The following is a 57671-nucleotide window of genomic DNA, read 5'->3' on the forward strand; positions in this document are numbered from 1 at the left end:
CGAACTCTCTGATACCAGCACCGACGCCGTCAACGGTTCTCAGCTGAAAACCACCAACGATAACGTGGCGACCAACACCACCAATATCGCCACTAACACCACCAATATCACTAACCTGACTGATACGGTGAATAATCTCGGTGAAGACGCCCTGAAATGGGACGACGCCGCAGGCGCATTCACCGCTGCACACGGTACTAACGCCACCAACAAAATCAGCAACGTACAAGCTGGCATAGTCTCCTCTGACAGCACTGACGCCATAAATGGCTCACAACTATATGGTTTGGCTGATTCATTCACGTCCTATCTGGGTGGTGGTGCTGATATTAGCGATACAGGTGTATTAACCGGGCCAACCTATAGTATTGGCGGCACTGACTACACTAACGTCGGGGATGCTCTGGCCGCAATTAACACTTCATTTAGTGATTCTCTCGGTGATGCCCTGCTCTGGGATGCGACAGCCAATGACGGTGCTGGTGCATTCAGCGCCGGTCGCGGGGTAGATAACACCGCCAGTAAGATTACTAACGTCGCAAATGGTGCAATCTCTGCCACCAGCAGCGACGCGATTAACGGCTCACAACTCTATACCACCAATAAGTACATCGCTGATGCGCTGGGCGGTGATGCAGAAGTTAACGCTGACGGCACTATCACTGCGCCGACTTACACCATTGCAAATACCGATTACAACAACGTCGGTGAAGCTCTGGATGCGCTTGATGAGAACGCGCTGCTGTGGGATGCGACCGCCAATAACGGCGAAGGGGCTTACAACGCCAGTCATGACGGCAAGGCCAGCATTATCACAAACGTTGCTGATGGTAACATTGGTGAAGGTAGCACCGATGCTATCAACGGTTCTCAGCTGTTTAACACCAATATGCTGATCCAGCAGAACAGCGAAGTCATCAATCAGCTTGCCGGTAACACCAGTGAAACCTACATCGAAGAAAATGGTGCAGGTATTAACTATGTGCGTACCAATGACACCGGTTTAACCTTCACCGATGCCAGCGCAGCAGGTATTGGCTCTACCGCTGTGGGGTATAACACTGTTGCCAAAGGCGATAGCAGCGTGGCCATCGGTCAGGGCAGCTACAGCGGCGTTGAGACGAGTATTGCGCTGGGTAGCGAATCCGTCTCCAGCCGTGTGATTGTTAAAGGTTCTCGTAACACCAGCGTATCGGAAGAAGGTGTTGTGATTGGTTATGACACCACGGACGGCGAACTGCTTGGTGCATTGTCGATCGGTGATGATGGTAAATATCGTCAAATCATCAACGTCGCGGATGGTTCCGAAGCCCATGACGCTGTTACGGTTCGCCAGTTGCAGAACGCCATTGGTGCAGTCGCAACCACACCAACCAAATACTATCACGCCAACTCAACGGCTGAAGACTCACTGGCAGTCGGTGAAGACTCGCTGGCAATGGGCGCGAAAACCATCGTTAATGGTAATGCGGGTATTGGTATCGGCCTGAACACGCTGGTTCTGGCTGATGCGATCAATGGTATTGCTATCGGTAGCAACGCAAGTGCAAACCATGCAAACAGCATTGCAATGGGGAATGGCTCTCAGACTACCCGTGGTGCGCAGACCAACTACACCGCCTACAACATGGACGCACCGCAGAACTCTGTGGGTGAGTTCTCTGTCGGCAGTGAAGACGGTCAACGTCAGATCACCAACGTCGCAGCAGGTTCGGCTGATACCGATGCGGTCAACGTGGGTCAATTGAAAGTAACGGACGCGCAGGTTTCCCAGAATACCCAGAGCATTACTAACCTGAACAATCAGGTGACGAATCTGGATACTCGCGTTACCAATATCGAAAACGGCATTGGCGATATCGTAACCACCGGTAGCACCAAATACTTCAAGACCAACACCGATGGCGTAGATGCCAACGCGCAGGGTAAAGACAGTGTTGCAATTGGTTCTGGTTCCATTGCTGCCGCTGACAACAGCGTCGCGCTGGGTACCGGTTCCGTGGCCAACGAAGAAAACACCATCTCTGTGGGTTCTTCTACCAACCAGCGCCGTATCACCAACGTTGCTGCCGGTGTTAATGCCACCGATGCGGTTAACGTTTCACAACTGAAGTCTTCTGAAGCAGGCGGCGTGCGCTACGACACCAAAGCTGACGGTTCCGTTGATTACAGTAACATCACCCTCGGTGGTGGCAATGGCGGTACGACTCGCATCAGCAACGTTTCTGCTGGCGTGAATAACAACGACGCAGTGAACTATGCGCAGTTGAAGCAAAGTGTGCAGGAAACGAAGCAATACACCGATCAGCGCATGGTTGAGATGGATAACAAACTGTCCAAAACTGAAAGCAAGCTGAGTGGTGGTATCGCTTCTGCAATGGCAATGACCGGTCTGCCGCAGGCTTACACGCCGGGAGCCAGCATGGCCTCTATTGGTGGTGGTACTTACAACGGTGAATCGGCTGTTGCTTTAGGTGTGTCGATGGTGAGCGCCAATGGTCGTTGGGTCTACAAATTACAAGGTAGTACCAATAGCCAGGGTGAATACTCCGCCGCACTCGGTGCCGGTATTCAGTGGTAATGATCCATTAAGTTAGTGTGACTAAGGGCAATTCTCTGATGAGGATTGCCCTTTTCTTTACCAGACATCTCCCCCCACAAGAATTGGCCCTACCAATTCTTCGCTTATCTGACCTCTGGTTCACAATTCCCCAATTAAAACTCACATCAATGTTGCTAATGCATAACATTTAGTTAACTATCCATTGTCATTATCCCTACACAACACAATTGGCAGTGCCACTTTTACACAACGTGTGACAAGGAGATGAGCAACAGACTCATTACACGGCGTGTGTGGACTGCAGGAGACCTGCAATGAATCTCTGGCAACAAAACTACGATCCCGCCGGGAATATCTGGCTTTCCAGCCTGATAGCATCGCTTCCCATCCTGTTTTTCTTCTTTGCGCTGATTAAGCTCAAACTCAAAGGTTATGTCGCCGCCTCATGGACGGTGGCAATCGCCCTTGCCGTGGCTTTGCTGTTCTATAAAATGCCGGTCGCTAACGCGCTGGCCTCGGTGATTTATGGCTTCTTCTACGGTTTGTGGCCCATCGCGTGGATCATTATTGCAGCGGTGTTCGTCTATAAGATCTCGGTGAAAACCGGGCAGTTTGACATCATCCGCTCGTCTATTCTTTCGATAACCCCTGACCAGCGCCTGCAAATGCTGATCGTCGGTTTCTGTTTCGGCGCTTTCCTTGAAGGAGCCGCAGGCTTTGGCGCACCGGTAGCAATTACCGCCGCATTGCTGGTCGGTCTGGGCTTTAAACCTCTCTACGCCGCCGGACTGTGCCTGATTGTTAACACCGCACCAGTGGCATTTGGCGCGATGGGTATTCCGATTCTGGTCGCCGGGCAGGTAACAGGCATCGACAGCTTTGAGATTGGTCAGATGGTGGGGCGTCAGCTGCCGTTTATGACCATTATCGTGCTGTTCTGGATCATGGCGATTATGGACGGTTGGCGCGGTATCAAAGAGACGTGGCCTGCGGTCGTGGTTGCAGGTGGTTCGTTTGCCATTGCTCAATACCTCAGCTCTAACTTCATTGGGCCGGAACTGCCAGACATTATCTCTTCGCTGGTATCACTGCTCTGCCTGACGCTGTTCCTCAAACGCTGGCAACCAGTGCGCGTATTCCGCTTCGGTGACTTAGGGGCGTCACAGGTTGATATGACGCTGGCTCACACAGGTTACACGGCAGGTCAGGTGCTGCGCGCCTGGACACCGTTCCTGTTCCTGACCGCCACCGTAACGCTGTGGAGTATCCCGCCGTTTAAAGCCCTGTTCGCTTCAGGCGGTGCGCTGTATGAGTGGGTGATCAACATTCCGGTGCCGTACCTCGATAAACTGGTTGCCCGTATGCCGCCAGTGGTCAGCGAAGCGACAGCGTATGCCGCCGTGTTTAAGTTTGACTGGTTCTCTGCCACCGGTACCGCCATTCTTTTTGCTGCCCTGCTCTCGATTGTCTGGCTGAAGATGAAACCATCTGACGCTATCAGCACCTTCGGCAGCACGCTGAAAGAACTGGCTCTGCCTATCTACTCCATCGGTATGGTGCTGGCGTTCGCCTTTATCTCGAACTATTCCGGACTATCATCAACGCTGGCGCTGGCACTGGCGCACACCGGCCATGCATTCACCTTCTTCTCGCCGTTCCTCGGCTGGCTTGGTGTCTTCCTGACCGGATCGGATACCTCATCTAACGCCCTGTTCGCCGCGCTGCAAGCCACTGCAGCACAACAAATTGGCGTTTCTGACCTGTTGTTGGTTGCCGCCAACACCACCGGTGGTGTCACCGGTAAGATGATCTCTCCGCAATCTATCGCTATCGCCTGTGCGGCGGTAGGCCTGGTAGGCAAAGAGTCAGATCTGTTCCGCTTTACCGTCAAACACAGCCTGATCTTCACCTGTATGGTGGGCGTGATCACCACGCTTCAGGCTTATGTCTTAACGTGGATGATTCCTTAATGATTGTTTTACCCAGACGCCTGTCAGACGAGGTTGCCGATCGTGTGCGGGCGCTGATTGATGAAAAAAACCTGGAGGCGGGCATGAAGTTGCCCGCTGAACGTCAACTGGCGATGCAACTCGGCGTGTCGAGAAATTCACTGCGCGAGGCGCTGGCGAAACTGGTAAGCGAAGGTGTGCTGCTCAGTCGACGTGGCGGCGGGACGTTTATTCGCTGGCGTCATGACACATGGTCGGAGCAAAACATCGTCCAGCCGCTGAAAACGCTGATGGCCGATGATCCGGATTACAGTTTCGATATTCTGGAAGCCCGCTACGCCATTGAAGCCAGCACCGCGTGGCATGCGGCAATGCGCGCCACACCTGGCGAAAAAGAAAAGATTCAGCTTTGCTTTGAAGCAACGCTAAGTGAAGACCCGGATCTCGCCTCACAAGCGGACGTTCGTTTTCATCTGGCGATTGCCGAAGCCTCGCATAACATCGTGCTGCTGCAAACCATGCGCGGTTTCTTCGATGTCCTGCAATCCTCCGTGAAGCATAGCCGCCAGCGGATGTATCTGGTACCCCCGGTTTTTTCACAGCTGACCGAACAACATCAGGCAGTCATTGACGCCATTTTTGCCGGTGATGCTGACGGGGCGCGTAAAGCAATGATGGCGCACCTTAGCTTTGTTCACACCACCATGAAACGATTCGATGAAGATCAAGCTCGCCATGCACGCATTACCCGCCTGCCTGGTGACCATAATGAGCATTCGAGGGAGAAAAACGCATGATTATTTCCGCAGCCAGCGATTATCGCGCCGCAGCACAACGCATTCTGCCGCCGTTCCTGTTCCACTATATGGATGGGGGTGCATATTCTGAATACACGCTGCGCCGCAACGTGGAAGATTTGTCAGAAGTGGCGCTGCGCCAGCGTATTCTGAAAAACATGTCTGACTTAAGCCTGGAAACGACGCTGTTTAATGAGAAATTGTCGATGCCGGTGGCGCTGGCTCCGGTGGGTTTGTGTGGCATGTATGCGCGACGCGGCGAAGTTCAGGCTGCCAAAGCAGCGGATGCGCATGGCATTCCGTTTACTCTCTCGACGGTTTCCGTTTGCCCGATTGAAGAAGTGGCTCCGGCTATCAAACGTCCGATGTGGTTCCAGCTTTATGTGCTGCGCGATCGCGGCTTTATGCGTAACGCACTGGAGCGAGCAAAAGCAGCGGGTTGTTCGACACTGGTTTTCACCGTGGATATGCCGACACCGGGCGCACGTTACCGTGATGCGCATTCTGGGATGAGCGGCCCAAATGCGGCAATGCGCCGCTACTTGCAGGCGGTGACGCATCCGCAATGGGCGTGGGATGTGGGCCTGAACGGTCGTCCGCATGATTTAGGTAATATCTCGGCTTACCTCGGCAAACCGACCGGACTGGAAGATTACATCGGCTGGCTGGGGAATAACTTCGATCCGTCCATCTCATGGAAAGACCTTGAGTGGATCCGCGATTTCTGGGATGGCCCGATGGTGATCAAAGGGATCCTCGATCCGGAAGATGCGCGCGATGCAGTACGTTTTGGTGCTGATGGGATTGTGGTTTCTAACCACGGTGGCCGCCAGCTGGACGGTGTACTCTCTTCCGCTCGTGCGTTGCCCGCTATTGCAGATGCGGTGAAAGGTGATATCGCCATTCTGGCGGATAGCGGAATACGTAACGGGCTTGATGTCGTGCGTATGATTGCGCTCGGTGCCGACACCGTACTGCTGGGTCGTGCTTTCCTGTATGCGCTGGCAACAGCGGGCCAAGCGGGTGTAGCTAACCTGCTAAATCTGATCGAAAAAGAGATGAAAGTGGCGATGACGCTGACTGGCGCGAAATCGATTAGCGAAATTACGCAAGATTCGCTGGTGCAAGAGCTGAGTAAAGCGCCGGCGGCGGCGCTGGCTCCAATGGCGAAAGGGAATGCAGCTTAAGGGTTAGATGAATATCTGCTATCCTGCCCCCGCACTAAGGGGGCAGTATGCTAAACATCGTACTTTACGAACCAGAAATTCCGCCAAATACTGGCAACATCATCCGTCTTTGCGCTAATACCGGCTTTCGTCTGCATATCATCGAACCGATGGGATTTGCCTGGGACGATAAGCGCCTGCGCCGCGCGGGGCTGGACTATCACGAGTTTACCGCCGTTACGCGTCATCATGACTATCGCGCGTTCCTTGAAGCAGAAAATCCCCAGCGCCTGTTTGCCCTCACCACGAAAGGTACGCCTGCTCACAGCGCCGTAAGCTATCAGGATGGCGATTATCTGATGTTCGGCCCGGAAACACGCGGCCTGCCAGCGAGCATTCTTGATGCCCTGCCCGCTGAACAAAAAATTCGTATTCCAATGGTGCCGGACAGCCGCAGCATGAACCTGTCCAATGCGGTGTCGGTCGTGGTGTATGAAGCCTGGCGGCAGTTGGGGTATCCGGGAGCGCTGTTGAGAGATTAGTTACTGTAGGCCGGATAGATGATTACATCGCATCCGGCACGATCACAGGACATCAGATCCCATCACCATACTCAAACGTATGGTTAATACCGTTAAAATGCTGATCCATATCCATTGACGGTTTATCGCTATCCGGCTTGCCGACAATGCGTGCCGGAACGCCAGCGGCGGTGGTATGCGGCGGCACCGGTTGCAGCACCACGGAACCTGCGCCAATCTTCGCGCCGCGCCCAACTTCAATATTGCCGAGAATTTTCGCGCCCGCGCCAATCATCACACCTTCACGAATTTTCGGATGACGGTCGCCACCAGATTTACCCGTACCGCCAAGCGTCACAGATTGCAGAATCGATACGTCGTTTTCAATCACCGCCGTTTCACCCACAACGATGCCCGTGGCGTGGTCAAGCATGATACCGCGGCCAATTTTTGCTGCCGGGTGAATATCAACCTGGAACGTTACAGAAACCTGGTTTTGCAGAAATATTGCCAGTGCGCGGCGGCCCTGATTCCACAGCCAGTGACCGATACGATAGGCCTGCAAAGCATGAAAACCCTTCAGGTATAGCAACGGGGTTGAGTATTTATCCACCGCCGGGTCACGGGTACGCACCGCCTGAATATCACAGGCCGCAGAGGCGATCATTTCCGGGTCGGCGGCGTAGGCTTCTTCCACCACTTCACGGATAGCAATAGCAGGCATAATGGGCGATGACAGCTTGTTCGCCAGCATGTAGCTCAGTGCACTGCCAAGGTTTTCGTGCTTGAGTAGCGTCGCGTGGTAAAAACTGGCCAGCATTGGCTCACAGTCCGCCAGCGTTCTGGCTTCAGCTTTAATATTGTTCCAGACAATTTCCAGTTCTTCACACGACATTGCTTACTCCACACGATAAGATAATGACCGGCCCGTTCTGCGCGGGCCGGGTCATAGTGGTAACAAAGGTTCCCTGGGTTTAGTGGCTGCTGCGCTCGTCCTTGCGTGCACGACCTAATAACGTCAATGCTGCCTCGCGCGCGTTTTTTCCGCAATATAATACTTGATAAATTTCCTCGGTTATTGGCATTTCAACGCCGAAGCGATGCGCCAGTTCGCGGACTTCTTTCGTATTGCGGTAGCCTTCCACCACCTGACCAATTTTCTCCTGCGCGCTTTGTACATCCATGCCCTGACCGAGCATCATGCCAAAACGGCGGTTACGCGACTGGTTGTCGGTACAGGTAAGCACCAGATCGCCCAGCCCCGCCATGCCCATAAAGGTGGCAGGATCGGCACCCAGCGCCGCGCCAAGACGCGACATTTCAGCCAGTCCACGGGTGATCAGTGCCGTACGCGCATTCGCACCAAAACCGATACCGTCGGACATCCCCGCGCCAATGGCAATGACGTTTTTCACCGCGCCGCCAAGCTGCACACCGATGAAATCCGGGTTGCTGTAAACGCGGAAACTTTTGCCACAGTGCAGCAATTGCTGGAGATCATCGGCAAAGGTCTGGTCGGTCGAGGCCAGCGAAATGGCCGTCGGTAAACCTGCCGCCAGTTCTTTCGCAAACGTTGGGCCAGAGATAACCGCCAGCGGAATTTGATCGCCTAACGCCTCACGCGCCACGTCCTGCAACAGACGCCCGGTTTCCGCTTCCAGCCCTTTGGTCGCCCACACCAGACGCGCATCAGGACGCATCAGCGGTTTAATCTGACGCAGCACTTCACCAAAGACATGGCTGGGTACGACGACGAGAATATTACGGCTGGCTGCCAGCGCAGTGGCGAGATCGCTTTCAAGATGGAGCGTATCGGGAAAAGGCACATCGGGGAGAAACGCGGCGTTACAGCGGTCGCGTTCAAGCGTTGCGATATGTTCAGGGTCATGGCCCCAGAGGACAACCTCGTGGCCATTTCTTGCCAAGGTGATGGCAAGAGCGGTGCCGTACGAGCCGGCACCGATCACAGTCATTGAAGCATTACGTTGGTTCATCAGGCATCCTGATGTTCTTCAGTACCTTCGCCAGCCTGCTGCTGCAAATAGTTCATGAACAGCGCATCGAAGTTAACCGGCGCAAGGTTCAGTTGCGGGAATGTACCGCGGGATACCATGCTGGTGATGCACTCACGAGCATACGGGAACAGAATGTTCGGGCAGTATGCACCCAGGCAATGTGCCATCTGGGTGCCCTCGATACCCGCGATGGAGAAAATACCGCCCTGCTGAACTTCACACAGGAACGCGGTTTCTTCACCCAGGGAGGCCGTTACGGTAACACGCAGTACCACTTCGTAAACGTCATCTGCCAGTTGAGAAGATGCCGTATCCAGATCAAGTTTAACTTCTGGCTGCCAATCTTTCTGGAAAACGTGCGGCGCGTTCGGCGCTTCGAAAGAAATATCCTTGGTATAAATACGTTGGATCTGGAAAGTCATTTCGGTGTTGTTTTGTTCTGACATGTGTAGAAAACCCTTAAGTGTTGTCCTTAAATACTGCGCAATGTAATGCCAACGTTCACACGTTATTTCAGCAGGGGATCCAGTCCACCACGTGCATCCAATGCATACAAGTCATCACAGCCGCCAATGTGCTGTGCGTCAATAAAAATCTGGGGAACCGTGGTGCGACCGCTGCGTTTGATCATCTCTTCACGCTTAGCGGCGTTGCCATCGATCGGCAACTCCTGAAAACTCACGCCCTTGCTGCTCAGCAGTGCTTTCGCACGATGGCAATACGGGCAGGTTTCTTTGGTATAGATTTCAACATTGGCCATAACTTAGCTCCTGTTTTTTTACCCTGAAATTTCTTGTTGCAGGGCGGCTGCAAAATGGAGTGTCCCCAGACGCTTATAACAATAAGTCGCTGGGGGCCTAATTGCAGCTAACGGCCTGCATCATGAAAGACGACAGGTAAATTATTTGCCGCGCACCAGAGGTAAGTTTTCGCCAGCCCAGCCAGCAACGCCCTCTTTCAGCACGAATACTTGCGCAAAACCAGCTTTCGTCAGCGCGTTTGCAGGCTCCTGGCACTGCATGCCAGAACCATCTACCACGATAACCGGTTTGTCTTTGTGCTTCTCAAGCTCACCAACATTGTTGGCTTTGATTTCGCTCGGCAACAGGTTGATAGAACCTGCGATATGGCCTTTACGGAAGTCATCACGCTGACGTAAATCCACAACCACAGCGTCTTCTTTGTTGATCAGACGCGTAGCTTCACCACGAGTAATCACCTTCACTTTCGAGGTCAGGCTCTTAAACGTAGTCACAAGAACCGCCACCAGTAACGCGATCCAGGCGATACTCAGTATGGGATGACGGCCAACAAATTGCATAATTTCTTGCATGGGGGGTAACAACTCCCGACGTAGTGATTAAAAAAACCAGGAAAGGAGTATACCTGCGCAGTGCGGCAAATACAGCCAGCGCGTTAACTGGAATGCAATTTTGCGGGGCGCTACGAAAAAAAAGCGTAAATCTGGCATCGGCTTGCCGCGAGCGGTCGTATATTTTGATCTTCAGAGGCTATTTTATCGATTCAGCTGTAGTAAAATTACGCAAATTTTGACTCTTGAGTATGAGGTTGTCGCAATGTCGGTTTCTAAAAAACCTATGGTACTGGTGATTCTGGATGGCTATGGCTATCGCGAAGAACAGCAGGATAACGCCATTTTTAGTGCTAAAACCCCGGTAATGGATGCACTGTGGGCCAATCGTCCGCATACCCTGATCGACGCTTCCGGTTTGGAAGTCGGTCTGCCTGACCGTCAGATGGGTAACTCCGAAGTAGGCCACGTTAACCTGGGTGCCGGCCGCATCGTATATCAGGACCTGACTCGTCTGGACGTTGAAATCAAAGATCGCGCTTTCTTTGCTAATCCAGTGCTGACTGGCGCGGTAGATAAAGCGAAAAACGCAGGTAAAGCAGTACACATTATGGGTCTGCTCTCCGCAGGCGGCGTACACAGCCACGAAGATCACATCATGGCGATGGTAGAACTGGCAGCTGAACGCGGCGCAGAAAAAATTTACCTGCACGCATTCCTTGACGGTCGCGACACTCCGCCGCGCAGTGCTGAATCCTCGCTGAAAAAATTCGAAGAGAAATTTGCCGCGCTGGGTAAAGGCCGCGTAGCGTCTATCATTGGTCGTTACTACGCCATGGATCGCGATAACCGTTGGGATCGCGTTGAAAAAGCTTATGACCTGCTGACTCTGGCGCAGGGCGAGTTCCAGGCCGATACCGCCGTTGCCGGTTTGCAGGCTGCTTATGCTCGTGACGAAAACGACGAATTCGTGAAAGCGACCGTTATTCGTGCAGAAGGTCAGTCAGACGCGGCAATGGAAGACGGCGATGCGCTGATTTTCATGAACTTCCGTGCTGACCGTGCGCGTGAAATCACTCGTGCTTTCGTGAACGCTGATTTCGATGGCTTCGCGCGTAAGAAAGTGGTTAACGTGGATTTCGTGATGCTGACCGAATACGCCGCTGACATCAAAACTGCGGTTGCTTACCCACCAGCTTCCCTGGTTAACACCTTCGGCGAGTGGATGGCGAAAAACGACAAAACTCAGCTGCGTATTTCCGAAACCGAAAAATATGCCCACGTCACTTTCTTCTTTAACGGTGGTGTAGAAGAGTCGTTCAAAGGCGAAGACCGCATTCTGATCAACTCACCGAAAGTGGCAACTTACGATCTGCAACCGGAAATGAGCTCCGCAGAGCTGACCGAAAAACTGGTTGCGGCAATCAAGAGCGGCAAATACGACACCATTATCTGTAACTATCCGAACGGCGACATGGTAGGTCACACCGGGGTGATGGAAGCGGCGGTTAAAGCGGTTGAAGCGCTGGATCACTGCGTGGAAGAAGTCGCGAAAGCGGTTGAGTCCGTGGGTGGACAACTGCTGATCACCGCTGACCACGGTAACGCTGAACAGATGCGCGATCCGGCAACGGGTCAGGCGCACACAGCACACACCAACCTGCCAGTTCCGCTGATTTACGTTGGTGATAAGAACGTGAAAGCGGTTGAAGGCGGCAAACTTTCTGACATCGCGCCGACCATGTTGTCGCTGATGGGTATGGAAATCCCGCAAGAGATGACTGGTAAGCCGCTGTTCATCGTGGAATAATCCCTCCCCATGAGGGGAAAGGCGATTAATACCATGACACGGGCCGTGAAACCGCGCAGGTTTGCAATCAGGCCCATCATCTACGCCAGCGTTCTGAGCGCTGGCGTATTGTTGTGCGCCTTTTCCGCCCACGCGGATGAGCGTGACCAACTCAAATCCATTCAGGCTGACATCGCCGCGAAAGAGCGCGCGGTACGCCAAAAGCAACAACAACGCGCAAGCCTGCTCGCACAATTGAAAAAGCAGGAAGAGGCGATCTCTGAAGCCACTCGCAAACTGCGCGAAACGCAAAATACGCTCAATCAACTCAATAAACAGATTGATGAGATGAACGCGTCGATTGCCAAACTGGAGCAGCAAAAAGCCGCCCAGGAGCGCAGCCTCGCCGCGCAACTGGATGCCGCGTTTCGTCAGGGTGAACATACCGGTATTCAGCTGATTCTCAGCGGTGAAGAAAGCCAGCGTGGGCAGCGGTTACAGGCTTATTTCGGCTATCTCAACCAGGCGCGACAAGAAACCATTGCTCAGTTGAAACAAACGCGTGAAGAAGTCGCTATGCAGCGTGCCGAACTGGAAGAGAAACAGAGCGAGCAACAAACGCTTTTATATGAGCAGCGCGCCCAACAGGCGAAGCTGACCCAGGCGTTGAGCGAGCGTAAAAAGACGCTGGCAGGGCTGGAGTCTTCCATCCAGCAAGGTCAGCAACAGTTGAGCGAGCTGCGCGCCAACGAATCCCGCCTGCGTAACAGCATTGCCCGTGCGGAAGCTGCGGCGAAAGCGCGTGCTGAACGAGAAGCGCGTGAGGCCCAGGCGGTTCGCGACCGCCAGAAAGAAGCGACGCGCAAAGGCACCACCTACAAGCCGACCGAAAGCGAAAAATCGCTGATGTCCCGTACCGGTGGTCTGGGCGCACCGCGCGGTCAGGCATTCTGGCCAGTTCGCGGGCCAACGCTGCATCGCTATGGCGAACAGCTACAGGGTGAATTACGCTGGAAAGGGATGGTGATTGGTGCCTCTGAAGGTACTGAAGTTAAAGCGATTGCCGACGGCCGGGTGATTCTGGCTGACTGGCTGCAAGGCTACGGTCTGGTGGTGGTGGTTGAGCACGGTAAAGGCGACATGAGTCTTTACGGCTATAATCAGAGCGCACTGGTGAGCGTTGGTTCGCAGGTTCGCGCGGGCCAGCCAATTGCACTGGTGGGCAGCAGTGGCGGTCAGGGTCGGCCTTCACTCTATTTCGAAATTCGCCGCCAGGGTCAGGCGGTCAATCCACAGCCGTGGTTGGGAAGATAAGTTTTGTTTCCATTTCGTCGTAACGTTCTTGCATTTGCCGCTCTGTTGGCGCTCTCCTCCCCCGTAATTGCTGGCAAACTTGCCATCGTCATTGATGATTTTGGGTATCGCCCGCACAACGAAAACCAGGTGCTGGCGATGCCTTCCGCTATCTCCGTCGCTGTATTACCCGATTCACCGCACGCCAGAGAGATGGCGACCAAAGCGCATAACAGCGGTCACGAAGTGTTGATTCATCTACCGATGGCACCACTGAGTAAACAGCCGCTGGAGAAAAATACGCTACGCCCGGAGATGAGCAGCGACGAAATTGAGCGCATTATTCGTAGTGCGGTCAATAACGTGCCCTATGCCGTGGGGATCAACAACCACATGGGCAGCAAGATGACCTCTAACCTGTTTGGTATGCAGAAAGTGATGCAGGCGCTGGAGCGTTACAATCTTTACTTCCTCGACAGCGTAACCATCGGTAATACCCAGGCGATGCGCGCCGCACAAGGCACTGGCGTGAAGGTTATTAAACGGAAGGTGTTCCTCGACGATTCGCAAAATGAAGCGGATATTCGTGTACAGTTTAATCGTGCAATTGACCTGGCGCGTCGCAACGGTTCGACCATCGCCATTGGTCATCCACATCCCTCAACGGTACGCGTATTGCAACAAATGGTTTATAACCTGCCGCCAGACATTACGCTGGTGAAAGCCAGCAGCTTGCTGAATGAACCACAGGTCGATACATCTACACCGCCGAAAAATACTGTACCCGGTGCACCGCGTAATCCGTTCCGTGGCGTGAACCTGTGTAAACCGAAAAAACCGCTGGAGCCAGTTTATGCGAATCGCTTCTTTGAAGTATTAAGCGAAAGCATCAGCCAGAGCACGCTGATCGTTTACTTCCAGCATCAGTGGCAAGGCTGGGGCAAACAGCCCGAAGCAGCGAAGTTTAACGCTAGCGCAAATTAAAGACGCTACGCGTAATACGATGGTGCGATCGTGTTTTGTCACGCCATTGCCATAAGCGGAAAGACCACAGTAATGCCTGATAACCCACCTTCACGCTGCGCACATTGGTAATCAGGCGCTTATACATACCGGAAGTAAATATCTCGGCAATCATCCGTTGGCGGGTAAGAATATCCGGCTCTTTGCGCACCGCATGGCAAACACGCAATGCTTCGTAAGTTATTTGCTGATGAAATTCCGGATAAATCGTAATTTTGTCAGCATAATTTCGATTTAATTTCTCCAGCAGGCGGGTAATCTTAATATAGTGACGTTGATAATTAAGGTTTTTGTTCCCTTGTCTGTTCAACCGACTCACTGACGTATTATGCAGATAATATTTATATAATGATTGCTCGGTATATCGCGCACGCAGCGCGTTAAACATAAATTCTGTTGTCCAGACAATATCCTGATGATGTAATCCGGCAATAAATTTAATGTTATTTTTAACAATAACATCGCGGCGATAAACCCCCATCCAGACCACATGTGTCCAACGGCGGGAAGAAAGCCCCATCCGCAGCCAGTCCGGGCCGGTTAATACGCCGGTTGAGCGTATGCGATCGGTGGGGATGGATTGCCAGATTTCTCCCGTTTCACGAAAACACCAGTCAGCGTTGCACTGCGCCACGTCGAGGTCGTCCTCTAACGCCATGGTCATCAGCGTTTCGTACATGGTGGGATAGACCTCATCGTCAGCATCGACAAAAGCGACATATTTTCCCGTTGCCACCTCGATCCCACGATTACGCGCCACCGATGCGCCAGCATTCGCCTGATGCAACAAGCGAACATGCGAATAGTTTTCTGCGTAATGCTTTGCTATATCAACAGAATTATCCGTTGATCCATCGTTAACAATAATAATTTCCAGAGCAGTCCAGGTTTGCGCGATTAAAGATTCCATGCAAGCGTTGAAGTCATTACCTGCATTATATAACGGGATAATAACACTTAGTTTATTAGTGCTGTTCATCATAAATTACCAACGATCTCTGAAGTTACCCTGACGTTTTACAGGCTTTGTATTAAGAAACTATTAAGCCTGTGAGATATTATTTTTACCGGTGAGAGAGTCACTTCAGGGTAGAGAGATAATGAGAGCAGCTATATAAGAGATCAGCGCAATTACGATATCTTGATTACACTGACAGGATTTTACATATTTAACGGATTATCCTCAGGCAAAAGGGCTGGAATACCAGCCCTTGTTCGTGTTAATCCCAGCTCAGAATAACTTTCCCGGACTGGCCCGAACGCATAGCGTCAAAGCCCTTCTGGAAATCATCGATAGAGAAACGATGGGTAATGATCGGCGAGAGATCGAGGCCAGACTGAATCAGCGCCGCCATCTTGTACCAGGTTTCAAACATCTCACGACCGTAAATACCTTTAATGAACAAGCCTTTAAAGATTACTTTGGTCCAGTCGATAGACATATCGGACGGTGGAATACCCAGCATCGCAATACGACCGCCGTGGTTCATGGTGTCGAGCATGGTACGAAACGCTGGCGGCGCACCGGACATTTCCAGACCGACATCAAAGCCTTCGGTCATGCCCAGTTCTGTCATCACATCATTAAGGTTTTCTTTCGCGACGTTAACCGCACGGGTGATACCCATTTTACGCGCCAGCTCAAGGCGGTATTCGTTAACATCAGTAATCACCACGTTACGTGCACCAACGTGTTTCGCCACCGCCGCCGCCATAATACCAATCGGGCCTGCACCAGAGACCAGCACATCCTCGCCAACCAGATCGAACGACAGCGCGGTATGCACGGCGTTACCGAAGGGATCAAAAATGGAAGCCAGGTCGTCGGAGATATTGTCTGGGATTTTGAAGGCGTTGAACGCCGGAATCACCAGATACTCGGCGAAGCAGCCCGGACGGTTAACACCGACGCCGATCGTGTTGCGGCACAGATGGGTACGACCGCCACGACAGTTGCGACAGTGACCGCAGGTGATATGGCCTTCGCCAGAAACGCGATCGCCAATCTTGAAGCCTTTCACTTCCTGACCAATACCTACCACTTCACCGACATATTCATGGCCCACGACCATCGGCACCGGGATGGTTTTTTGCGACCACTCATCCCAGTTATAGATGTGAACGTCAGTCCCGCAGATGGCTGTTTTACGGATTTTAATCAGCAGATCGTTATGCCCGAGTTCCGGTACAGGAACGTCGGTCATCCAGATGCCCTCTTCCGCTTTCAGTTTGGATAACGCTTTCATCTCACATCCTCAGGCGATAACGCCCAGTTGTTTACCAATACGCGTGAATGCTTCTACTGCACGCGTAATTTGCTCAGGGGTATGCGCCGCAGACATCTGGGTACGAATACGCGCCTGACCTTTCGGAACGACCGGATAGAAGAAACCGGTGACGTAAATGCCCTCTTTTTGCAGCTCACGGGCAAATTTCTGCGCCACTACCGCATCGCCAAGCATGACCGGAATAATGGCGTGATCGGCTCCCGCCAGGGTAAAGCCCGCCGCCGACATTTGCTGACGGAACTGACGCGCGTTCGCCCACAGGCGGTCACGCAGTTCGCTGCCCGCTTCGACCATCTCCAGTACTTTGATGGATGCGGCGACAATCGCTGGTGCCAGCGAGTTGGAGAACAGGTACGGACGAGAACGCTGGCGCAGCCACTCAACCACTTCTTTGCGCGCCGCGGTATAACCACCAGAAGCCCCGCCCAATGCTTTACCCAACGTACCGGTAATGATGTCTACACGCCCCATCACATCGCAGTATTCATGGGAACCACGACCATTTTCACCGACAAAACCGACCGCGTGGGAGTCGTCTACCATCACCAGGGCATCGTATTTATCTGCCAGATCGCAAACGCCCTTCAGGTTGGCAATCACGCCGTCCATCGAGAACACACCATCGGTGGCAATCAGCACATGACGCGCACCGGCTTCACGCGCTTCTTTCAGACGTGCTTCCAGCTCCTGCATATCGTTGTTGGCATAACGATAGCGTTTAGCTTTACACAGACGCACACCATCAATAATAGACGCGTGGTTCAGTGCGTCGGAGATAATGGCGTCCTCCGCGCTCAGCAGCGTTTCAAACAGGCCGCCGTTAGCATCAAAGCAGGAAGAGTAGAGAATCGCATCTTCCATCCCCAGAAACGCCGCCAGTTTTTGTTCAAGCTCTTTATGGCTGTCCTGAGTGCCGCAAATAAAACGCACCGAAGCCATGCCGAAACCGTGAGAATCCATTCCCGCCTTTGCCGCCGCAATCAGATCCGGATGATTCGCCAGCCCGAGATAGTTGTTGGCACAAAAGTTAATGACGTGGCTTCCATCAGCCACAGTGATATCTGCTTGCTGCGCAGACGTAATAATGCGCTCTTCTTTAAACAACCCTTCCGCCCGTGCGGTTTCCAGATCGTTGGTTAACTGCTGATAAAATTCTCCACGCATTGCGATTCTCCAGACAGGGCAAATTCCAGCACATATTACCCAAACTTATAGGTCGCGACGAGATGACGCGTTAACACTTCTGCAAAATTCAGGATAAATAACGTCCATCAATCTCACTTTTGGCGAATGGCTGAAGCCAACGCCGTGTAGTGATATGATAGAAGTATTCGTGTCTGAGATTGTCTCTGACTCCATAATTCGAAGGTTACAGTTATGATCATCGTTACCGGCGGCGCGGGCTTTATCGGCAGCAACATCGTTAAAGCCCTGAATGATAAAGGCATCACCGATATTCTGGTGGTGGACAACCTGAAAGACGGCACCAAGTTTGTGAACCTGGTGGATCTGGATATCGCGGACTATATGGATAAGGAAGACTTCCTGATCCAGATTATGGCTGGCGAAGAGTTCGGCGATGTCGAAGCGATTTTCCACGAAGGCGCGTGCTCTTCCACCACCGAGTGGGACGGCAAGTATATGATGGATAACAACTATCAATACTCCAAAGAGCTGCTGCACTACTGTCTGGAGCGCGAAATCCCGTTCCTGTACGCTTCTTCCGCAGCCACTTACGGCGGTCGCACTTCCGATTTTATTGAATCCCGCGAGTACGAAAAACCGTTGAATGTCTACGGTTACTCAAAGTTCCTGTTTGATGAATATGTTCGCCAAATCCTGCCGGAAGCCAACTCGCAGATTGTTGGCTTCCGCTATTTCAACGTTTATGGACCGCGTGAAGGCCATAAAGGCAGCATGGCGAGCGTCGCTTTCCATCTCAACACTCAGCTTAACAACGGTGAATCGCCGAAGCTGTTCGAAGGTAGCGAGAACTTCAAACGCGACTTCGTTTACGTAGGCGACGTGGCAGATGTAAACCTGTGGTTCCTGGAAAATGGCGTTTCCGGTATCTTCAACCTCGGTACTGGTCGTGCGGAATCCTTCCAGGCGGTAGCCGATGCAACGCTTGCTTATCACAAGAAAGGCCAGATCGAATACATTCCGTTCCCGGATAAACTGAAAGGCCGCTATCAGGCGTTCACTCAGGCAGATCTGACAAATCTGCGCGCGGCGGGTTACGACAAACCGTTCAAAACCGTTGCTGAAGGTGTAACGGAATACATGGCCTGGCTGAATCGCGACGCATAAGAGCTCTGCATGAAAATACTGGTGATCGGCCCGTCTTGGGTTGGCGACATGATGATGTCGCAAAGTCTCTATCGCACGCTCCAGGCGCGCTATCCCCAGGCGATAATCGACGTGATGGCACCGGCATGGTGCCGTCCATTATTATCGCGGATGCCGGAAGTTAACGAAGCGATCCCTATGCCTCTCGGTCACGGAGCGCTGGAAATCGGCGAACGCCGCAAACTGGGTCATAGTCTGCGTGAAAAGCGCTACGACCGCGCCTACGTCTTACCTAACTCCTTCAAATCCGCATTAGTGCCTTTCTTCGCAGGTATTCCTCATCGCACCGGCTGGCGCGGCGAGATGCGCTACGGTTTACTCAACGATGTACGCGTGCTCGATAAAGAAGCCTGGCCGCTAATGGTGGAACGCTATGTCGCGCTGGCCTATGACAAAGGCATTATGCGTACAGCACAAGATCTGCCGCAGCCATTGTTATGGCCGCAGTTGCAGGTGAGCGAAGGTGAAAAATCATATACCTGTAATCAGTTTTCGCTCTCATCAGAACGTCCGATGATTGGCTTTTGCCCCGGAGCGGAGTTTGGTCCGGCAAAACGCTGGCCACACTACCACTATGCGGAGCTGGCAAAGCAGCTGATTGATGAAGGTTATCAGGTGGTTCTGTTTGGCTCGGCGAAAGATCATGAAGCGGGCAATGAGATTCTTGCCGCTTTGAATACCGAGCAGCAGGCATGGTGTCGTAACCTGGCGGGGGAAACACAGCTTGATCAAGCGGTTATCCTGATTGCAGCCTGTAAAGCCATTGTCACTAACGATTCTGGCCTGATGCACGTTGCGGCGGCGCTCAATCGTCCGCTGGTTGCCCTGTATGGTCCGAGTAGCCCAGACTTCACACCGCCGCTATCCCATAAAGCGCGCGTGATCCGCCTGATTACCGGCTATCACAAAGTGCGTAAAGGTGACGCTGCGGAGGGTTATCACCAGAGCTTGATCGACATTACTCCCCAGCGCGTACTGGAAGAACTCAACGCGCTATTGTTACAAGAGGAAGCCTGACGGATGCGGGTTTTGATCGTTAAAACATCGTCGATGGGCGATGTTCTCCATACGTTGCCCGCACTCACTGATGCCCAGCAGGCAATCCCAGGAATTAAGTTTGACTGGGTGGTGGAAGAAGGGTTCGCACAGATTCCTTCCTGGCACGCTGCCGTTGAGCGAGTTATTCCTGTGGCAATACGTCGCTGGCGTAAAGCCTGGTTCTCGGCCCCCATAAAAGCTGAACGCAAAGCGTTTCGTGAAGCGCTACAAGCAGAGAACTATGACGCAGTTATCGATGCTCAGGGGCTGGTAAAAAGCGCGGCGCTGGTGACGCGTCTGGCGCATGGCGTAAAGCATGGCATGGACTGGCAAACCGCTCGCGAACCTTTAGCCAGCCTGTTTTACAATCGTAAGCATCATATTGCAAAACAGCAGCACGCCGTAGAACGCACCCGCGAACTGTTTGCCAAAAGTCTGGGCTATAGCAAACCGCAAACCCAGGGCGATTATGCTATCGCACAGCATTTCCTGACGAACCGGCCTACAGATGCTGGCGAATATGCCGTATTTCTTCATGCGACGACCCGTGATGATAAACACTGGCCGGAAGAACACTGGCGAGAATTGATTGGTTTACTGGCTGATTCAGGAATACGGATTAAACTTCCGTGGGGCGCGCCGCATGAGGAAGAACGGGCGAAACGACTGGCGGAAGGATTTGCTTATGTTGAAGTATTGCCGAAGATGAGTCTGGAAGGCGTTGCCCGCGTGCTGGCCGGAGCTAAATTTGTAGTGTCGGTGGATACGGGGTTAAGCCATTTAACGGCGGCACTGGATAGACCCAATATCACGGTTTATGGACCTACCGATCCGGGATTAATTGGCGGGTATGGGAAGAATCAGATGGTTTGTAGGGCTCCGGGGAATGAGTTGTCTCAATTGACAGCAAATGCTGTTAAGCAATTCATTGAAGAAAACGCTGAAAAAGCTGCCATGATTTAAATTACAACTCTTTAATAGATAATTTTGAAATAAAATCAGCTTCCTTGCTGATTTTATTTCACATATTCATTACTTATCTAATAAACATTGGTCCGATTGTGCTTTAAAATAAGCACAAAGCAATATTATGGTGACAAACACAGCAGTCGGAACCGGTTTAGAAAAGAGTATTACATCACTTAGGCCTACTACCAGTAGTGAAAAAAGCAAGATTAAAATATAAGGTTCTTTAGCAGTTCTTAAGGCATATATGAATATTGCTGAAAAGGCTAAAATTGTTAATACTACTCCAGGAATACCACGCGTTGATAACGTATCTATGAGATCGTTATGCAAATGAGAATCTACAAAGGGTAAAGCGCCACTTAATCTAGGCTCTTTCTCTTCTAGTTCATGTATTTTTTCCGCGCGTTTTTCCAGTGATTGTCCTATTGGAGAATATGTTTTTAAACCAACTTCATACATTGCCAGACGGGCACCGACTGAAGTTCTGGTGTTATCATGCGAATAATTAACTAAATCGTTATTTAAGTCATTCATTCTCATAAGCAATGTATCTTTAAAAGAAAACACACCTGCTAATAATGCAATCGCAATAAAACAATATAACTTATAATTAATTCGCTTATTAATATAACTATCCATTACGATTAATAGTAACGCAAAGAATGGAAACACTAATATGGCTGCACGCGTTTCAGTTACTATGACAGCACATAAGCTAAGCATGAAGTTAATTGTATATAATGTTGTTTTATGTCTAAAGTCGCATTTTAAAATGAGAATTGATGCCAGTAAAGAAGGGAAAAGGATGATGTAGCCTGCTGTTGTAGCGTGGGAAGCTGATAATGCAACACGGTCTACGTTTAAATAGAAATGTTGCCACATGGCATGCGCAAAAAAAAGTAACTGCGTTGCCAGGGATGCGAACAGAATTAGTTTCCCAAATTTTATTTTTGTTCTCATCTCATCTTTAGCAAAAAGAACTAAGAAAATAAAAGCACTACACAAGGCAATTTTTCCAGTTTCCATTGGGCCACGATATGCATTGGTATAAACCGAGCCTGAAACTTTATAATGTGAATACCAGATGATATTAACGATACCCAAAAGACATAATGAGATAAAAATTAACAAAGTAGGATTATTAGTTATTGTTTTTTTTGCTGTCGCTAGAAAATATAATGCAGATATAATTCCAGCTGCATGAAGAAACTTTGTTGCAACATCATCCCACAAAGACAAAGTCATTAAAGACAACATACATAATATGAGAATTAAAGACTTGACACCAGAGTTAATTTCTTTCCAACAAAACGACATATAATTTCAACCTATGCTACGAGGATGGGTTATTTAATGCAAGACCTAACGTTTATTCTTTTTTCTATTTACCAGTCTTACCATCCTCCAGAGAATATAGTTTTTTGATGCTAATATTTTTGCTCGCCTCTTATCTCTCTTGCCAAGAAGATTACAATCTTTCAATTCTTTTTCATTGCTTTCAACTAATTGATTTAATAATTCAAAATCGCCATTAAGTAGAACATTCCATAAATAACGAGTTTTATGATAAGTTCTATTTTTACTCAATAATGTATGAATTTCTTCTTTCCGGTTACCTTTGTATAACTGCATCACAGAAGAGTAGATTCTTTCGTGCGCAAATGACTCATGTCGATAATGAGTGATGGTTCTACATGAGTTCATTAGGGAATTTTCTCTATAGTTATGCTTATACATATAATATGGAACCGCATACATATCGCATGTAATTAGCAGTCGATAGATAAAATCCAGATCTTCTCCTAGTCGTAAATCTTCATCAAAAAAAAGATTATTATCTTCCAGGAGTTGTTTTCTTATAAACAAGCACCCTATATGGAATCTGACCTTTTTATAAAAAAAATCGAAAAGTAAAGACCCTTCATTAAAATCTGTATTTATAGGTGAGTAAGTAACACCATTTTTTATATGATGTCCATAAAGCCCACAATAAATCGCATCCCCTCCCGTCTCATGTTGTCTGGAATACATCTTCAGCAGATAGTTAGGATCTATCTCATCATCATCATCCATAAAACATATAAACTGTCCTTGCGCCTTGCGGATACCTGTATTCCTGGCAGACGAAACACCGCCATTTTCTTTATTGATAATAATTAATCGAGAGTGGGTTAACCCATACTCTCTCAAAACATTTGATGTGTTATCTTTAGAACCATCATTAACAATAACAATTTCAAAATTTGGGTAAGTTTGTTTTTCTAATTTCGTTAGAGTTTCAGTAATGTAATCAGATGAATTATACGTCGGTATTATTATGGATACTAAAGGGTAATCATTGCTCATCGTGTTCTCTTGCCTGAACTAATAAAATATGATAGGACTCATCCTTAATTATTATTGTAACTTAGACATCCATAATTTTTATTATTGCCTAAATAGTTTTCTTTTATACTTATTTAATTTGAATTTAATGAAGTAAATAAAAGCGTTAAACGTATCACCATTTTTCTTTGCATGTTGGTATTTCACTTGATACTGCTTTTCATTCGTGGCTGGAATAAACGCCACATCATTCCAGCAAGAAGCCTGATAAGCCTCATTAAAATACTTCTGGCAGGGATAATTCGTCCAGTCGTTCCAGGGCTTCGTTACGCCAACATAATGAATCAGCTTAGTATCATCGGTAATGGTCTTTTTATAATCTTCATCGCTTTTATTTTTTAACTCATAGTCAATGCCATAAAAGCAATCATAATCGCCGCTAATAAAAATACAATGACCAAAGAACAGAATATTTAAAATATCCTGATCAAGGCATTTATACTTCGTGTGCTGCGGGTCACTTGCCAGCATAGCAATGGCTTTATTCATAAAATCATTTTTCGCCCACGCTTCAAGCTGCAGATATACTACACCGGCGTTGAAATAATTCCCTGGAAGCCCCTCTATAGCCAGACGCTTCGCTGGTTTTTCCTGCATAAAAGGCACATCTTTAATAACAGCTGCGAATTTATCGCCATCAAAATTAATATCAAGCAATCCAGCTAATGAGCCTTTACAGATGACATCAGCATCGATATATAACAGATTTTCAATAGTTTCACTCAGATACTGGAACGCAACTAAACGGAAGAATGTTGCATAAGACCACTGTTTCAGGCTGGGGAAGATATCAATAAAGGCACTGGATACTTTATAAATTCTTACTTCAACGTTAGCATTTTTGCTGGTAAAAGCATTAACACGTTGTAGATAATCTTCATCAATGTAGTCAGTAAAGAGATGAAACTTAACCGCAAGATCCGGGTTATGCATAACAACTGATTGCATAGATACTGCTGCACCAAATAAAAAGTTGCGGTCAATACCGTAAGCGATATTTAACACACGATCGGTGTTAGCAATTTCCCCAGAGACAGCGACTTCAGTAATACTCTCAGCTAATAAATCCATGTTGGTTCCGTTTTGACTGTGTGGTTTACGCTTTGCCTTTTAATTTTTTAATAAATTTGCGTAGTTTGGTTCTGTAGATTACTGAATAGTAGCCATAATCTTTTATTTCGTTGGCAATACCCAGGTGACGTTCCATGGCCAGACGATCACGAGCTTTACGCTCTGCCGTACAGCTTTTACCGGATAGGTCAATTATCCTGACACCATCTTTACTAACGATAAAGTTACCCCGGTGTGGGTCGCCCGATAGCATATTTAAGGCATGCAATTTTTCCATTGAAGCCTTAATTTCTGCTTTAACATCTTCTGGAATAATCGGCATATCATTGAGCTCTACGCCCTCGACATACTCGATAAGCATGATAAAAACACTGGCATAATTGAAAATTTTACGCTCAGCCAGAAAATAAAAATCATTAGGAAAAGTAAGACCTGCACTTCTGACACGATCGGTTTCAACGATCAAATTCTGATAGTAGTCACCTTTTACAAAAGATTTTAAAAAACGTTCATTCCTTTTCGTTTTCGGAGCAAAGACTTTAAAAACATAGCGACCATATTTCGTATCAATCAACGATACTTTGGTATCATCAATATTACGTAATACTTTTACTGTTTTAAAATTATAGGCCAGTATTTCATCAAAGATTTCTTTATATTTATTATCATTATTTTTGTAATAAAATGAGAAGCCGCGGTAACGTATACTTGTAATCATAAGAGTAATTTATTTCTTAAGCTTGTACTTAATTAATGAAGTTATGCCTTTTATATACTCACCATGGGCAAACAGATGCTTATATTGTTTCTGCATTTCTGCAACAGTCCGCGCCTCTTTAAGAGGATATTTCTTCCAGGGAGATTGTTCACGCGCGATATTAAAGTATGATGCAGACGGATATCCAGCCCAGCTATGCCATGGTTTAGTTATCCCTGTATAGTGAATCAATACTGTTTTATCGGTAATGGTTTGCTGATACTTTCGATGACTACGATCATGAAGTTCGTTTTTCAGGGTATAAATAGTATCAAAATCCTTCGCGAGGTAGATATTATTCATATTAAATGCGATATTCAACGCATCCTGATCTAAATATTTAAGAGAGCCATATTTAGTTTCCCCTCGTAAAAGCGTGAGTAAATACGGTGTCAAATTTGCTTCATGCCATTTTTTAAGATTGACATAGATAACGCCTGCATTGAAATAACGTCCATTCATTTCGGGAATGTTAAGACGTTTTGCACATGCCGCCTGAGTACTATCATTGTCAGGAATAACCGCAGCAAACTCATCTTTAAATATAATTTTTGTGAGAGGTTTCAGACTTCCTTTACAAACGACATCGGCATCCAGATACAGCAGTGTGGAAATACTTTCACTCAGATATTCAAAGGACAATACCCTGAAGTATGTCGCGTACGACCAAAACTGTGACGTCGGCAGATCAGCAAAGTATTTTGGGTCAATTAAATATACAATAATTGAGGTATTAAATTGTTTTGCTGTTTCATTAAATGACTTTAAATAATCATCATCCACATAATCAGTGAAAACATGAAAGACAAAATTAATATCTGAATTATTAATCAAAACGGAAGAAATTGAAACGCCAGCACCATACAAAAAATTCTTATCGATACCGTAGGAAACATTTAGCTCTGGGACGTTTTCTTTTTTATTATCTGCTAAATACGAAAACCGTTCTTTTATAAATTCATTCATTTAACTTTTCTCAATGTCATTTTATTATCTTTAAATAAAAATAATAAATATAATTCATTATCCCGTTAATTGGTTTATTTTGTTTAAAATTATGCTTGGCGCAATAACGAGCATAATTTGAGTTAATTGGCCGCATTAACTGTTCATTTTTCCAGGGCGATGCTTCTTTGGCTTTGATAAATGGCTGCGCGCTTGGATAACCGGCCCAGTAATGCCAGGGTTTTGTCGGGCCGACATAATGAATTAATACGGTTTCATCATTAATTGGACAAATAAATGATTTTTTTAATTCATAATTTAAACTAAATTGCGTATTGTATTTAGCATCAATGAATTTAACTTTCCCTAACAGGATAAGATTTAGTATATCTTGATCCATATAGGTTAAACGGGAAACGACGGCTTTATCAGCAAGCATCGACATCGCTTTAGCAGAAACGGACTCCTGCGCCCACGCAGGTGTATTAATTAACAGGACACCTGAATTAAAGTAACCCTTTTCAAGTTCATTACACTGCAGACTTTGAGCCCGTAACGACCACCAGTTAGCATCGCGTTCAGTAACAACAGCAGCAACGCTATTGGCAAGATCCATTGTTATCAGCGGTTTTAAGGTTCCCTGACAGGCGATATCAGCATCCAGGTACAGGATCTTATCTTGTTGATCAATAAAGTAATCTGCAATTACAAAACGGAAATACATGGCAATAGACCAATTTTTGGTCGTCGGTAATACCTTAAGCCGTTCACAATTTACCAGATGGATCTGGATACAGGTATGATAGCTTTTCGCCAATTGGGATAAACGCTGGATATCGGCGTCAGGGATATCATCAATAAAAACGTGGAAGACAAAACTCACGTCGTTGTTATGTAACAAAACTGACGTGATTGAAACACCACAACCAAAAAGAAAGTTCTGATCAATGCCATAAGCAACATGGAATGATGATGCCACTGACGCCTCTGGCCTTTCATCGAAGATGATTGTCTTATTGATCATCTCTTGTGGATTAAAATAGTGGGCACTCATATTTCTCTCCGGAAATTACAACGATTTTCGAATCGTTCTTTCCCTGATTTTTGTGGCTTTTTCTTCTGCTTGCGACAGCAGCCCTTGTTCCTGCTTGAGAATGTCTTTAAGCGGGGCGACAAAATACACTTTCATAAACCGCCAGATATCCCGTTGAGTCAGGCCAATATTCATCGAAGAAAAATAAAGTCCAATAAGATCTTTATCGCGCCAACGACGTGGAACGCGCGTGCGAAGCTGCGCCCGGTGCAGGTCAATTACTGAAATTTTTAACTCCTCTTCCTTACCGGAAAAAGGCAAGTGCAGCAGGAAATGACAGATATAACAGTCACGGTGGTTAATGCCCGCAGCATGCATATCGCGCACCATCGTCGCGACACGCTTAATAAGCATACGCTTTACGCGAACATCTGGTGGGTTGGTCGCCCAGTCAGCACAGTAATCTTCCAGACTGATGGTTGGTGTCAGATCTTCGGTAATAATAAACGAGGTTCTGGTCAGCGGATTAATGCCTTTTTCGCCGAATGCCACCCCATACATAGTATCAACGCCGACATCCCGCAGTCGATGAATCGCATTCCATTCGCGGTCTGCGCCTAATATTGGCATCCGCAATGAGAGTAAATTTTTGATTATCTCTTTCAGGGTCGTGCCGCGATGCCATTTGAGAAAATAGCTTTTGCCCGCCATTTCAAAGCGCAGAGTGCGGCGAGTTTCCAGTTCACGAAATACCTCACCCTGCAAGGTTTTAACTTCCTCAAAAGGATCTTTACCGCGCCATAACGTGGCAAACGGCTCTTTAAGTTCAACCATCCAGACCACCCGTTATGATGTCCGCCGCTTTCTCTGGCAGACTGTATAAATCTTGTGTATCAGCATAATGTCGCGCATTTTCCGCCCAGGCCTGGCGCAATGAAGATTGCGTTAACGCTTTGCGTAAAATCTCATTCAATGTTTCCTGGCGGAATGGCTCAGCAATAGCCTCGCCGCAATTGGCGTCGACAATATAATGCGCATAGCCACAAACGGCTGTTGTTAGTACCGGTAATCCTGCAGTTATCGCTTCCAGCAACACAATTCCCGCCGCTTCCTGGTAGGCAGGATGAAGTAATAAATCCGCCGCCGCCATTAATTCCGAGACATCGTTGCGCCCCGAGAAGAAGTGAACATTACTGCGCACGCCGCGTTTTTCTGCCAGCGCCTCAAATTTTCGCGGTTTATCCTGCCCAACAACATATAGTAATGTGTTGTGGCGCAGCGAATCCGGTAACGAAGCAAGTGCTTCAATGGAACGATCGACACCTTTACGCGTGAAGTCTGAACCGACCTGCAACAATAAATATTGTTGTTCGGTTATTCCATTCTTCTTACGGAAGATTTCACGGCTATTCGCTGGTTGCTGGCTATATTTACGATCAGGATAAATCCCCGGTGGCAGAATATGAAAACGCTCCGCCTCAGTCTGATAATGTTTCTGGAAATCGGCGATTTGCTTATCTGTCAGCATCAGCAGCTGTGTCGGCTTGCCCTGTTCGAAGGTTGCCCGCTCAAAGGCGGCATAATGGCGATAACGTGACGTCAGGCGATAGAAAAAGCCTTTCTCCTGCGCTACTTTCTCGGCATAACAAACATCAGCGGCATAATAAACGTCCAGCCCCGGCATTTTATTAAATCCAACGACTCTATCGACGGGGTGTTCACGTAAATGTTTTTGCACCCAGGCAAAATATTCCGCATTGCGCCCGTGATTGGTATGCGATTTAACCGGCACTTTGATCAGTTCAAATACATCAGGGCATTCGCCTTCCCACGACTGGGTATAAACCCGAACATGATGACCTCGGGCGGCAACTGTCTGAGCAATGCGCATAAAATCGCGCTGCAAACCGCCAAAGGGAAAATATTTATATAAACAAAAAGCAACGATCATAACGACGTACCTGTCGTGGAGGAGGGAAGTAATTTATCGACAGCTGCAATGACATCTGCCGCCGGAATAACCGAAAGATACATCTCATTTCGGTCACGCTGATCGCGCGTTGGCATTTCCCGGTAATCTCCCGCCCAGAATTGAATCATGTTATTTGACCAGGGACGCCAGAAAATATGGTCTGTCGCACCAAACAGCGATATCAGCGGCGTATTAACTGCAGCGGCAATATGCGCCGGTGCGGAATCAACGCCAATAAACAGCTGCGCATGATCGATTAACGCACCAAGTTCCGGGAAGGTCACCTTTCCGGCCAGCGCCGTTACTGGTGGCGTCTGGCATCCCTGCGCAATTTCATTGACGCAGGCCAGATCGTCTTTATCTGGGCCGGACGTCAGAACGACTTCATAACCACGAGCATGTAAGGCATCAATCACAGCGGAAAACTTGGCGTTGTCCCAGCATTTGAAGATTTGCCGCGCCGTAGGTTGGATAACCACATAATTTTGTCCAACACCAGCGTGATCAAGTTCGCGACGCATACGTTTCCAGCTTGCAGGCGGGTAACTCATGGTTGTCTGCTTCACCAACGATTCAAGTCCCAATGGCGTCAGCACGGATAAGTTACTTTCCACCACATTTCCACCCTGCAACGGCACCAAATGAGTGAAACTATTACGCCAAAAAGCAGACTGCCGATGATGATAATCCTGGGAAATTTTCACACGGGCATTTAATAAGCGAACCAGTATAGCAACCATCCATTGATCGGTAAGATTAACGATAAGGTCATACTTATTGGCACGTAATATCTTGATGAGATGGAAAAAGTTGGCAATTTTTTCTGAGGCTTTTGCTTTTTTATTTTTTATGCCGTAGAGCGCGTTAATCTCTGGATTTTCAGACAGGATCGGGATGGTGTCCTGATAAAGCAGCACATCGATTTTTGCGTCAGGGTAATTTTTTTTCAGCGAACTAATGACGGGAGTAGTTAATAACATATCCCCATGAAAACGCATCTTAATGAGCAAAATTCTTCGAAATGGCTTATCCACAAGTAACTCTTTTTGTTGAGATTATCCGATTAAGGTGAAGCAGAAAAAGCACGCTACCGCCCCAGGCTCAACAGCTACCTGAATACTGATACCGCACTGATATTGACGCGCTAGTGTATCACTTCTTTCGCGGCAATCCGACCCGAATGATTTTTAAGCACATTGTTGATTTTCAATAAAGAAATCAATCAAATAAAATCATTAGCAACCATATTCTTTTACTGTTGCTCTGCGATTCCTTCCTGCACGTACTGCAGAAATCAATGAATCGCATAAAAATACAAAAAAAGTATAGATGTTCAGCAAGAATTGGCGGGTAAATTGCTATTTAAGTCAAAAACGGGAAAAGTAATGGTAAAGCCACAGCTAAATACATAGAATCCCCAGCACATCCATAAGTCAGCTATTTACTATGCTCGAATTGCTTTACACCGCCCTTCTCTACCTTATTCAGCCGCTGATCTGGATACGGCTCTGGGTGCGCGGACGTAAGGCTCCGGCCTATCGAAAACGCTGGGGTGAACGTTACGGTTTTTACCGCCATCCGCTAAAACCAGGCGGCATTATGCTGCACTCCGTCTCCGTCGGTGAAACTCTGGCGGCGATCCCGTTGGTGCGCGCGCTGCGCCATCGTTATCCTGATTTACCGATTACCGTTACAACCATGACGCCAACCGGTTCGGAGCGCGTACAATCGGCTTTCGGGAAGGATGTTCAGCACGTTTATCTGCCGTACGACCTGCCCGATGCGCTTAATCGTTTCCTGAATAAAGTCGACCCTAAACTGGTGTTGATTATGGAAACCGAACTATGGCCTAACCTGATTGCGGCGCTACATAAACGTAAAATTCCGCTGGTGATCGCTAACGCGAGACTCTCTGCCCGCTCGGCCGCAGGTTATGCCAAACTGGGTAAATTCGTCCGTCGCTTGCTGCGTCGTATTACGCTGATTGCTGCGCAAAATGAAGAAGATGGTGCACGTTTTGTATCACTGGGCGCAAAAAATAATCAGGTGACCGTCACCGGTAGCCTGAAATTCGATATTTCTGTAACGCCGCAACTGGCTGCTAAAGCAGTGACGCTGCGCCGCCAGTGGGCACCACACCGCCCGGTATGGATTGCCACCAGCACTCACGAAGGCGAAGAGAGTGTGGTGATCGCCGCACATCAGGCATTGTTACAGCAATTCCCGAATTTATTGCTCATCCTGGTACCCCGTCATCCGGAACGCTTCCCGGATGCGATTAACCTTGTCCGCCAGGCTGGACTAAGCTATATCACACGATCTTCAGGGGAAGTCCCCTCCACCAGCACGCAGGTTGTGGTTGGCGATACGATGGGCGAGTTGATGTTACTGTACGGCATTGCCGATCTCGCCTTTGTTGGCGGTTCACTGGTTGAACGTGGTGGGCATAATCCGCTGGAAGCGGCCGCACACGCTATTCCGGTATTGATGGGGCCGCATACGTTTAACTTTAAAGACATTTGCGCGCGGCTGGAGCAGGCAAGCGGGCTGATTACCGTTACCGATGCCACTACGCTTGCAAAAGAGGTTTCCTCTTTACTCACCGACGCCGATTACCGTAGTTTCTATGGCCGTCATGCCGTTGAAGTGCTGTATCAAAACCAGGGCGCACTACAGCGTCTGCTTCAACTGCTGGAACCTTACCTGCCACCGAAAACGCATTGAGGTTGTTATGCAAAAACGGGCGATTTATCCGGGTACTTTCGATCCCATTACCAATGGTCATATCGATATCGTGACGCGCGCCACGCAAATGTTCGATCACGTTATTCTGGCGATTGCCGCTAGTCCCAGTAAAAAACCGATGTTTACCCTGGAAGAGCGTGTGGCGCTGGCACAGCAGGCAACCGCGCATCTGGGGAACGTGGAAGTGGTCGGGTTTAGTGATTTGATGGCGAACTTCGCCCGTAATCAACACGCTACGGTGCTGATTCGTGGCCTGCGTGCGGTGGCGGATTTTGAATATGAAATGCAGCTGGCGCATATGAATCGCCACTTAATGCCGGAACTGGAAAGTGTGTTTCTGATGCCGTCGAAAGAGTGGTCGTTTATCTCTTCATCGTTGGTGAAAGAGGTGGCGCGCCATCAGGGCGATGTCACCCATTTCCTGCCGGAGAATGTCCATCAGGCGCTGATGGCGAAGTTAGCGTAGCGTTTATGCCGGATGGTATGCCATCCGGCTCGCATCAATTACTTCTGGCACTGCCGACAATAAAACGTTGCCCGCTGCGCATGTTTAGTCGCCACAATCGGCGTACCGCACACCCGACACGGCTCGCCTTTTCGCCCGTAAACCTGCAATTCCTGCGCGAAATAGCCCGGTTTACCATCACTTTGCAGAAAATCTTTCAGCGTTGTACCACCCTGCTCAATCGAACGCAGCAACACCGCTTTAATCACCCGAGCTAACAATTCACACTCTGCCAGCGACAGTGATGACGCCAGCCGATCCGGATGGATCCCCGCCGCAAACAGAGATTCGCTGGCATAGATATTCCCTACCCCTACCACCAGCTTGTTATCCATCAGCCACGGTTTAATCGCCGTTTTTTTCTTCGCGCACTTCTGATGCAGGTACTCACCGTTGAAATCGTCACTAAGCGGCTCCGGTCCAAGATGGGCCAGAACGTTGTGCCCTTCCAGCTCTTTGGTCCATAGCCAGGCACCAAAGCGGCGCGGATCGGTGTAGCGCAGCACTTTGCCGTTGCTCATCACCAAATCCACATGGTCATGCTTTTCAGGGGGAAGTTCTTCTGGAAGGATGCGCAGGCTGCCAGACATCCCCAAATGAATGATAATCCAGCCCTCAGGCAGCTCCAGCAGCAGATATTTAGCCCGGCGCTGCACGCTAAGCACTGGTTGGTCGCTTAAACGGTAGATCTCTTCTGAAACCGGCCAGCGCAAGCGTCCGTTGCGCACCACCGCATGAAGAATGGTTGCACCAACGAGATGCGGTTCTATGCCGCGACGGCTGGTTTCAACTTCGGGTAATTCAGGCATAGCATCTCCAGGAATGAACAGATGCAGTCAATATGGGGGCAAGCAGATAACAAAAAACCCCGCCGGAGCGAGGTTTTTCGTTACATCAAAGCGAGAATTATTTGATTTTCGCTTCTTTGTAGATCACGTGCTGGCGAACAACTGGATCGAATTTTTTCAGTTCCAGTTTTTCCGGCTTAGTACGTTTGTTCTTCGTAGTGGTATAGAAGTGACCAGTACCAGCAGAAGAAACCAGCTTGATTTTCTCACGAATACCTTTAGCCATGATTTATTTCCTCTAAGTACTTAGTACTTTTCGCCACGGGCACGCAGTTCAGCCAGAACTGTATCGATGCCTTTTTTATCGATTACACGCATACCTTTAGCAGATACGCGCAGGGTGACAAAACGCTTCTCGCTCTCAACCCAGAAACGGTGAGAGTGCAGATTCGGCAGGAAACGGCGTTTAGTCGCGTTCAGTGCGTGGGAACGGTTGTTACCGGTCACCGGACGCTTGCCAGTAACTTGGCAGACTCGGGACATGTCTATTCTCCAAAAATCAAATTAGCTCGAGCTTCGTATGGGGTATTGGCGCCTCGTCAGGCTTTACAGCCCGGTCATCGCAGTTCTATGTGAACTCTCGATTGCCAGGCCCAAATGCCAAACCCGAGATTCTCAAAGGTGGCGTAGTATACGCTGACTCAGCGATGTGCTCAAGTCCCGAACAGACAAAGATCCCGAAGGATCGCGCATAGCGGGTTAAATCCAGCCGCGTTCGGCAAAAGAAACATACTCTCCACGCCCAATCACGATATGGTCGAGCACGCGTAAATCCATGAACTGACAACTCTTTATTATCCGTTCAGTAATGAGTTTATCCGCTTTACTGGGTTCAGCACAACCCGAAGGGTGATTATGTGCAAGGATCAGCGCCGAGGCATTTATTTTTATCGCTTCGCGGATAATTTCCCGAGGATGGACTTCAACATGGTTTAGCGTGCCGGAAAAAAGACGGCTATGCGTTATAACCCGGTGTTGTGAGTCGAGAAAGATCACCATAAAGATCTCCCGCTCCTCGCCCGTAAGCTGGCTTTGTAAAAATTCCCTCGTCATCTCCGGGCTGAGTAAAGGGCTTTCTTCACGCATCCGCACGTTGTAGTAACGCCGCGCCAGTTCGGCAATCCCCTTTAACTGGGCGAATTTCGCCACGCCAATTCCATGAACGCCACTAAACTGTTCATATTCAGAGGTTAACAAGCCATAAAGAGAGCCGAAATTCTCCAGCATCTCTTTTGCCAGGGTTAATACATCTTTACCGCGCGTTCCGGTACGCAGAAATAGCGCCAGCAGCTCGACATCCGTTAAGGCGCTAATACCAAACTTCAGCATTTTTTCGCGCGGCATCAACAGCTGTGCATTGTTTTTCACCTTCACCTCCTTTGTGGTGCTCGCATCCTGTCATAGCCGTTCCGTTAAATCGACGGCCAGTTTTCAATCCTGGAAAGCGCCTCGCAAAGTGATTCTCAGGTGAAGGCACGACAACAAAAGTATTGTGATAAAATCGCCAACTTCTGGTGTCACCCAACAGGAAAAATCATCATGAGCCTGGCCGGTAAAAAAATCGTTCTCGGCGTCAGCGGCGGTATTGCTGCCTATAAAACCCCTGAACTGGTGCGTCGTTTGCGCGATCGCGGGGCCGACGTCCGCGTAGCCATGACCGAAGCGGCAAAAGCCTTTATCACCCCACTTAGCTTGCAGGCGGTTTCTGGTTATCCCGTTTCCGACAGTCTGCTGGACCCGGCAGCCGAAGCCGCTATGGGCCATATTGAGCTGGGTAAATGGGCTGATTTAGTGATTCTCGCCCCTGCCACGGCAGATTTGATTGCCCGTGTTGCTGCCGGAATGGCGAATGACCTGGTATCGACGATTTGTCTGGCTACACCTGCGCCTGTAGCCGTGCTCCCCGCCATGAACCAGCAGATGTACCGTGCCGCTGCCACGCAGCATAATTTAGAGGTGCTTGCTTCCCGTGGTTTGCTCATCTGGGGGCCAGACAGCGGCAGTCAGGCTTGTGGTGATATCGGCCCAGGGCGAATGCTCGATCCGTTAACCATTGTGGATATGGCGGTGGCGCATTTTTCGCCCGTCAACGACCTGAAACATCTGAACATTATGATTACCGCCGGTCCGACGCGTGAACCGCTCGATCCCGTGCGTTATATCTCTAATCACAGCTCCGGCAAGATGGGTTTTGCTATCGCCGCCGCCGCAGCCCGTCGTGGCGCGAACGTCACGCTGGTATCAGGTCCGGTTTCACTACCGACGCCACCGTTTGTTAACCGTGTTGATGTGATGACCGCGCTGGAAATGGAAGCCGCCGTGAATGCATCTGTACAGCAGCAAAATATTTTTATCGGTTGCGCCGCCGTGGCGGATTATCGCGCAGCTACCGTGGCCCCAGAGAAAATCAAAAAGCAGGCCACGCAGGGTGATGAATTAACAATAAAAATGGTTAAAAACCCCGATATCGTCGCAGGCGTTGCCGCACTAAAAGACCATCGACCCTACGTCGTTGGATTTGCCGCCGAAACAAATAATGTGGAAGAATACGCTCGGCAAAAACGTATCCGTAAAAACCTTGATCTGATCTGCGCGAACGATGTTTCCCAGCCAACTCAAGGATTTAACAGCGACAACAACGCATTACACCTTTTCTGGCAGGACGGAGATAAAGTCTTACCGCTTGAGCGCAAAGAGCTCCTTGGCCAATTATTACTCGACGAGATCGTGACCCGTTATGATGAAAAAAATCGACGTTAAGATTCTGGACCCGCGCGTTGGGAAGGAATTTCCGCTCCCGACTTATGCCACCTCTGGCTCTGCCGGACTTGACCTGCGTGCCTGTCTCGACGACGCCGTAGAACTGGCTCCGGGTGACACTACGCTGGTTCCGACCGGGCTGGCGATTCATATTGCCGATCCTTCACTGGCGGCAATGATGCTGCCGCGCTCCGGATTGGGACATAAGCACGGTATCGTGCTTGGTAACCTGGTAGGATTGATCGATTCTGACTATCAGGGCCAGTTGATGATTTCCGTGTGGAACCGTGGTCAGGACAGCTTCACCATTCAACCAGGCGAACGCATCGCCCAGATGATTTTTGTTCCGGTAGTACAGGCTGAATTTAATCTGGTGGAAGATTTCGACGCCACCGACCGCGGTGAAGGCGGCTTTGGTCACTCTGGTCGTCAGTAACACATACGCATCCGAATAACGTCATAACATAGCCGCAAACATTTCGTTTGCGGTCATAGCGTGGGTGCCGCCTGGCAAGTGCTTATTTTCAGGGGTATTTTGTAACATGGCAGAAAAACAAACTGCGAAAAGGAACCGTCGCGAGGAAATACTTCAGTCTCTGGCGCTGATGCTGGAATCCAGCGATGGAAGCCAACGTATCACGACGGCAAAACTGGCCGCCTCTGTCGGCGTTTCCGAAGCGGCACTGTATCGCCACTTCCCCAGTAAGACCCGCATGTTCGATAGCCTGATTGAGTTTATCGAAGATAGCCTGATTACTCGCATCAATCTGATTCTGAAAGATGAGAAGGACACCACAGCGCGCCTGCGTCTGATTGTGTTGCTGCTTCTCGGTTTTGGTGAGCGTAATCCTGGCCTGACCCGCATCCTCACTGGTCATGCGCTAATGTTTGAACAGGATCACCTGCAAGGGCGCATCAACCAGCTGTTCGAGCGTATTGAGGCGCAGTTGCGTCAGGTATTGCGTGAAAAGAGAATGCGTGAGGGTGAAGGTTACACCACCGATGAAACGCTGCTGGCAAGCCAGTTGCTGGCATTTTGTGAAGGTATGCTGTCACGCTTTGTCCGCAGCGAATTTAAATACCGCCCGACGGATGATTTTGACGCCCGCTGGCCACTGATTGCTGCGCAGTTGCAGTAAGATGACGCCGGATGATTTACCATCCGGCGTTTTTTATCAAACACCAAACTCTTCGCGATAGGCCTTAACCGCCGCCAGATGTTCCGCCATTTCCGGCTTCTCTTCCAGGTAAGCAATCAGGTCTTTCAGGGTGATGATAGAGATCACTTTGCAGTTGTAATCACGCTCAACTTCCTGAATTGCCGAAATCTCGCCGCGCCCCCGTTCCTGACGATCGAGCGAAATCAATACGCCAGCAAGCGTCGCGCCATTGGCCTGAATAATTTCCATCGACTCGCGGATCGCCGTTCCGGCGGTGATCACATCATCCACCAGCATTACGCGTCCTTGTAACGCGCTACCGACCAGATTGCCACCTTCACCATGGTCTTTTGCTTCTTTGCGGTTAAAGCAGTACGGCAGGTCCAGGTCATGATGCTCCGCCAGCGCCACGGCAGTTGTGGTGGCAATCGGGATCCCTTTGTAAGCAGGGCCAAACAGCAGATCGAACTCAATGCCGGAATCCACCAATGCTTCAGCGTAAAAACGGCCTAACAGTGCCAGATCGCGCCCGGTATTAAACAGCCCGGCGTTGAAGAAATAGGGGCTTTTGCGCCCGGACTTCAACGTAAACTCGCCAAACTTTAACACCTGCTTGCTAAGCGCAAATTCAATAAACTGGCGCTGATATGGTTTCATGCCTTCGCTCCTCATCTTACTTTTCTACAGACAAAAAAAAGGCGACTCATCAGTCGCCTTAAAAATCAGTTTGCCAGCGCCGCCTTCTGCGTCGCTACAATGGATTCGATTCCCCCTCGGGCCAGCGCCAACAAGGTGAGTAATTCTTCGTGGGTGAACGGTTCGCCTTCTGCCGTCCCCTGCACTTCAATGATGCGCCCGTCTTCGGTCATCACTACGTTCATGTCGGTCTCTGCGGCTGAGTCTTCAACGTATTCCAGATCGCAAACCGCTTCGCCGTTGACAATGCCGACAGAAACTGCGGCTACCATCCCTTTCATCGGGTTGGTTTTCAGCTTGCCGTTTTCCACCAGCTTCTGTAGCGCATCTGCCAGCGCCACGCAGGCACCCGTAATCGACGCGGTACGCGTGCCACCATCAGCCTGAAGCACGTCGCAGTCCAGCGTAATAGTGAACTCACCCAGCGCTTTCAAATCTACTGCTGCGCGAAGAGCACGGGCGATCAGACGCTGGATTTCCATTGTGCGCCCACCCTGCTTACCTTTCGCTGCTTCACGCGCGTTACGGGTGTGGGTAGAACGTGGCAGCATGCCGTACTCTGCGGTGATCCAGCCCTGGCCCTGACCTTTCAGGAAGCGCGGCACGCCTTCTTCAATAGAGGCGGTACACAATACTTTGGTATCGCCAAATTCGACCAGCACCGAGCCTTCTGCATGTTTTGTATAGTTACGAGTCAGGGTAACGGGACGCACCTGATTATTGCTACGGCCTGCTGGACGCATATTGAAATCTCCGGCTTGAAACAAATGTGGCTGCGCATTATACGGACTTCCGGCGGTTATTCCTATCCTGACAAGGCATCGATGGCTATAATCCTTCCACCTCTCCTTTTATAAACAGGAACGTCTATGATCCGCAGTATGACCGCCTACGCCCGGCGTGAAATCAAGGGTGAATGGGGGAGCGCAACCTGGGAAATGCGCTCGGTAAACCAGCGTTATCTGGAAACTTACTTTCGTCTGCCGGAGCAGTTCCGTAGCCTTGAACCTGTCGTTCGTGAGCGTATTCGTTCTCGCCTGACGCGCGGTAAAGTGGAATGTACCCTGCGCTATGAGCCAGATGTTAGCGCGCAAGGTGAGCTGATCCTCAACGAAAAACTGGCTAAACAGCTGGTAACTGCCGCGAACTGGGTAAAAATGCAGAGTGACGAAGGGGAAATCAATCCGGTTGATATTCTACGCTGGCCGGGCGTGATGGCAGCCCAGGAGCAGGATCTCGACGCGATTGCCGCTGAAATTCTCGCGGCGTTGGATGGTACGCTGGACGACTTTATCATCGCACGTGAAACCGAAGGTCAGGCGCTGAAAGTGTTGATTGAGCAGCGTCTGGAAGGCGTCAGCGCCGAAGTGGTCAAAGTCCGCGCCCATATGCCGGAAATCCTGCAATGGCAGCGTGAGCGTCTGGTCGCGAAGCTGGAAGATGCTCAGGTGCAACTGGAAAACAACCGTCTGGAGCAGGAGTTGGTTCTGCTGGCACAACGAATTGACGTTGCCGAAGAACTGGATCGCCTCGAAGCGCATGTCAAAGAGACCTACAACATTCTGAAGAAAAAAGAAGCGGTTGGCCGTCGTCTGGACTTTATGATGCAGGAGTTCAACCGCGAGTCGAACACTCTTGCTTCGAAGTCTATCAATGCCGAAGTGACAAACTCCGCGATTGAGCTGAAAGTGTTGATTGAGCAGATGCGCGAGCAGATTCAGAACATTGAATAACTCGTAACGCCAATTCTTCCTTTTCAGCCTTCACAAATGCCGCCCACTCAAACAGAGCGGCATTTTTCCTCCCCGCAACATTCAATTCTGTTTTGCGTGCCTGCTCCAGATTTTGCGATGTTTTTTTGCCCAGCGCAGTGAGAACGTGAGATACTCACAACTGTATATAAACACAGTTGTAAACTTACTTTCCTTGCAATCGATATCACATGGAGTGGGCAATGAACGAACATCATCAACCTTTTGAAGAAATACGGCATTATGGCACTGAAGGGCAAGAATTTTGGTCAGCGAGAGAATTGGCTCCGTTACTGGATTATCGGGACTGGCGCAATTTTCAAAAGGTACTGGCCCGCGCGACTCAAGCGTGCGAAGCCAGCAATCAAGCTGCATCTGACCATTTCGTTGAAACCACCAAAATGGTTGTATTAGGTTCAGGGGCTCAACGAGAACTTGAAGATGTTCATCTCTCCCGCTATGCCTGTTACCTGGTAGTACAAAACGGCGACCCTGCGAAACCGGTTATTGCGGCAGGGCAAACTTATTTTGCTATCCAGACCCGACGGCAGGAGCTGGCTGACGATGAAGCTTTCAGGCAACTTCGTGAAGACGAAAAGCGTCTTTTTCTGAGAAATGAGTTGAAAGAACATAACAAACAATTAGTTGAGGCAGCGCAGCAAGCTGGGGTAGCGACAGCTACCGATTTCGCCATATTTCAGAATCATGGTTACCGGGGACTGTATGGTGGATTAGATCAGAAAGCCATCCATCAGCGGAAGGGGCTGAAAAAGAGTCAGAAGATCCTGGATCATATGGGTTCAACAGAACTGGCGGCTAATCTCTTTCGAGCTACCCAAACAGAAGAAAAACTCAAGCGGGATGGCGTGAATTCAAAACAGCAAGCTAATACCACACACTTTGACGTGGGTAGCAAGGTGAGGCAAACCATTCAGGAACTTGGCGGAACCATGCCTGAAGAGTTGCCGACCCCGCAGGTCAGCATCAAGCAGTTGGAAAACAGTGTAAAAATTACAGAGAAGAAATAGCAGAAACTAAAAACTCTTTTTGTTGATTGAGATACCCGATGCGTAAGCCAAAGTCCAGGTGCGGTGAACACAATGGCTAAACATTGCACCTTTCTTTTCCACCCTCAATTTTAACCTATTTTTTCTTATGCATTTTCTCAGACAAGAAGTCAGAAGAATACATCTACGCTACAGAAAATAGCGATTTCACATAACTAAAAGTTATCAATTTCCTCTCACCTTAAAAAATCTCAATCGTGACAATACGCACAAATCGCTACCCTGCCAGACAGATTTTTAGGGAGAGAACCATGCTGTTACACATTTTGTATTTGGTTGGCATTACTGCCGAAGCCATGACGGGGGCGCTGGCGGCCGGACGACGGCGCATGGATACATTTGGCGTAATTATTATTGCGACCGCCACCGCAATTGGCGGAGGGTCAGTGCGCGATATTCTGCTGGGCCACTATCCGCTCGGCTGGGTCAAACACCCGGAATATGTGATTATTGTCGCTACCGCCGCAGTACTCACCACTATCGTTGCTCCTGTAATGCCTTACCTGCGCAAAGTGTTTCTGGTGCTCGATGCGCTCGGACTGGTAGTCTTTTCTATCATTGGCGCACAGGTTGCACTGGATATGGGACACGGCCCGATCATTGCCGTTGTCGCAGCTGTGACGACCGGCGTATTTGGCGGCGTTTTGCGCGATATGTTCTGTAAACGCATCCCACTGGTATTCCAGAAAGAGTTGTATGCCGGTGTCTCATTTGCCTCCGCCGTGCTGTACATCGCGCTGCAACATTATGTTTCTAACCATGATGTGGTGATTATCTCCACCCTGGTATTCGGCTTTTTTGCCCGCTTACTGGCGCTACGTCTTAAGCTGGGATTACCGGTCTTTTACTACAGCCACGAAGGTCACTAAGGTTCAAAACCTGTGATCTGCTGGGCAGCCAGCCAACTGCCCAGCTTCTTGATTTGCGCATTTTCCTTCCATTCAATAACCTGTCTGGCGCGCCCCGATCCAGTCCCCGGCAACTGCTGCCAGAACTGTTCTGTGCTAAATAAAAGTTGCGACCAGGACCGTTCATCACTGGCATTAAGCGCCGCCCGGGTTAGCGGTATTCCCATTGCCATCACCCAGCGAGTAAAAGGCTGCTGACGAGCCAGATTAAATTGATGCCATAACTGCGCACTTTTACTTTTCGCGATCCCCGGCGTGTTCTGTAATTGCTCTGGCGTTAATAAAAGCCAGGAAAAGATATGCTCAAAGCGATGAGTCTGATGCAGCGCGCGCCAGCCGGCCTCACCAATGCCATCCAGCCCAAGAACCTGTTTTGACCCCAGCCAGACTAAGCGTGAAATGAACTGTTCCTGACAAACATCAGAAGCAAAGTAGCAGGTCAACGAGTTAAAGCGGTTTTCTGGTGGTGTCGGTTTTGTACGTTCTGCACCGCGCCAGACCACATCATCAATGCGAGGAATACCCTGACCGGCAAGGCTGACGAGGATCTGATCACCAGGCGCAATATCCCACTCCTGCCAGCGCCTGACGGAACCAATATTCACCCGCTGGACTTTTTTATCATCCAGCATGACAGGTGCGAGTGACGCAACCACCGATATTTTACCGCTCTTACCCACCGCAAACTGAATCGCCTTCACTTCGGCAACCTGAGCTACAGGTTGATATTTCCAGGCCACCAGCCACTCCGCCTGGCCCGGTAGCCAATGACGGGATTCGGGTTCTTTCGCCGCTCGCACAACCACGCCATCGGTGACGAAGGGTAATTTTGCTTTCCACCACTCATTGCGTACGTGCGCAACCTCATCAGCATTTTTAACCGCACGGGTATACGTCTGCGTTAGAGTAAAACCTGCGGTAGCCAGCTCCTTTAAACGATCGGTCATTAACTGCGGTCCATCCGGCCATGCCCAGACAAAAACAGCCAGTGAGTTTAGCGTATCGCTATTCCCCTGGCGCATCATCAGGCCAGCAACTTTTGCGCGGGCATTTATTCCCCCCATTTGTTGTTGGATATGCCCCTTACGCTTGAGAAATATTTCCCCCTGAAGCGTGCTGTTGGCTAAAGGCCCGCTAACGGTTTGCGGCACAGCGGAAATTAAGCGAACTTTCTGCGTCCAGTCCTCGCCTTTCAGGCCATTACCGCGACTGATTGCTTTGTTCAGTTTCCCGTCCCGATAAACCAGGGTTACCGCAACGCCATCAACTTTTGGCTGCACCCAAAGATCGCTACGTTCGCGCATCCACAGACTTAATGCGTTTTTATCCGCCATTTTGCGTACACCCGTATGGGCAACCGGATGCATAACCGCACCGTTTAAAGGCGGCATCATAGCGTCGCGAGTCTCGTTCCCAAAACAGCGTTGCCACTGCGTGAGACGGGCGCTTAACTGATCGTAAACACCGTCTTCCACCTCACTTTTCCCTTCCTTCCAGTAGTCATCGTCCCACTGTTTTATTTGCTGTTGCAGGCGGGAAATTTCTTCCTGTGCTCTGGCTGGCGACCAGGCCGGACAGACTGCCCACGCCGATGATTGCCAGCACAAGATACTTATTAATATCGCCATCCATACTTTCATCATCACCTCCGCTGTAGATAGTCAGGCAGATATACAACGTGATGAAAGCAAAGCCGAGTGGCAAAAACGGAGTCTGCGAGGACGCTTCCTGAGAATCGTCTTTATTGCAGTGAATGACAGGCAAATGCGGAAGCAGCTACGCAAAACGCAACAACTTTGCGCAAAAAGTGTGAGCAAGGGCTACGTCACATGCCCGCGCCGTGTATAATAAGCTCGTATGTAGGCTTTATTTCGCTAATCACATACGAAAGATACTCATGGCTCAAGGCACGCTTTATATTGTTTCTGCCCCCAGTGGCGCGGGTAAATCCAGCCTGATTCAGGCTTTATTAAAAACCCAACCGTTGTATGACACCCAGGTTTCTGTTTCACACACCACACGCCAACCGCGTCCTGGTGAAGTCCACGGTGAACATTATTTCTTTGTTAATCATGATGAATTTAAAGAAATGATTAGCAGAGATGCGTTCCTCGAACACGCAGAAGTTTTTGGTAATTACTATGGCACTTCGCGTGAGGCCATTGAGCAAGTACTGGCGACCGGTGTCGATGTTTTTCTCGATATCGACTGGCAGGGTGCGCAGCAAATTCGCCAGAAGATGCCGCACGCGCGGAGTATCTTTATTTTACCGCCGTCCAAAATTGAACTGGACCGCCGTCTACGCGGTCGCGGTCAGGACAGCGAAGAGGTCATTGCAAAGCGTATGGCGCAAGCTGTTGCAGAAATGAGCCATTACGCCGAATATGATTACCTGATTGTGAATGATGACTTCGATACCGCGTTGACCGATTTGAAGACCATTATTCGCGCCGAACGTCTGCGCATGAGCCGCCAAAAGCAGCGTCATGACGCTTTAATCAGCAAATTGTTGGCAGACTGAACCTGATTTCAGTATCATGCCCAGTCATTTCTTCACCTGTGGAGCTTTTTAAGTATGGCACGCGTAACTGTTCAGGACGCTGTAGAGAAAATTGGTAACCGTTTTGACCTGGTACTGGTCGCCGCGCGTCGCGCTCGTCAGATGCAGGTAGGCGGAAAGGATCCGCTGGTACCGGAAGAAAACGATAAAACCACTGTAATCGCGCTGCGCGAAATCGAAGAAGGTCTGATCAACAACCAGATCCTCGACGTTCGTGAACGCCAGGAACAGCAAGAGCAGGAAGCCGCTGAATTACAAGCCGTTACCGCTATTGCTGAAGGTCGTCGTTAATCACAAAGCGGGTCGCCCTTGTATCTGTTTGAAAGCCTGAATCAACTGATTCAAACCTACCTGCCGGAAGACCAAATCAAGCGTCTGCGGCAGGCGTATCTCGTTGCACGTGATGCTCACGAGGGGCAAACACGTTCAAGCGGTGAACCCTATATCACGCACCCGGTGGCGGTTGCCTGCATTCTGGCCGAGATGAAACTCGACTATGAAACGCTGATGGCGGCGCTGCTGCATGACGTGATTGAAGATACTCCCGCCACCTACCAGGACATGGAACAGCTTTTTGGTAAAAGCGTCGCCGAGCTGGTAGAGGGGGTGTCGAAACTTGATAAGCTCAAGTTCCGCGATAAGAAAGAGGCGCAGGCCGAAAACTTTCGCAAGATGATTATGGCGATGGTGCAGGATATCCGCGTCATTCTCATCAAACTTGCCGACCGTACCCACAACATGCGCACGCTGGGCTCACTTCGCCCGGACAAACGTCGCCGCATCGCCCGTGAAACACTCGAAATTTACAGCCCGCTGGCGCACCGTTTAGGTATCCACCACATTAAAACCGAACTCGAAGAGCTGGGTTTTGAGGCGCTGTATCCCAACCGTTACCGCGTAATCAAAGAAGTGGTGAAAGCCGCACGCGGCAACCGTAAAGAGATGATCCAAAAAATCCTCTCTGAAATCGAAGGGCGTTTGCAGGAAGCGGGAATACCGTGCCGCGTCAGTGGTCGCGAGAAGCATCTTTATTCGATCTACTGCAAAATGGTGCTCAAAGAGCAGCGTTTTCACTCAATCATGGACATCTACGCTTTCCGCGTGATCGTCAATGATTCCGACACCTGTTATCGCGTGCTCGGGCAAATGCATAGCCTGTACAAGCCGCGTCCGGGTCGCGTGAAAGACTACATCGCCATTCCAAAAGCGAACGGCTATCAGTCTTTGCACACCTCGATGATTGGCCCGCACGGCGTGCCGGTTGAGGTCCAAATCCGTACCGAAGATATGGATCAGATGGCGGAGATGGGTGTTGCCGCGCACTGGGCTTATAAAGAGCACGGCGAAACCAGCACCACCGCGCAAATCCGCGCCCAGCGCTGGATGCAAAGCCTGCTGGAGCTGCAACAGAGTGCCGGTAGCTCGTTTGAATTTATCGAGAGCGTTAAATCCGATCTCTTCCCGGATGAGATTTACGTTTTCACACCGGAAGGGCGCATTGTCGAACTGCCTGCCGGTGCAACGCCCGTCGACTTCGCTTATGCGGTGCATACCGATATCGGTCATGCCTGCGTGGGCGCGCGTGTCGACCGTCAGCCTTACCCGCTGTCGCAGCCGCTTACCAGCGGTCAAACCGTTGAAATCATTACCGCACCGGGCGCTCGCCCGAATGCCGCGTGGCTGAACTTTGTCGTCAGCTCGAAAGCGCGCGCCAAAATTCGTCAGTTGCTGAAAAACCTCAAGCGTGATGATTCTGTAAGCCTGGGACGTCGTCTGCTCAACCATGCGTTGGGTGGTAGCCGTAAGCTCAATGAAATCCCGCAGGAAAATATTCAGCGCGAGCTGGACCGCATGAAGCTGGCAACGCTTGACGATCTGCTGGCTGAAATCGGCCTTGGTAACGCAATGAGCGTGGTGGTCGCGAAAAATCTGCAACATGGGGACGCCTCCATTCCACCGGCAACCCAAAGTCACGGACATCTGCCCATTAAAGGTGCCGATGGCGTGCTGATCACCTTTGCGAAATGCTGCCGCCCTATTCCTGGCGACCCGATTATCGCCCACGTGAGCCCCGGTAAAGGTCTGGTGATCCACCATGAATCCTGCCGTAACATCCGTGGCTACCAGAAAGAGCCAGAGAAGTTTATGGCTGTGGAATGGGATAAAGAGACGGCGCAGGAGTTCATCACCGAAATCAAGGTGGAGATGTTCAATCATCAGGGCGCGCTGGCAAACCTGACAGCGGCAATTAACACCACGACCTCGAATATTCAAAGTTTGAATACGGAAGAGAAAGATGGTCGCGTCTACAGCGCCTTTATTCGTCTGACCGCCCGTGACCGTGTGCATCTGGCGAATATCATGCGCAAAATCCGCGTGATGCCAGACGTGATTAAAGTCACCCGAAACCGAAATTAATGTTTTATGAACCCAACACGTTATGCACGTATCTGCGAAATGCTCGCCAGGCGGCAGCCTGATCTGACCGTCTGCATGGAGCAGGTCCACAAACCTCATAACGTTTCTGCGATTATTCGTACCGCAGATGCCGTTGGTGTACATGAAGTTCATGCTGTCTGGCCTGGTAGCCGGATGCGCACCATGGCTTCGGCAGCTGCGGGTAGTAACAGCTGGGTACAGGTGAAAACGCACCGCACCATTGGCGATGCCGTCGCTCATCTGAAAGGCAAGGGCATGCAGATTCTGGCAACCCATCTTTCTGATAACGCTGTCGATTTCCGCGAAATTGATTACACTCGCCCGACCTGTATTTTGATGGGACAGGAGAAAACAGGCATCACGCAGGAAGCGTTGGCCCTGGCGGATCGGGACATCATCATTCCGATGATTGGCATGGTGCAATCGCTGAATGTTTCCGTTGCCTCAGCCCTCATTCTTTACGAAGCCCAGCGCCAGCGGCAAAATGCGGGCATGTACCTGCGTGAAAACAGCATGTTGCCGGAAGCAGAGCAACAACGCCTGTTGTTTGAAGGCGGCTATCCGGTGCTGGCGAAAGTCGCAAAACGCAAAGGCCTGCCTTACCCCCACGTCAATCAGCAGGGCGAAATTGAAGCTGATGCCGACTGGTGGGCTACCATGCAGGCTGCAGGATAAGTGCCATGAAAGGTCGCCTGTTAGATGCTGTCCCGCTCAGTTCCCTAACGGGCGTTGGCGCAGCGCTTAGTAACAAGCTGGCGAAAATCAACCTGCATACCGTACAGGATTTGCTCTTACACCTTCCTCTGCGCTACGAAGATCGCACCCATCTCTACCCCATCGGTGAACTACTGCCGGGTGTTTATGCCACGGTGGAAGGCGAAGTGCTGAACTGCAATATCTCCTTCGGCGGTCGGCGGATGATGACCTGCCAGATCAGCGACGGTTCCGGCATTCTCACCATGCGCTTTTTCAACTTCAACGCGGCAATGAAAAATAGCCTGGCGACGGGCCGCCGCGTGCTGGCCTATGGAGAAGCAAAGCGCGGCAAATATGGTGCGGAGATGATCCACCCGGAATACCGCGTGCAGGGCGATCTCAGTACGCCAGAGTTGCAGGAAACGCTTACACCGGTTTATCCAACTACGGAAGGCGTAAAGCAGGCTACGCTGCGTAAATTAACCGACCAGGCGCTGGATCTGCTCGACACATGCGCCATTGAAGAACTCCTGCCGCCGGAACTGTCACAAGGAATGATGACGCTACCGGAAGCGTTGCGCACTTTGCACCGCCCGCCGCCGACGCTACAGCTTAGCGATCTCGAAACCGGGCAGCATCCGGCACAACGCCGGCTGATTCTGGAAGAGTTGCTGGCGCACAACCTCAGCATGTTAGCCTTACGTGCCGGAGCACAGCGTTTTCATGCCCAGCCGCTGAGCGCCAATGACGCGCTGAAAAATAAACTCCTCGCCGCCTTACCGTTCAAACCAACGGGCGCACAGGCACGCGTAGTGGCGGAGATCGAGCGCGATATGGCGCTGGATGTGCCAATGATGCGCCTGGTGCAGGGCGATGTAGGTTCCGGTAAAACGCTGGTCGCCGCCCTCGCCGCGTTGCGTGCGATTGCGCACGGCAAACAGGTGGCATTGATGGCACCAACCGAATTACTCGCCGAGCAGCACGCCAATAACTTCCGTAACTGGTTTGCTCCGCTCGGTATCGAAGTGGGCTGGCTCGCCGGTAAACAGAAAGGTAAAGCACGACTGGCACAGCAGGAAGCCATCGCCAGCGGTCAGGTGCAGATGATTGTCGGTACACACGCCATCTTCCAGGAACAGGTGCAGTTTAACGGCCTGGCGCTGGTGATTATCGACGAACAGCATCGTTTTGGCGTGCATCAGCGTCTGGCGTTATGGGAGAAAGGCCAGCAGCAGGGCTTCCATCCGCATCAGTTGATCATGACCGCCACGCCGATCCCCCGCACGCTGGCAATGACTGCATATGCCGATCTCGATACCTCGGTGATAGATGAGCTGCCGCCAGGCCGCACGCCAGTGACGACAGTGGCAATCCCGGATACCCGCCGCAACGACATTATCGACCGCGTGCGCCACGCCTGTATGACTGAAGGGCGTCAGGCGTACTGGGTGTGCACACTCATTGAAGAATCAGAATTACTGGAAGCACAGGCGGCGGAAGCTACCTGGGAAGAGTTGAAACTGGCGCTACCAGAGTTGAATGTTGGTCTGGTACACGGACGGATGAAACCAGCCGAGAAGCAGGCCGTCATGGCATCATTTAAACAAGGCGAGTTACACCTGCTGGTTGCCACTACCGTTATTGAAGTCGGTGTTGATGTGCCTAACGCCAGTCTGATGATTATCGAAAACCCTGAGCGTCTGGGTCTGGCGCAGTTACACCAGCTTCGCGGGCGTGTAGGTCGTGGTGCGGTGGCTTCTCACTGCGTGCTGCTCTACAAAACGCCGCTCTCCAAAACCGCGCAAATTCGGCTGCAAGTGCTGCGCGACAGCAACGACGGTTTTGTGATTGCACAGAAAGACTTAGAGATTCGCGGACCGGGTGAACTGTTAGGTACGCGTCAGACGGGTAATGCTGAATTTAAAGTGGCGGATTTACTGCGCGATCAGGCGATGATCCCGGAAGTTCAGCGCCTGGCGCGACATATTCACGAACGTTACCCACAACAGGCAAAAGCCCTGATAGAACGCTGGATGCCGGAGACGGAACGTTACTCGAATGCGTAAAAGGCGGCGGTGAGAATACCGCCGCTTCATCGGTTAACCGGCAAAAATCGGCAACATCAAATACAGCTTAATCACCAGCGCATTGACGATATCGATAAAGAACGCACCGACCATCGGCACTACCAGGAACGCCATGTGCGACGGGCCAAAGCGTTCAGTGATCGCCTGCATGTTGGCGATTGCTGTTGGCGTTGCGCCAAGGCCAAAGCCACAGTGACCCGCAGCCAGCACTGCCGCATCGTAGTTTTTGCCCATCATGCGCCAGGTAACGAAGATGGCATACAACGCCATGAAGATGGTCTGTACCACCAGAATCGCCAGCATCGGCAGCGCCAGCGAAGCCAGCTCCCACAGTTTCAGCCCCATCAACGCCATCGCCAGGAACAACGACAGGCTTACGTTACCCAGCACGGATACCGCTCGCTCAAAGACGCGGTAAAAGCCCATCATTGACAGACCGTTGCTCAGAATCACGCCAACAAATAGTACACAGACGAAGGTCGGTAGTTCAAAAGCAGTACCAGCCAAAAGTTGCGCAACAATTTTCCCCACCGTCAGGCAGATAGCAATCAGCGCGATAGTTTCAATCAACACCAGCGAGGTGATCATGCGGCCCACATCCGGCTTTTCGAACGCGGTCGGAACTTCCTGGTCATCCGGAATACCGTTCGGTGTGGTAGAGTGTTTCACCAGATAGCGTGCCACCGGACCGCCAATCAAGCCGCCCAGCACCAAACCGAACGTTGCACAGGCCATCGCCACTTCTGTCGCATTGGTGAAGCCATAACGTTCAATGAACAATTTACTCCACGCAGCGCCCGTACCGTGACCGCCGGAAAGCGTAATAGAACCGGCCAACAGCCCCATCAGCGGATCAAGCCCTAACAGGCTAGCCATACCAATGCCAATGGCATTTTGCATCACCAACAGACCAACAACCACAATCAAGAAGATGCCAACCACACGCCCACCGGCACGCAAACTGGCAAGGTTGGCGTTCAGGCCAATGGTGGCGAAGAAAGCCAGCATCAACGGATCGCGCAGGGACATATCAAAGTTGACTTCCCAGCCCATGCTTTTTTTCAGTATCAGCAGCGCCAGCGCCACTAATAAACCACCCGCAACAGGTTCCGGTATGGTGTATTTCTTCAAAAAGGAGACGGAATGGACCAACTTGCGCCCGAGCAGCAACGTCAGCGTTGCGGCAACAAGCGTTGCTAAAGTATCGAGATGAAACATAGTTACTCCTTTGTGTCCGCATCACTCTTTCATACTCGTCATACTTCATCGCGCATTTGCAGTAAGGCGAAATATGACGAGTATCGAGTCATGCTTTCCTGGTTCGAATTCTTAGCTGAAACTAGAAAAATGGCATGGATTTTAAGCAGAAAACAACTAAAAGTTATATAAAAAAGTACATTTATCTCATTTAAATATTTAGATGAGGATGTGGCAAACGTTTGCTTTTCTCTTTCGGTCAGCTAAAATGCCCGCTTTGCTACCACGGGATTGTTTTCGATGTCTGTTTCCACCCTCGAGTCAGAAAATGCGCAACCGGTTGCGCAGACTCAAAACAGCGAACTGATTTACCGTCTTGAAGATCGTCCGCCGCTTCCTCAAACCCTGTTTGCCGCCTGTCAGCATTTGCTGGCGATGTTCGTTGCGGTGATCACGCCAGCGCTATTAATCTGCCAGGCGCTGGGTTTACCGGCACAAGACACGCAACACATTATTAGTATGTCGCTGTTTGCCTCCGGTGTGGCATCGATTATTCAAATTAAGGCCTGGGGTCCGGTTGGCTCCGGGTTGTTGTCTATTCAGGGCACCAGCTTCAACTTTGTTGCTCCGCTGATTATGGGCGGCACAGCGCTGAAGACCGGTGGTGCTGATGTTCCTACCATGATGGCGGCTTTGTTCGGCACGTTGATGCTGGCAAGTTGTACCGAGATGGTGATCTCCCGCGTTCTGCATCTGGCACGCCGCATTATTACGCCGCTGGTTTCTGGCGTTGTGGTGATGATTATCGGCCTGTCGCTAATTCAGGTTGGACTGACCTCCATTGGCGGCGGTTACGCAGCCATGAGCGATAACACCTTCGGCGCACCGAAAAATCTGCTGCTGGCAGGCGTGGTCTTAGCCTTAATTATCCTGCTTAACCGTCAACGTAACCCTTACTTACGCGTGGCCTCACTGGTGATTGCGATGGCGGCTGGATATGCGCTGGCGTGGTTTATGGACATGTTGCCAGAAAGCAACGAACCGATGACGCAAGAACTGATTATGGTGCCAACGCCGCTCTATTACGGTCTTGGCATTGAATGGAGTCTGCTGCTGCCGCTGATGCTGGTCTTTATGATCACTTCGCTGGAAACCATTGGCGATATCACGGCGACCTCTGACGTTTCCGAACAGCCGGTTTCCGGTCCGCTGTACATGAAACGCCTGAAAGGCGGCGTGCTGGCAAACGGCCTGAACTCGTTTGTCTCGGCGGTATTTAATACCTTCCCGAACTCCTGCTTCGGGCAGAACAACGGGGTGATCCAGTTAACCGGTGTTGCCAGCCGCTATGTCGGTTTTGTCGTCGCGCTGATGTTGATCGTGCTGGGTCTGTTCCCGGCAGTGAGCGGTTTTGTACAACACATTCCAGAACCGGTTCTGGGCGGCGCAACGCTTGTAATGTTTGGCACCATCGCCGCCTCCGGTGTGCGTATCGTTTCTCGTGAGCCGCTGAACCGCCGGGCGATTCTGATTATCGCGCTGTCGCTGGCGGTCGGTCTGGGCGTGTCTCAGCAGCCGCTGATTTTGCAGTTTGCCCCTGAATGGCTGAAAAACCTGCTCTCCTCCGGGATCGCCGCGGGCGGTATTACTGCCATCGTGCTGAATCTGATTTTCCCACCAGAAAAACAGTAATTCACTGGCGGCGGTAAGATAATTACCGCCGCAGTCTCACCTCTTTCACCATTCCCGCCTTGAGGATTGCGCGTAAATCGTGCATAACTCCCTTATGTGCATTTCACGGGATGGAAGACCATGAAATTTATTGGGAAGCTGCTTCTCTACATTCTCATCGCTCTGTTAGTGGTGATCGCTGGCCTCTATTTTCTTCTGCAAACTCGCTGGGGAGCAGAACATATCAGCGCATGGGTTTCCGAGAATAGCGACTATCATCTGGCCTTCGGGGCGATGGATCACCGTTTTTCCGCGCCATCTCATATCGTGCTGGAGAACGTCACGTTTGGTCGTGATGGCCAGCCCGCGACCCTGGTGGCAAAAAGTGTCGACATTGCGCTAAGCAGTCGGCAACTGACCGAACCACGCCATGTCGATACCATCCTGCTGGAAAACGGGACGCTGAATCTCACCGACCAGACCGCGCCGCTACCGTTCAAAGCCGATCGTCTGCAACTGCGTAATATGGCGTTTAATAGCCCGAATAGCGAATGGAAACTGAGCGCGCAGCGGGTAAATGGCGGCGTGGTTCCGTGGTCACCAGAAGCCGGTAAAGTGCTGGGTACGAAGGCGCAGATTCAGTTTAGTGCCGGATCGCTTTCGCTCAATGATGTTCCTGCCACCAATGTACTGATTGAAGGCAGTATTGATAACGATCGCGTTACGCTGACTAACCTGGGTGCCGACATCGCCCGCGGGACATTAACCGGAAACGCGCAGCGTAACGCCGACGGCAGCTGGCAAGTGGAAAATCTGCGCATGGCGGATATCCGTCTACAAAGCGAAAAATCGCTAACCGACTTCTTTGCGCCATTACGCTCTGTCCCGTCGTTGCAGATTGGTCGCCTGGAAGTGATCGATGCTCGTTTGCAAGGTCCGGACTGGGCGGTGACCGACCTCGATCTCAGCTTGCGCAACATGACCTTCAGTAAAGATGACTGGCAGACACAGGAAGGCAAACTGTCGATGAACGCCAGCGAGTTCATTTATGGTTCGCTGCATTTATTTGACCCGATTATAAACGCGGAATTTTCCCCGCAGGGCGTAGCACTGCGCCAGTTCACCAGCCGCTGGGAAGGGGGCATGGTCAGAACGTCAGGGAACTGGTTGCGTGACGGGAAAATGTTGATCCTCGATGATGCGGCAATTGCCGGACTGGAATATACCTTGCCAAAAAACTGGCAACAGTTGTGGATGGAAACGACACCCGGTTGGTTAAACAGCCTGCAACTGAAGAGATTTAGCGCCAGCCGCAATCTGATCATTGATATCGACCCTGACTTCCCGTGGCAGCTCACCGCGCTCGATGGTTACGGTGCCAACCTGACGCTGGTTACCGATCATAAATGGGGCGTCTGGAGTGGTTCGGCGAATCTGAATGCCGCCGCCGCGACATTCAATCGTGTTGATGTTCGTCGCCCATCGCTGGCGCTGACCGCCAACAGCAGCACGGTGAATATCAGCGAACTGAGTGCATTTACTGAAAAAGGCATTCTGGAAGCCACCGCCAGTGTTTCACAAACGCCACAACGTCAGACCCATATCAGCCTGAATGGACGCGGTGTGCCGGTGAATATTTTGCAACATTGGGGATGGCCTGAATTACCGTTGACTGGCGACGGCAATATTCAGCTTACCGCCAGTGGCGATATTCAGGCCAATGTCCCGCTGAAACCTACGGTTAGCGGGCAATTGCATGCCGTGAATGCCGCAAAGCAGCAAGTGACTCAAACCATAAATGCGGGCGTCGTTTCCAGTGGTGAAGTTACGTCGACGGAGCCGGTGCAGTAAAAATAAGGACGCTAGCGGATATCAGCGCTAGCGTTCCCCGTTATTAGCGCAAAATTCCATACTCACTGCACAATAACCATTTCACCGGTTCATCTTCTTCTATCGCCGGAAAACGTCCTCCCGGCTCAAGAAAATAATTATCGTGTTGGTCATCATTTACCATCGAAATTTCCCAGCCGAGAACAAACGCTTTTTCCGCCCAGAAGCGATGATACAGACGCGGCGGCAGGCAAATGCCCTGCCCCGGCTTTAGCACCAGCGTTTCACCAGGTTTCATGGTACGCCGCTGACCATCAACACTCACGGTAATGACTCGTTGATCATCACAGAGATTGGCTTCGTTGGCCCAGGCCAACTGCATGCATAAGTCTCCACCGCCCCGATTGAGGATATCTTCCATTTTGTGGGTGTGAAAATGCCAGGGAGTCTGCTGATCTTGTTGGATCTGCAACATTTTCTCAGCATACGGTTTTGGATATGCCGCCGACCCCAGCGCGCCGTTGCGCATCGTTAGCAGTGTTAGTCCCGTTTGGTTGAAATCACCACGACCAAAATCGGTGATATCCCAACCGAGCTGTAAGTCGACCACTTCTTGCCAGTTATCCCGTTCCCGCTGCAGCCAGTCATCCACCGTAAAATAGGCGAACTCTGGCAAACAAACGCGGAAGGTCTGCGCAATGGCATGTGCTTTATCAATAACATAATTAATTTGTGAACGTTTCATTGGCTTCTCCGTTGCGCATAGCAAGCCAGGCAGCGCCACGCATTCCGCTACTGTCGCCGTGCTGTGCTTTTACAATGGGAGTGGTGAATTGATCGGTGAAAACCAGTGGAGCAACTTCTGCGTTCAGATCGGTGATAAGCAGTTCCACATTCGAAAGCCCGCCGCCGATCACAATCACGCCAGGGTCAACAACATTAACGATGGTTGCCAGCGTGCGGGCAAGCTGTTGGCGAAAACGTGCCACCTGCTGCATGGCACCAGCATCACCACGTTGTGCCAGGGTGACAATCGCCGCAGGAGTGAGCAAGTTACCAGTCATCTGTTGATAGCGTTCACTAAAACCGCTGCCGGAAACAAACGACTCCACGCAGTTGTGTTTGCCGCAATAGCAACTGACTGATGGACCATCTTCCTGCTCCGTATAGCCTGGCAACGTGATATGACCGCATTCGGCAGCATTTCCCCAGGCCCCTATAAACGGTCGTTGCTTGATGGCAATGCCACCGCCGCAGCCCGTACCAAGCGTAATACCAAATACCACGTCATAATCTTGCCCGGCACCGTCGCAAGCTTCTGATAGCGCGAAACAGTTACCATCATTGGCTATCACCACCGGTTGCCCAAGCAATTGCTGCAAATCAGCCTGTAACGCATGACCGTTAATCACCTGAATATTCGCGTTTTTAATCAGGCCAGTGAGTGGCGAGATACTGCCGGGTAAGGCGATCCCTGTCAGCATCGGTCGTTGAACGTCCCGCCTAATCTGCTCGATAAGCGCCACAACACATGAGACAAATTGTTGATATGTCGACTTTTGCGTCGGGCAGCGGTAACGGCGAATCTCCCAGCCATGCGCATCCATGACGACGGCGGCGATTTTGGTCCCACCAATATCCAACCCCAGATAGTGCATTTCTCGTTCCTTGTTGCGTAAAAGGCGGGTCACCCCGCCCTTCTGGCTTAGTACAGTGATGCTTTACCGAGCGAACCGAACAGTTTCATTTTGTGGCGAATGACTTCCCGCGCCGCGTTAATCGCATCCGGATAGATGACGTTCGGGTCCCACCAGCTCTCTTTAGCGAGAATTTCACGCACTTTCTGGAAATAGGCGTATTTCATATCGCTGGAGATATTGATTTTGCCGACGCCGAGCGTAACTGATTCAGCAATCTCCGCGTCCGGGTTTGCCGAACCACCGTGTAGCACCAGCGGAATATCAATACGTCCGGCAATGTCGCGCAAAATGTCCATTTGCAGCTTCGGCTGCATCCCTTTTGGATAGATGCCATGTGCTGTACCAATCGCCACAGCCAGAGTGTCGGCACCTGTACGAGCAATAAAATCGGCGGCCTGCGCCGGATCTGTGTAGGTCACTTGTGAAACACCACCTTCTACCGACGTTCCTGTTTGTCCGATGGTTCCCAGTTCACCCTCAACCGACACTCCAACCGCGTGAGCGAGGCGAACCACTTCTGCGGTCAGCGCCACGTTTTCTTCATACGGCAGCAGCGAACCGTCGATCATTACTGAGGTAAATCCGCAGCGAATCGCACGCAAAACATGCTCTACAGAGGCACCATGATCGAGGTGCAGTACAAACGGGACCGGACTACGCTGGGTAATTTCGCGAACGTGAGCGAAAAAGGCATCGCCCACAAAATCATGTTCGCTGGGATGGATGGCAATAATCGCCGGAGTATTTGTCGCTTCTGCTTCATCCACGACTGCGCGAAGGAAACAGTTATCCGCCACATTAAATGCGCCAATGGCAAAGCCGTGCTGGCGGGTAGGTTGCAGTAATTCTTTCATCGAAACTAACATGTTAAATCTCCAGTTTCAGCGTGTAGTCCGCCCTGCCGGTGCGTTATTGCACTGGCATAAAGGCCATGACAGAAAATGAATCAGGCTTTGCCGATAGAGCCGCTCGCCTGTAAATACGGTGTAATCGCTTCTTCGAAGGCCAGTTCCATAGCTTTCAGCGCGTCCACCAGTTCAATGGATATATCGTGACAGAGGGTATGCAGGAGCGCGGATTTCCCCCGTTCAAAAATGGCCGCCCCCACGTTGATTTTTGCTACCCCCAGCGTCGTACAGAGCTGGAGCTGATCGAACGGCGTACCGCTACCGCCATGTAATGCCAGAGGCACGCTCGAGCAGTGGAAAATCTCCGCCAGACGCTGAAAATCAATAGCAGGTACAACACCAGGCGCGTACATGCCGTGCGCCGTGCCTACCGAGACGGCCAGTAGATCAATGCCTGTCTGCGCGATAAACGGTTCCACATCAGTGGGTTGCGTCATCAGGTCTGCATTGGCGGCCTGGTCGTAACGCGGCGCATCTGCCAGATGGCCCAGTTCGCCTTCCACGCAGAGCTGCACGCTGGCGGCGAGTTCCACCACCGCCCTGGTCTGGCGCACGTTTTCCTCCAGGGGAAAAGCAGAAGCATCAATCATTAATCCGCTGAAACCAGCACGAAACGCCTGACGAATACAGTCCGGATTTTTGCCATGATCAAGCGCCAGAGCGACCGGTACTGAGGCAGATTCCGCGAGCGTTTTAACCACTGCCGCCGCGACGGGTGCTGGAAAATGCGCCAGATGCCCCTGATAGAGATTGAGAATGATCGGAGCGCGATTCTTCTCCGCCACGCGGATAGCTGCGTGAGCACTTTCCAGATTCATACAGTTGATCGCCAGTAAGGCGTAATGTTCATGCCAGGCTTTCATCACCATACTTTTCATATCGGCAAACATAGGGCCTCCGGTTATTCG

The 57671-nt window shown here is 50.5% G+C and carries 56 protein-coding genes (1 of these 56 running past the window's edge); 26 read left to right on the forward strand and 30 right to left on the reverse strand.

Translation table 11 applies throughout. The annotated features are described in order from the left end of the window. The 5 genes from ACJHYW_RS20640 to trmL all read left to right on the forward strand — a co-directional run. Positions 1-2581 (forward strand): YadA family autotransporter adhesin (locus ACJHYW_RS20640; protein ID WP_260765762.1); only part of this gene is annotated, 2581 nt, incomplete at its 5' end. A 296-nt stretch (positions 2582-2877) separates the two neighbouring features. Continuing rightward, complete coding sequence (gene lldP, locus ACJHYW_RS20645) at positions 2878-4533, forward strand: L-lactate permease (protein WP_001306611.1); 1656 nt, start codon at positions 2878-2880, stop codon at positions 4531-4533. Beyond that, positions 4533-5309, forward strand: a complete 777-nt coding sequence (gene lldR / locus ACJHYW_RS20650; RefSeq protein ID WP_001304974.1) for a transcriptional regulator LldR — start codon at positions 4533-4535, stop codon at positions 5307-5309. The genes lldP and lldR overlap by 1 nt, the downstream gene beginning before the upstream one ends. Then, positions 5306-6496, forward strand: a complete 1191-nt coding sequence (gene lldD, locus ACJHYW_RS20655) for a quinone-dependent L-lactate dehydrogenase (protein ID WP_000586958.1) — start codon at positions 5306-5308, stop codon at positions 6494-6496. Before lldR ends, lldD begins: the two co-directional genes overlap by 4 nt. Before the next feature lie 47 nt (positions 6497-6543). After that, positions 6544-7017, forward strand: a complete 474-nt coding sequence (gene trmL / locus ACJHYW_RS20660) for a tRNA (uridine(34)/cytosine(34)/5-carboxymethylaminomethyluridine(34)-2'-O)-methyltransferase TrmL (RefSeq protein WP_000932346.1) — start codon at positions 6544-6546, stop codon at positions 7015-7017. A gap of 52 nt (positions 7018-7069) precedes the next feature. Here trmL and cysE read toward each other — a convergent pair whose 3' ends face one another. The 5 genes from cysE to ACJHYW_RS20685 all read right to left on the reverse strand — a co-directional run bounded on the left by cysE (position 7070) and on the right by ACJHYW_RS20685 (position 10344). Beyond that, positions 7070-7891, reverse strand: a complete 822-nt coding sequence (cysE, locus tag ACJHYW_RS20665; RefSeq protein ID WP_001277561.1) for a serine O-acetyltransferase — start codon at positions 7889-7891, stop codon at positions 7070-7072. A 79-nt stretch (positions 7892-7970) separates the two neighbouring features. Beyond that, on the reverse strand, positions 7971-8990 hold the full coding sequence (gene gpsA, locus ACJHYW_RS20670; protein ID WP_001076194.1) for an NAD(P)H-dependent glycerol-3-phosphate dehydrogenase: 1020 nt from the start codon (positions 8988-8990) through the stop codon (positions 7971-7973). Continuing rightward, positions 8990-9457: a protein-export chaperone SecB gene (secB, locus tag ACJHYW_RS20675; protein ID WP_000003377.1), complete on the reverse strand. Its 468-nt coding sequence runs from the start codon at positions 9455-9457 to the stop codon at positions 8990-8992. The genes gpsA and secB overlap by 1 nt, the downstream gene beginning before the upstream one ends. Before the next feature lie 62 nt (positions 9458-9519). Then, positions 9520-9771: a glutaredoxin 3 gene (gene grxC, locus ACJHYW_RS20680; RefSeq protein WP_000024392.1), complete on the reverse strand. Its 252-nt coding sequence runs from the start codon at positions 9769-9771 to the stop codon at positions 9520-9522. A gap of 141 nt (positions 9772-9912) precedes the next feature. After that, complete coding sequence (locus ACJHYW_RS20685; protein ID WP_001156181.1) at positions 9913-10344, reverse strand: rhodanese-like domain-containing protein; 432 nt, start codon at positions 10342-10344, stop codon at positions 9913-9915. A gap of 244 nt (positions 10345-10588) precedes the next feature. On the opposite strand from ACJHYW_RS20685, the gene gpmM reads away from it, so the two are divergent. From gpmM to ACJHYW_RS20700, 3 genes are read left to right on the forward strand one after another with little or no spacing between them, the layout of a single operon-like run. Continuing rightward, a complete protein-coding gene (gpmM, locus tag ACJHYW_RS20690) occupies positions 10589-12133 on the forward strand; it encodes a 2,3-bisphosphoglycerate-independent phosphoglycerate mutase (protein ID WP_001361565.1) in 1545 nt (514 codons plus the stop codon). A 33-nt stretch (positions 12134-12166) separates the two neighbouring features. Continuing rightward, positions 12167-13426, forward strand: coding sequence for a murein hydrolase activator EnvC (envC, locus tag ACJHYW_RS20695; protein WP_000196261.1), 1260 nt, complete (start codon positions 12167-12169; stop codon positions 13424-13426). A 3-nt stretch (positions 13427-13429) separates the two neighbouring features. Beyond that, entirely contained in the window at positions 13430-14389 is a 960-nt protein-coding gene (locus ACJHYW_RS20700; RefSeq protein WP_000483835.1) for a divergent polysaccharide deacetylase family protein, read from the forward strand. On the opposite strand, the gene waaH is transcribed toward ACJHYW_RS20700, so the two are convergent. The 3 genes from waaH to kbl all read right to left on the reverse strand — a co-directional run bounded on the left by waaH (position 14376) and on the right by kbl (position 17880). Further along, a complete protein-coding gene (gene waaH, locus ACJHYW_RS20705) occupies positions 14376-15410 on the reverse strand; it encodes a UDP-glucuronate:LPS(HepIII) glycosyltransferase (RefSeq protein ID WP_000982121.1) in 1035 nt (344 codons plus the stop codon). The two genes, ACJHYW_RS20700 and waaH, sit on opposite strands and share 14 nt — an antisense overlap. A 238-nt stretch (positions 15411-15648) precedes the next feature. Beyond that, complete coding sequence (gene tdh, locus ACJHYW_RS20710) at positions 15649-16674, reverse strand: L-threonine 3-dehydrogenase (RefSeq protein ID WP_000646018.1); 1026 nt, start codon at positions 16672-16674, stop codon at positions 15649-15651. Positions 16675-16683: 9 nt separating this feature from the next. Next, positions 16684-17880, reverse strand: a complete 1197-nt coding sequence (kbl, locus tag ACJHYW_RS20715; RefSeq protein ID WP_001213846.1) for a glycine C-acetyltransferase — start codon at positions 17878-17880, stop codon at positions 16684-16686. A gap of 213 nt (positions 17881-18093) precedes the next feature. Here kbl and rfaD point away from each other — a divergent pair, with 213 nt between their 5' ends. Genes rfaD through rfaC form a run of 3 tightly spaced genes read left to right on the forward strand, consistent with a single transcriptional unit; the run spans position 18094 to position 21066 of the window. After that, a complete protein-coding gene (gene rfaD, locus ACJHYW_RS20720; protein ID WP_000587750.1) occupies positions 18094-19026 on the forward strand; it encodes an ADP-glyceromanno-heptose 6-epimerase in 933 nt (310 codons plus the stop codon). A 9-nt stretch (positions 19027-19035) separates the two neighbouring features. Continuing rightward, positions 19036-20082 (forward strand): ADP-heptose--LPS heptosyltransferase RfaF, encoded by a 1047-nt coding sequence (gene rfaF / locus ACJHYW_RS20725; protein ID WP_000699228.1) that lies wholly within the window; start codon positions 19036-19038, stop codon positions 20080-20082. Between the two features lie 3 nt (positions 20083-20085). Then, on the forward strand, positions 20086-21066 hold the full coding sequence (gene rfaC, locus ACJHYW_RS20730; RefSeq protein ID WP_001264590.1) for a lipopolysaccharide heptosyltransferase RfaC: 981 nt from the start codon (positions 20086-20088) through the stop codon (positions 21064-21066). A 69-nt stretch (positions 21067-21135) separates the two neighbouring features. On the opposite strand, the gene ACJHYW_RS20735 is transcribed toward rfaC, so the two are convergent. The 9 genes from ACJHYW_RS20735 to rfaQ all read right to left on the reverse strand — a co-directional run bounded on the left by ACJHYW_RS20735 (position 21136) and on the right by rfaQ (position 30269). After that, on the reverse strand, positions 21136-22389 hold the full coding sequence (locus ACJHYW_RS20735) for an O-antigen ligase family protein (protein WP_001361564.1): 1254 nt from the start codon (positions 22387-22389) through the stop codon (positions 21136-21138). Between the two features lie 45 nt (positions 22390-22434). Next, positions 22435-23418: a glycosyltransferase family 2 protein gene (locus tag ACJHYW_RS20740; protein ID WP_000064000.1), complete on the reverse strand. Its 984-nt coding sequence runs from the start codon at positions 23416-23418 to the stop codon at positions 22435-22437. An 81-nt stretch (positions 23419-23499) separates the two neighbouring features. Continuing rightward, positions 23500-24528, reverse strand: coding sequence for a UDP-galactose--(galactosyl) LPS alpha1,2-galactosyltransferase (locus ACJHYW_RS20745; protein WP_000364801.1), 1029 nt, complete (start codon positions 24526-24528; stop codon positions 23500-23502). 25 nt (positions 24529-24553) lie between these two features. Next, on the reverse strand, positions 24554-25246 hold the full coding sequence (gene rfaY, locus ACJHYW_RS20750; RefSeq protein ID WP_000633097.1) for a lipopolysaccharide core heptose(II) kinase RfaY: 693 nt from the start codon (positions 25244-25246) through the stop codon (positions 24554-24556). Positions 25247-25255: 9 nt separating this feature from the next. Beyond that, the gene (locus ACJHYW_RS20755) at positions 25256-26251 is read right to left on the reverse strand and encodes a glycosyltransferase family 8 protein (RefSeq protein WP_001001734.1); all 996 of its coding nucleotides are present in this window, start codon (positions 26249-26251) and stop codon (positions 25256-25258) included. 16 nt (positions 26252-26267) lie between these two features. Further along, positions 26268-27284 (reverse strand): lipopolysaccharide 3-alpha-galactosyltransferase, encoded by a 1017-nt coding sequence (waaO, locus tag ACJHYW_RS20760; RefSeq protein WP_001272756.1) that lies wholly within the window; start codon positions 27282-27284, stop codon positions 26268-26270. 15 nt (positions 27285-27299) lie between these two features. Continuing rightward, the gene (gene rfaP / locus ACJHYW_RS20765; protein ID WP_001361563.1) at positions 27300-28097 is read right to left on the reverse strand and encodes a lipopolysaccharide core heptose(I) kinase RfaP; all 798 of its coding nucleotides are present in this window, start codon (positions 28095-28097) and stop codon (positions 27300-27302) included. Next, positions 28090-29214, reverse strand: a complete 1125-nt coding sequence (locus tag ACJHYW_RS20770; protein ID WP_000634259.1) for a glycosyltransferase family 4 protein — start codon at positions 29212-29214, stop codon at positions 28090-28092. The genes rfaP and ACJHYW_RS20770 overlap by 8 nt, the downstream gene beginning before the upstream one ends. Then, the gene (gene rfaQ, locus ACJHYW_RS20775) at positions 29211-30269 is read right to left on the reverse strand and encodes a lipopolysaccharide core heptosyltransferase RfaQ (protein ID WP_000360395.1); all 1059 of its coding nucleotides are present in this window, start codon (positions 30267-30269) and stop codon (positions 29211-29213) included. The genes ACJHYW_RS20770 and rfaQ overlap by 4 nt, the downstream gene beginning before the upstream one ends. A 412-nt stretch (positions 30270-30681) precedes the next feature. Between rfaQ and waaA the strand changes: the two genes are divergently transcribed. Beyond that, positions 30682-31959: a lipid IV(A) 3-deoxy-D-manno-octulosonic acid transferase gene (gene waaA / locus ACJHYW_RS20780; protein WP_000891574.1), complete on the forward strand. Its 1278-nt coding sequence runs from the start codon at positions 30682-30684 to the stop codon at positions 31957-31959. A gap of 7 nt (positions 31960-31966) precedes the next feature. Further along, on the forward strand, positions 31967-32446 hold the full coding sequence (gene coaD / locus ACJHYW_RS20785) for a pantetheine-phosphate adenylyltransferase (RefSeq protein ID WP_001171866.1): 480 nt from the start codon (positions 31967-31969) through the stop codon (positions 32444-32446). A 38-nt stretch (positions 32447-32484) separates the two neighbouring features. Here coaD and mutM read toward each other — a convergent pair whose 3' ends face one another. From mutM to radC, 4 genes are all read right to left on the reverse strand, one after another. Then, entirely contained in the window at positions 32485-33294 is an 810-nt protein-coding gene (gene mutM / locus ACJHYW_RS20790) for a bifunctional DNA-formamidopyrimidine glycosylase/DNA-(apurinic or apyrimidinic site) lyase (protein ID WP_001114533.1), read from the reverse strand. A 97-nt stretch (positions 33295-33391) separates the two neighbouring features. After that, positions 33392-33559 (reverse strand): 50S ribosomal protein L33, encoded by a 168-nt coding sequence (gene rpmG / locus ACJHYW_RS20795; protein WP_001051798.1) that lies wholly within the window; start codon positions 33557-33559, stop codon positions 33392-33394. Positions 33560-33579: 20 nt separating this feature from the next. Beyond that, the gene (rpmB, locus tag ACJHYW_RS20800; RefSeq protein WP_000091955.1) at positions 33580-33816 is read right to left on the reverse strand and encodes a 50S ribosomal protein L28; all 237 of its coding nucleotides are present in this window, start codon (positions 33814-33816) and stop codon (positions 33580-33582) included. 216 nt (positions 33817-34032) lie between these two features. Continuing rightward, positions 34033-34701, reverse strand: a complete 669-nt coding sequence (gene radC, locus ACJHYW_RS20805) for a RadC family protein (protein ID WP_001297375.1) — start codon at positions 34699-34701, stop codon at positions 34033-34035. Between the two features lie 171 nt (positions 34702-34872). Here radC and coaBC point away from each other — a divergent pair, with 171 nt between their 5' ends. From coaBC to slmA, 3 genes are all read left to right on the forward strand, one after another. Beyond that, positions 34873-36093: a bifunctional phosphopantothenoylcysteine decarboxylase/phosphopantothenate--cysteine ligase CoaBC gene (gene coaBC / locus ACJHYW_RS20810; RefSeq protein WP_000050149.1), complete on the forward strand. Its 1221-nt coding sequence runs from the start codon at positions 34873-34875 to the stop codon at positions 36091-36093. Next, positions 36071-36529, forward strand: a complete 459-nt coding sequence (gene dut / locus ACJHYW_RS20815) for a dUTP diphosphatase (RefSeq protein ID WP_000976070.1) — start codon at positions 36071-36073, stop codon at positions 36527-36529. Before coaBC ends, dut begins: the two co-directional genes overlap by 23 nt. A 106-nt stretch (positions 36530-36635) precedes the next feature. Beyond that, the gene (gene slmA / locus ACJHYW_RS20820) at positions 36636-37232 is read left to right on the forward strand and encodes a nucleoid occlusion factor SlmA (RefSeq protein WP_410233376.1); all 597 of its coding nucleotides are present in this window, start codon (positions 36636-36638) and stop codon (positions 37230-37232) included. Positions 37233-37268: 36 nt separating this feature from the next. Here slmA and pyrE read toward each other — a convergent pair whose 3' ends face one another. Both pyrE and rph read right to left on the reverse strand, forming a co-directional pair. After that, positions 37269-37910, reverse strand: a complete 642-nt coding sequence (gene pyrE, locus ACJHYW_RS20825) for an orotate phosphoribosyltransferase (RefSeq protein ID WP_000806177.1) — start codon at positions 37908-37910, stop codon at positions 37269-37271. Positions 37911-37975: 65 nt separating this feature from the next. Then, positions 37976-38692 (reverse strand): ribonuclease PH, encoded by a 717-nt coding sequence (rph, locus tag ACJHYW_RS20830; RefSeq protein ID WP_001247093.1) that lies wholly within the window; start codon positions 38690-38692, stop codon positions 37976-37978. Positions 38693-38818: 126 nt separating this feature from the next. Here rph and ACJHYW_RS20835 point away from each other — a divergent pair, with 126 nt between their 5' ends. From ACJHYW_RS20835 to ACJHYW_RS20845, 3 genes are all read left to right on the forward strand, one after another. Beyond that, on the forward strand, positions 38819-39682 hold the full coding sequence (locus tag ACJHYW_RS20835; protein WP_000621328.1) for a YicC/YloC family endoribonuclease: 864 nt from the start codon (positions 38819-38821) through the stop codon (positions 39680-39682). A 221-nt stretch (positions 39683-39903) separates the two neighbouring features. Next, the gene (gene dinD / locus ACJHYW_RS20840) at positions 39904-40728 is read left to right on the forward strand and encodes a DNA damage-inducible protein D (protein ID WP_001361559.1); all 825 of its coding nucleotides are present in this window, start codon (positions 39904-39906) and stop codon (positions 40726-40728) included. Positions 40729-41018: 290 nt separating this feature from the next. After that, positions 41019-41636 (forward strand): trimeric intracellular cation channel family protein, encoded by a 618-nt coding sequence (locus ACJHYW_RS20845; protein WP_000924289.1) that lies wholly within the window; start codon positions 41019-41021, stop codon positions 41634-41636. Here ACJHYW_RS20845 and ligB read toward each other — a convergent pair. Beyond that, a complete protein-coding gene (ligB, locus tag ACJHYW_RS20850; protein WP_001361558.1) occupies positions 41633-43315 on the reverse strand; it encodes an NAD-dependent DNA ligase LigB in 1683 nt (560 codons plus the stop codon). The genes ACJHYW_RS20845 and ligB overlap by 4 nt on opposite strands. Before the next feature lie 257 nt (positions 43316-43572). Between ligB and gmk the strand changes: the two genes are divergently transcribed. The 5 genes from gmk to recG are packed head-to-tail and all read left to right on the forward strand — an operon-like array spanning position 43573 to position 49436. Further along, positions 43573-44196 (forward strand): guanylate kinase, encoded by a 624-nt coding sequence (gene gmk, locus ACJHYW_RS20855; RefSeq protein ID WP_001295237.1) that lies wholly within the window; start codon positions 43573-43575, stop codon positions 44194-44196. A gap of 54 nt (positions 44197-44250) precedes the next feature. Further along, positions 44251-44526 (forward strand): DNA-directed RNA polymerase subunit omega, encoded by a 276-nt coding sequence (gene rpoZ, locus ACJHYW_RS20860; protein WP_000135058.1) that lies wholly within the window; start codon positions 44251-44253, stop codon positions 44524-44526. An 18-nt stretch (positions 44527-44544) separates the two neighbouring features. Beyond that, the gene (gene spoT / locus ACJHYW_RS20865; protein WP_000280488.1) at positions 44545-46653 is read left to right on the forward strand and encodes a bifunctional GTP diphosphokinase/guanosine-3',5'-bis pyrophosphate 3'-pyrophosphohydrolase; all 2109 of its coding nucleotides are present in this window, start codon (positions 44545-44547) and stop codon (positions 46651-46653) included. A 6-nt stretch (positions 46654-46659) separates the two neighbouring features. After that, positions 46660-47349 (forward strand): tRNA (guanosine(18)-2'-O)-methyltransferase TrmH, encoded by a 690-nt coding sequence (gene trmH, locus ACJHYW_RS20870; protein ID WP_410233377.1) that lies wholly within the window; start codon positions 46660-46662, stop codon positions 47347-47349. Positions 47350-47354: 5 nt separating this feature from the next. Beyond that, positions 47355-49436: an ATP-dependent DNA helicase RecG gene (gene recG / locus ACJHYW_RS20875; protein ID WP_000678401.1), complete on the forward strand. Its 2082-nt coding sequence runs from the start codon at positions 47355-47357 to the stop codon at positions 49434-49436. 33 nt (positions 49437-49469) lie between these two features. Here recG and gltS read toward each other — a convergent pair whose 3' ends face one another. Then, positions 49470-50675, reverse strand: a complete 1206-nt coding sequence (gene gltS / locus ACJHYW_RS20880; protein ID WP_000468823.1) for a sodium/glutamate symporter — start codon at positions 50673-50675, stop codon at positions 49470-49472. 279 nt (positions 50676-50954) lie between these two features. Between gltS and xanP the strand changes: the two genes are divergently transcribed. Then, positions 50955-52346 carry a xanthine/proton symporter XanP gene (xanP, locus tag ACJHYW_RS20885; RefSeq protein WP_001330372.1) on the forward strand — a complete coding sequence of 464 codons (1392 nt, stop codon included), beginning with the start codon at positions 50955-50957 and terminating at the stop codon, positions 52344-52346. Between the two features lie 120 nt (positions 52347-52466). Next, a complete protein-coding gene (locus ACJHYW_RS20890; RefSeq protein ID WP_001361557.1) occupies positions 52467-54176 on the forward strand; it encodes an AsmA family protein in 1710 nt (569 codons plus the stop codon). A gap of 43 nt (positions 54177-54219) precedes the next feature. Here ACJHYW_RS20890 and ACJHYW_RS20895 read toward each other — a convergent pair whose 3' ends face one another. The 5 genes from ACJHYW_RS20895 to ACJHYW_RS20915 form a co-directional block, all read right to left on the reverse strand. Beyond that, positions 54220-54900, reverse strand: a complete 681-nt coding sequence (locus ACJHYW_RS20895) for a D-lyxose/D-mannose family sugar isomerase (protein WP_001297961.1) — start codon at positions 54898-54900, stop codon at positions 54220-54222. Further along, on the reverse strand, positions 54881-55813 hold the full coding sequence (locus tag ACJHYW_RS20900; RefSeq protein WP_000559089.1) for an ROK family protein: 933 nt from the start codon (positions 55811-55813) through the stop codon (positions 54881-54883). The genes ACJHYW_RS20895 and ACJHYW_RS20900 overlap by 20 nt, the downstream gene beginning before the upstream one ends. 47 nt (positions 55814-55860) lie before the next feature. Then, positions 55861-56721: a ketose-bisphosphate aldolase gene (locus ACJHYW_RS20905; protein ID WP_000961378.1), complete on the reverse strand. Its 861-nt coding sequence runs from the start codon at positions 56719-56721 to the stop codon at positions 55861-55863. Between the two features lie 80 nt (positions 56722-56801). Next, positions 56802-57653, reverse strand: a complete 852-nt coding sequence (locus ACJHYW_RS20910) for a class II fructose-bisphosphate aldolase (protein ID WP_000457128.1) — start codon at positions 57651-57653, stop codon at positions 56802-56804. Positions 57654-57664: 11 nt separating this feature from the next. After that, positions 57665-57671: the 3' portion of a PTS fructose transporter subunit IIC gene (locus ACJHYW_RS20915; protein ID WP_000654324.1), read on the reverse strand. 1085 nt of this gene lie beyond the right edge of the window; the window shows 7 of its 1092 coding nt (coding positions 1086-1092); its start codon lies beyond the right edge, outside the window; the stop codon is at positions 57665-57667.

It is taken from the genome of Escherichia sp. WS3063 (assembly GCF_046486595.1).
In the GTDB taxonomy this organism is placed as follows: Bacteria; Pseudomonadota; Gammaproteobacteria; order Enterobacterales; family Enterobacteriaceae; genus Escherichia; species Escherichia coli.

Coding starts and splice junctions, on each gene's coding strand:
- lldP (WP_001306611.1), top strand. CDS start 2,878: ATGAATCTCTGGCAACAAAACTACGATCCCGCCGGGAATATCTGGCTT.
- lldR (WP_001304974.1), top strand. CDS start 4,533: ATGATTGTTTTACCCAGACGCCTGTCAGACGAGGTTGCCGATCGTGTG.
- lldD (WP_000586958.1), top strand. CDS start 5,306: ATGATTATTTCCGCAGCCAGCGATTATCGCGCCGCAGCACAACGCATT.
- trmL (WP_000932346.1), top strand. CDS start 6,544: ATGCTAAACATCGTACTTTACGAACCAGAAATTCCGCCAAATACTGGC.
- cysE (WP_001277561.1), bottom strand. CDS start 7,891: ATGTCGTGTGAAGAACTGGAAATTGTCTGGAACAATATTAAAGCTGAA.
- gpsA (WP_001076194.1), bottom strand. CDS start 8,990: ATGAACCAACGTAATGCTTCAATGACTGTGATCGGTGCCGGCTCGTAC.
- secB (WP_000003377.1), bottom strand. CDS start 9,457: ATGTCAGAACAAAACAACACCGAAATGACTTTCCAGATCCAACGTATT.
- grxC (WP_000024392.1), bottom strand. CDS start 9,771: ATGGCCAATGTTGAAATCTATACCAAAGAAACCTGCCCGTATTGCCAT.
- ACJHYW_RS20685 (WP_001156181.1), bottom strand. CDS start 10,344: ATGCAAGAAATTATGCAATTTGTTGGCCGTCATCCCATACTGAGTATC.
- gpmM (WP_001361565.1), top strand. CDS start 10,589: ATGTCGGTTTCTAAAAAACCTATGGTACTGGTGATTCTGGATGGCTAT.
- envC (WP_000196261.1), top strand. CDS start 12,167: ATGACACGGGCCGTGAAACCGCGCAGGTTTGCAATCAGGCCCATCATC.
- waaH (WP_000982121.1), bottom strand. CDS start 15,410: ATGATGAACAGCACTAATAAACTAAGTGTTATTATCCCGTTATATAAT.
- tdh (WP_000646018.1), bottom strand. CDS start 16,674: ATGAAAGCGTTATCCAAACTGAAAGCGGAAGAGGGCATCTGGATGACC.
- kbl (WP_001213846.1), bottom strand. CDS start 17,880: ATGCGTGGAGAATTTTATCAGCAGTTAACCAACGATCTGGAAACCGCA.
- rfaD (WP_000587750.1), top strand. CDS start 18,094: ATGATCATCGTTACCGGCGGCGCGGGCTTTATCGGCAGCAACATCGTT.
- rfaF (WP_000699228.1), top strand. CDS start 19,036: ATGAAAATACTGGTGATCGGCCCGTCTTGGGTTGGCGACATGATGATG.
- rfaC (WP_001264590.1), top strand. CDS start 20,086: ATGCGGGTTTTGATCGTTAAAACATCGTCGATGGGCGATGTTCTCCAT.
- ACJHYW_RS20735 (WP_001361564.1), bottom strand. CDS start 22,389: ATGTCGTTTTGTTGGAAAGAAATTAACTCTGGTGTCAAGTCTTTAATT.
- ACJHYW_RS20740 (WP_000064000.1), bottom strand. CDS start 23,418: ATGAGCAATGATTACCCTTTAGTATCCATAATAATACCGACGTATAAT.
- ACJHYW_RS20745 (WP_000364801.1), bottom strand. CDS start 24,528: ATGGATTTATTAGCTGAGAGTATTACTGAAGTCGCTGTCTCTGGGGAA.
- rfaY (WP_000633097.1), bottom strand. CDS start 25,246: ATGATTACAAGTATACGTTACCGCGGCTTCTCATTTTATTACAAAAAT.
- ACJHYW_RS20755 (WP_001001734.1), bottom strand. CDS start 26,251: ATGAATGAATTTATAAAAGAACGGTTTTCGTATTTAGCAGATAATAAA.
- waaO (WP_001272756.1), bottom strand. CDS start 27,284: ATGAGTGCCCACTATTTTAATCCACAAGAGATGATCAATAAGACAATC.
- rfaP (WP_001361563.1), bottom strand. CDS start 28,097: ATGGTTGAACTTAAAGAGCCGTTTGCCACGTTATGGCGCGGTAAAGAT.
- ACJHYW_RS20770 (WP_000634259.1), bottom strand. CDS start 29,214: ATGATCGTTGCTTTTTGTTTATATAAATATTTTCCCTTTGGCGGTTTG.
- waaA (WP_000891574.1), top strand. CDS start 30,682: ATGCTCGAATTGCTTTACACCGCCCTTCTCTACCTTATTCAGCCGCTG.
- coaD (WP_001171866.1), top strand. CDS start 31,967: ATGCAAAAACGGGCGATTTATCCGGGTACTTTCGATCCCATTACCAAT.
- mutM (WP_001114533.1), bottom strand. CDS start 33,294: ATGCCTGAATTACCCGAAGTTGAAACCAGCCGTCGCGGCATAGAACCG.
- rpmG (WP_001051798.1), bottom strand. CDS start 33,559: ATGGCTAAAGGTATTCGTGAGAAAATCAAGCTGGTTTCTTCTGCTGGT.
- rpmB (WP_000091955.1), bottom strand. CDS start 33,816: ATGTCCCGAGTCTGCCAAGTTACTGGCAAGCGTCCGGTGACCGGTAAC.
- coaBC (WP_000050149.1), top strand. CDS start 34,873: ATGAGCCTGGCCGGTAAAAAAATCGTTCTCGGCGTCAGCGGCGGTATT.
- dut (WP_000976070.1), top strand. CDS start 36,071: ATGATGAAAAAAATCGACGTTAAGATTCTGGACCCGCGCGTTGGGAAG.
- slmA (WP_410233376.1), top strand. CDS start 36,636: ATGGCAGAAAAACAAACTGCGAAAAGGAACCGTCGCGAGGAAATACTT.
- pyrE (WP_000806177.1), bottom strand. CDS start 37,910: ATGAAACCATATCAGCGCCAGTTTATTGAATTTGCGCTTAGCAAGCAG.
- rph (WP_001247093.1), bottom strand. CDS start 38,692: ATGCGTCCAGCAGGCCGTAGCAATAATCAGGTGCGTCCCGTTACCCTG.
- ACJHYW_RS20835 (WP_000621328.1), top strand. CDS start 38,819: ATGATCCGCAGTATGACCGCCTACGCCCGGCGTGAAATCAAGGGTGAA.
- dinD (WP_001361559.1), top strand. CDS start 39,904: ATGAACGAACATCATCAACCTTTTGAAGAAATACGGCATTATGGCACT.
- ACJHYW_RS20845 (WP_000924289.1), top strand. CDS start 41,019: ATGCTGTTACACATTTTGTATTTGGTTGGCATTACTGCCGAAGCCATG.
- ligB (WP_001361558.1), bottom strand. CDS start 43,315: ATGAAAGTATGGATGGCGATATTAATAAGTATCTTGTGCTGGCAATCA.
- gmk (WP_001295237.1), top strand. CDS start 43,573: ATGGCTCAAGGCACGCTTTATATTGTTTCTGCCCCCAGTGGCGCGGGT.
- rpoZ (WP_000135058.1), top strand. CDS start 44,251: ATGGCACGCGTAACTGTTCAGGACGCTGTAGAGAAAATTGGTAACCGT.
- trmH (WP_410233377.1), top strand. CDS start 46,660: ATGAACCCAACACGTTATGCACGTATCTGCGAAATGCTCGCCAGGCGG.
- recG (WP_000678401.1), top strand. CDS start 47,355: ATGAAAGGTCGCCTGTTAGATGCTGTCCCGCTCAGTTCCCTAACGGGC.
- gltS (WP_000468823.1), bottom strand. CDS start 50,675: ATGTTTCATCTCGATACTTTAGCAACGCTTGTTGCCGCAACGCTGACG.
- xanP (WP_001330372.1), top strand. CDS start 50,955: ATGTCTGTTTCCACCCTCGAGTCAGAAAATGCGCAACCGGTTGCGCAG.
- ACJHYW_RS20890 (WP_001361557.1), top strand. CDS start 52,467: ATGAAATTTATTGGGAAGCTGCTTCTCTACATTCTCATCGCTCTGTTA.
- ACJHYW_RS20895 (WP_001297961.1), bottom strand. CDS start 54,900: ATGAAACGTTCACAAATTAATTATGTTATTGATAAAGCACATGCCATT.
- ACJHYW_RS20900 (WP_000559089.1), bottom strand. CDS start 55,813: ATGCACTATCTGGGGTTGGATATTGGTGGGACCAAAATCGCCGCCGTC.
- ACJHYW_RS20905 (WP_000961378.1), bottom strand. CDS start 56,721: ATGTTAGTTTCGATGAAAGAATTACTGCAACCTACCCGCCAGCACGGC.
- ACJHYW_RS20910 (WP_000457128.1), bottom strand. CDS start 57,653: ATGTTTGCCGATATGAAAAGTATGGTGATGAAAGCCTGGCATGAACAT.